Origin of the sequence: Phytohabitans flavus, from assembly GCF_011764545.1 — a bacterium.
Lineage (GTDB): Bacteria > Actinomycetota > Actinomycetes > Mycobacteriales > Micromonosporaceae > Phytohabitans > Phytohabitans flavus.
On record NZ_AP022870.1, the window covers coordinates 4,513,648 to 4,570,268 of the forward strand.

The 56,621-nt window shown below is 70.9% G+C and carries 51 protein-coding genes and 1 pseudogene (2 of these 52 only partly in view); 29 read left to right on the top strand and 23 right to left on the bottom strand.

The window, feature by feature from the left end; translation table 11 throughout:
- The 3 genes from Pflav_RS19695 to Pflav_RS19705 form a co-directional block, all read left to right on the top strand.
- Positions 1–279, top strand: the end of a protein-coding gene (locus Pflav_RS19695; RefSeq protein WP_173037458.1) for a TlpA family protein disulfide reductase. 279 nt of this gene lie to the left of the window's left edge; 279 of the gene's 558 nt are visible here — the last part of the coding sequence; the start codon falls outside the window, past its left edge; it ends in the stop codon at positions 277–279.
- A 7-nt stretch (positions 280–286) separates the two neighbouring features.
- On the top strand, positions 287–2,842 hold the full coding sequence (locus tag Pflav_RS19700; protein ID WP_173037459.1) for a M64 family metallopeptidase: 2,556 nt from the start codon (positions 287–289) through the stop codon (positions 2,840–2,842).
- 869 nt (positions 2,843–3,711) lie between these two features.
- Complete coding sequence (locus tag Pflav_RS19705) at positions 3,712–4,626, top strand: IS982 family transposase (protein ID WP_173037460.1); 915 nt, start codon at positions 3,712–3,714, stop codon at positions 4,624–4,626.
- 416 nt (positions 4,627–5,042) lie between these two features.
- On the opposite strand, the gene Pflav_RS19710 is transcribed toward Pflav_RS19705, so the two are convergent.
- Entirely contained in the window at positions 5,043–6,272 is a 1,230-nt protein-coding gene (locus Pflav_RS19710) for a PucR family transcriptional regulator (protein WP_173037461.1), read from the bottom strand.
- Between the two features lie 206 nt (positions 6,273–6,478).
- On the opposite strand from Pflav_RS19710, the gene Pflav_RS19715 reads away from it, so the two are divergent.
- Positions 6,479–8,032, top strand: a complete 1,554-nt coding sequence (locus tag Pflav_RS19715; RefSeq protein ID WP_173037462.1) for a PstS family phosphate ABC transporter substrate-binding protein — start codon at positions 6,479–6,481, stop codon at positions 8,030–8,032.
- Between the two features lie 6 nt (positions 8,033–8,038).
- Here the strand turns inward: Pflav_RS19715 and Pflav_RS19720 are convergent, their stop codons facing one another.
- Together Pflav_RS19720 and Pflav_RS19725 are read right to left on the bottom strand one after the other, a co-directional pair.
- Positions 8,039–8,914: an endonuclease/exonuclease/phosphatase family protein gene (locus Pflav_RS19720; protein ID WP_232071645.1), complete on the bottom strand. Its 876-nt coding sequence runs from the start codon at positions 8,912–8,914 to the stop codon at positions 8,039–8,041.
- 123 nt (positions 8,915–9,037) lie between these two features.
- Positions 9,038–9,646, bottom strand: a complete 609-nt coding sequence (locus tag Pflav_RS19725; RefSeq protein ID WP_173037463.1) for a hypothetical protein — start codon at positions 9,644–9,646, stop codon at positions 9,038–9,040.
- A gap of 302 nt (positions 9,647–9,948) precedes the next feature.
- Here Pflav_RS19725 and Pflav_RS19730 point away from each other — a divergent pair, with 302 nt between their 5' ends.
- Together Pflav_RS19730 and Pflav_RS19735 are read left to right on the top strand one after the other, a co-directional pair.
- Entirely contained in the window at positions 9,949–10,641 is a 693-nt protein-coding gene (locus Pflav_RS19730) for a hypothetical protein (protein WP_173037464.1), read from the top strand.
- A gap of 179 nt (positions 10,642–10,820) precedes the next feature.
- The gene (locus tag Pflav_RS19735; protein WP_173037465.1) at positions 10,821–11,453 is read left to right on the top strand and encodes an HNH endonuclease family protein; all 633 of its coding nucleotides are present in this window, start codon (positions 10,821–10,823) and stop codon (positions 11,451–11,453) included.
- Positions 11,454–11,512: 59 nt separating this feature from the next.
- Here Pflav_RS19735 and rox read toward each other — a convergent pair.
- The 7 genes and pseudogenes from rox to Pflav_RS19765 all read right to left on the bottom strand — a co-directional run bounded on the left by rox (position 11,513) and on the right by Pflav_RS19765 (position 19,688).
- Positions 11,513–12,936 (bottom strand): annotated as a pseudogene (gene rox, locus Pflav_RS19740) (rifampin monooxygenase).
- Between the two features lie 272 nt (positions 12,937–13,208).
- Entirely contained in the window at positions 13,209–14,291 is a 1,083-nt protein-coding gene (locus Pflav_RS19745) for an aldo/keto reductase (protein WP_173037466.1), read from the bottom strand.
- 130 nt (positions 14,292–14,421) lie between these two features.
- Entirely contained in the window at positions 14,422–16,410 is a 1,989-nt protein-coding gene (locus Pflav_RS19750) for a TPM domain-containing protein (RefSeq protein ID WP_173042535.1), read from the bottom strand.
- A gap of 56 nt (positions 16,411–16,466) precedes the next feature.
- A complete protein-coding gene (locus tag Pflav_RS45890; RefSeq protein WP_232071647.1) occupies positions 16,467–17,147 on the bottom strand; it encodes an NAD(P)/FAD-dependent oxidoreductase in 681 nt (226 codons plus the stop codon).
- Positions 17,148–17,170: 23 nt separating this feature from the next.
- Positions 17,171–17,788 (bottom strand): NAD(P)/FAD-dependent oxidoreductase, encoded by a 618-nt coding sequence (locus tag Pflav_RS45895; protein WP_232071649.1) that lies wholly within the window; start codon positions 17,786–17,788, stop codon positions 17,171–17,173.
- 276 nt (positions 17,789–18,064) lie between these two features.
- Entirely contained in the window at positions 18,065–18,580 is a 516-nt protein-coding gene (locus Pflav_RS19760) for a hypothetical protein (protein WP_173037467.1), read from the bottom strand.
- 46 nt (positions 18,581–18,626) lie between these two features.
- Positions 18,627–19,688, bottom strand: a complete 1,062-nt coding sequence (locus Pflav_RS19765; RefSeq protein WP_173037468.1) for a helix-turn-helix domain-containing protein — start codon at positions 19,686–19,688, stop codon at positions 18,627–18,629.
- 177 nt (positions 19,689–19,865) lie between these two features.
- Here Pflav_RS19765 and Pflav_RS19770 point away from each other — a divergent pair, with 177 nt between their 5' ends.
- Positions 19,866–20,858, top strand: a complete 993-nt coding sequence (locus tag Pflav_RS19770; protein WP_173037469.1) for a glycerophosphodiester phosphodiesterase — start codon at positions 19,866–19,868, stop codon at positions 20,856–20,858.
- 48 nt (positions 20,859–20,906) lie between these two features.
- Here Pflav_RS19770 and Pflav_RS19775 read toward each other — a convergent pair whose 3' ends face one another.
- Positions 20,907–21,608 (bottom strand): GntR family transcriptional regulator, encoded by a 702-nt coding sequence (locus tag Pflav_RS19775; protein ID WP_173037470.1) that lies wholly within the window; start codon positions 21,606–21,608, stop codon positions 20,907–20,909.
- A gap of 93 nt (positions 21,609–21,701) precedes the next feature.
- Here Pflav_RS19775 and Pflav_RS19780 point away from each other — a divergent pair, with 93 nt between their 5' ends.
- From Pflav_RS19780 to Pflav_RS19810, 9 genes are all read left to right on the top strand, one after another.
- Complete coding sequence (locus tag Pflav_RS19780; RefSeq protein WP_173037471.1) at positions 21,702–22,502, top strand: FAD binding domain-containing protein; 801 nt, start codon at positions 21,702–21,704, stop codon at positions 22,500–22,502.
- A gap of 16 nt (positions 22,503–22,518) precedes the next feature.
- On the top strand, positions 22,519–22,992 hold the full coding sequence (locus Pflav_RS19785; RefSeq protein ID WP_173037472.1) for a (2Fe-2S)-binding protein: 474 nt from the start codon (positions 22,519–22,521) through the stop codon (positions 22,990–22,992).
- Positions 22,989–24,389 carry a xanthine dehydrogenase family protein molybdopterin-binding subunit gene (locus Pflav_RS47510; protein WP_173037473.1) on the top strand — a complete coding sequence of 467 codons (1,401 nt, stop codon included), beginning with the start codon at positions 22,989–22,991 and terminating at the stop codon, positions 24,387–24,389. Before Pflav_RS19785 ends, Pflav_RS47510 begins: the two co-directional genes overlap by 4 nt.
- 1 nt (position 24,390) lies before the next feature.
- A complete protein-coding gene (locus Pflav_RS47515; protein ID WP_173042536.1) occupies positions 24,391–25,401 on the top strand; it encodes a xanthine dehydrogenase family protein molybdopterin-binding subunit in 1,011 nt (336 codons plus the stop codon).
- A gap of 14 nt (positions 25,402–25,415) precedes the next feature.
- Positions 25,416–25,718, top strand: a complete 303-nt coding sequence (locus Pflav_RS19800) for an EthD family reductase (protein WP_173037474.1) — start codon at positions 25,416–25,418, stop codon at positions 25,716–25,718.
- Complete coding sequence (locus Pflav_RS19805) at positions 25,718–26,578, top strand: AAA family ATPase (protein ID WP_173037475.1); 861 nt, start codon at positions 25,718–25,720, stop codon at positions 26,576–26,578. The genes Pflav_RS19800 and Pflav_RS19805 overlap by 1 nt, the downstream gene beginning before the upstream one ends.
- Positions 26,579–26,987: 409 nt before the next feature.
- Positions 26,988–27,584, top strand: coding sequence for a VWA domain-containing protein (locus tag Pflav_RS45905; RefSeq protein WP_269474632.1), 597 nt, complete (start codon positions 26,988–26,990; stop codon positions 27,582–27,584).
- 150 nt (positions 27,585–27,734) lie between these two features.
- Positions 27,735–27,893, top strand: coding sequence for a hypothetical protein (locus tag Pflav_RS43755; RefSeq protein ID WP_197938648.1), 159 nt, complete (start codon positions 27,735–27,737; stop codon positions 27,891–27,893).
- A gap of 8 nt (positions 27,894–27,901) precedes the next feature.
- Positions 27,902–28,624, top strand: coding sequence for an amidohydrolase family protein (locus tag Pflav_RS19810; protein ID WP_197938649.1), 723 nt, complete (start codon positions 27,902–27,904; stop codon positions 28,622–28,624).
- Here the strand turns inward: Pflav_RS19810 and Pflav_RS19815 are convergent.
- Both Pflav_RS19815 and Pflav_RS19820 read right to left on the bottom strand, forming a co-directional pair.
- On the bottom strand, positions 28,621–28,911 hold the full coding sequence (locus tag Pflav_RS19815) for a hypothetical protein (RefSeq protein ID WP_173037476.1): 291 nt from the start codon (positions 28,909–28,911) through the stop codon (positions 28,621–28,623). The two genes, Pflav_RS19810 and Pflav_RS19815, sit on opposite strands and share 4 nt — an antisense overlap.
- Positions 28,912–29,400: 489 nt before the next feature.
- Positions 29,401–29,928, bottom strand: coding sequence for a SigE family RNA polymerase sigma factor (locus tag Pflav_RS19820; protein ID WP_173037477.1), 528 nt, complete (start codon positions 29,926–29,928; stop codon positions 29,401–29,403).
- A 91-nt stretch (positions 29,929–30,019) separates the two neighbouring features.
- Between Pflav_RS19820 and Pflav_RS19825 the strand changes: the two genes are divergently transcribed.
- Positions 30,020–31,033: a class I mannose-6-phosphate isomerase gene (locus tag Pflav_RS19825; RefSeq protein ID WP_173037478.1), complete on the top strand. Its 1,014-nt coding sequence runs from the start codon at positions 30,020–30,022 to the stop codon at positions 31,031–31,033.
- Positions 31,034–31,304: 271 nt separating this feature from the next.
- On the opposite strand, the gene Pflav_RS19830 is transcribed toward Pflav_RS19825, so the two are convergent.
- The gene (locus Pflav_RS19830; protein WP_173037479.1) at positions 31,305–32,165 is read right to left on the bottom strand and encodes an EamA family transporter; all 861 of its coding nucleotides are present in this window, start codon (positions 32,163–32,165) and stop codon (positions 31,305–31,307) included.
- A 65-nt stretch (positions 32,166–32,230) separates the two neighbouring features.
- On the opposite strand from Pflav_RS19830, the gene Pflav_RS19835 reads away from it, so the two are divergent.
- Positions 32,231–32,734: an Lrp/AsnC family transcriptional regulator gene (locus tag Pflav_RS19835; protein ID WP_173037480.1), complete on the top strand. Its 504-nt coding sequence runs from the start codon at positions 32,231–32,233 to the stop codon at positions 32,732–32,734.
- An 8-nt stretch (positions 32,735–32,742) separates the two neighbouring features.
- Here Pflav_RS19835 and Pflav_RS19840 read toward each other — a convergent pair whose 3' ends face one another.
- Complete coding sequence (locus tag Pflav_RS19840; protein WP_173037481.1) at positions 32,743–34,119, bottom strand: DUF6002 family protein; 1,377 nt, start codon at positions 34,117–34,119, stop codon at positions 32,743–32,745.
- Positions 34,120–34,149: 30 nt separating this feature from the next.
- A complete protein-coding gene (locus Pflav_RS19845) occupies positions 34,150–34,791 on the bottom strand; it encodes a hypothetical protein (RefSeq protein ID WP_173037482.1) in 642 nt (213 codons plus the stop codon).
- A 36-nt stretch (positions 34,792–34,827) separates the two neighbouring features.
- On the opposite strand from Pflav_RS19845, the gene Pflav_RS19850 reads away from it, so the two are divergent.
- On the top strand, positions 34,828–35,088 hold the full coding sequence (locus tag Pflav_RS19850) for a hypothetical protein (RefSeq protein ID WP_173037483.1): 261 nt from the start codon (positions 34,828–34,830) through the stop codon (positions 35,086–35,088).
- A gap of 164 nt (positions 35,089–35,252) precedes the next feature.
- Here Pflav_RS19850 and Pflav_RS19855 read toward each other — a convergent pair whose 3' ends face one another.
- Positions 35,253–36,317, bottom strand: coding sequence for a hypothetical protein (locus tag Pflav_RS19855; RefSeq protein ID WP_173037484.1), 1,065 nt, complete (start codon positions 36,315–36,317; stop codon positions 35,253–35,255).
- A 142-nt stretch (positions 36,318–36,459) separates the two neighbouring features.
- On the opposite strand from Pflav_RS19855, the gene Pflav_RS19860 reads away from it, so the two are divergent.
- Positions 36,460–37,029 (top strand): dihydrofolate reductase family protein, encoded by a 570-nt coding sequence (locus Pflav_RS19860; RefSeq protein WP_173037485.1) that lies wholly within the window; start codon positions 36,460–36,462, stop codon positions 37,027–37,029.
- Here the strand turns inward: Pflav_RS19860 and Pflav_RS19865 are convergent.
- Positions 37,014–40,196: a BTAD domain-containing putative transcriptional regulator gene (locus Pflav_RS19865; RefSeq protein WP_173037486.1), complete on the bottom strand. Its 3,183-nt coding sequence runs from the start codon at positions 40,194–40,196 to the stop codon at positions 37,014–37,016. The genes Pflav_RS19860 and Pflav_RS19865 overlap by 16 nt on opposite strands.
- Positions 40,197–41,384: 1,188 nt before the next feature.
- On the bottom strand, positions 41,385–43,025 hold the full coding sequence (locus Pflav_RS19870; protein ID WP_232071651.1) for a pectate lyase family protein: 1,641 nt from the start codon (positions 43,023–43,025) through the stop codon (positions 41,385–41,387).
- Positions 43,026–43,447: 422 nt separating this feature from the next.
- Between Pflav_RS19870 and Pflav_RS19875 the strand changes: the two genes are divergently transcribed.
- Together Pflav_RS19875 and Pflav_RS19880 are read left to right on the top strand one after the other, a co-directional pair.
- Positions 43,448–43,912 (top strand): hypothetical protein, encoded by a 465-nt coding sequence (locus tag Pflav_RS19875; RefSeq protein WP_173037488.1) that lies wholly within the window; start codon positions 43,448–43,450, stop codon positions 43,910–43,912.
- Between the two features lie 127 nt (positions 43,913–44,039).
- Positions 44,040–45,947: an ABC transporter ATP-binding protein gene (locus tag Pflav_RS19880; RefSeq protein ID WP_173037489.1), complete on the top strand. Its 1,908-nt coding sequence runs from the start codon at positions 44,040–44,042 to the stop codon at positions 45,945–45,947.
- A 6-nt stretch (positions 45,948–45,953) separates the two neighbouring features.
- Here the strand turns inward: Pflav_RS19880 and Pflav_RS19885 are convergent, their stop codons facing one another.
- Positions 45,954–46,853, bottom strand: a complete 900-nt coding sequence (locus tag Pflav_RS19885) for a UbiA family prenyltransferase (protein ID WP_173037490.1) — start codon at positions 46,851–46,853, stop codon at positions 45,954–45,956.
- A gap of 96 nt (positions 46,854–46,949) precedes the next feature.
- On the opposite strand from Pflav_RS19885, the gene Pflav_RS19890 reads away from it, so the two are divergent.
- Genes Pflav_RS19890 through Pflav_RS19900 form a run of 3 tightly spaced genes read left to right on the top strand, consistent with a single transcriptional unit; the run spans position 46,950 to position 49,089 of the window.
- A complete protein-coding gene (locus Pflav_RS19890; protein ID WP_173037491.1) occupies positions 46,950–47,672 on the top strand; it encodes an AraC family transcriptional regulator in 723 nt (240 codons plus the stop codon).
- A 32-nt stretch (positions 47,673–47,704) separates the two neighbouring features.
- On the top strand, positions 47,705–48,517 hold the full coding sequence (locus Pflav_RS19895) for an alpha/beta fold hydrolase (RefSeq protein ID WP_173037492.1): 813 nt from the start codon (positions 47,705–47,707) through the stop codon (positions 48,515–48,517).
- Between the two features lie 8 nt (positions 48,518–48,525).
- Positions 48,526–49,089 (top strand): dihydrofolate reductase family protein, encoded by a 564-nt coding sequence (locus Pflav_RS19900; RefSeq protein ID WP_173037493.1) that lies wholly within the window; start codon positions 48,526–48,528, stop codon positions 49,087–49,089.
- Positions 49,090–49,619: 530 nt separating this feature from the next.
- Here the strand turns inward: Pflav_RS19900 and Pflav_RS19905 are convergent.
- Positions 49,620–49,973: a hypothetical protein gene (locus tag Pflav_RS19905; protein WP_173037494.1), complete on the bottom strand. Its 354-nt coding sequence runs from the start codon at positions 49,971–49,973 to the stop codon at positions 49,620–49,622.
- 130 nt (positions 49,974–50,103) lie between these two features.
- Here Pflav_RS19905 and Pflav_RS19910 point away from each other — a divergent pair, with 130 nt between their 5' ends.
- The gene (locus tag Pflav_RS19910; protein WP_173037495.1) at positions 50,104–50,553 is read left to right on the top strand and encodes a YdeI/OmpD-associated family protein; all 450 of its coding nucleotides are present in this window, start codon (positions 50,104–50,106) and stop codon (positions 50,551–50,553) included.
- Between the two features lie 43 nt (positions 50,554–50,596).
- On the opposite strand, the gene Pflav_RS19915 is transcribed toward Pflav_RS19910, so the two are convergent.
- A complete protein-coding gene (locus Pflav_RS19915) occupies positions 50,597–51,238 on the bottom strand; it encodes a hypothetical protein (protein WP_173037496.1) in 642 nt (213 codons plus the stop codon).
- A 105-nt stretch (positions 51,239–51,343) separates the two neighbouring features.
- Between Pflav_RS19915 and Pflav_RS19920 the strand changes: the two genes are divergently transcribed.
- The 3 genes from Pflav_RS19920 (at position 51,344) to Pflav_RS19930 (ending at position 55,970) form a co-directional block, all read left to right on the top strand.
- Positions 51,344–54,214, top strand: a complete 2,871-nt coding sequence (locus tag Pflav_RS19920) for an ATP-binding protein (RefSeq protein ID WP_173037497.1) — start codon at positions 51,344–51,346, stop codon at positions 54,212–54,214.
- Positions 54,215–54,339: 125 nt separating this feature from the next.
- Positions 54,340–55,518 (top strand): GDSL-type esterase/lipase family protein, encoded by a 1,179-nt coding sequence (locus Pflav_RS19925; RefSeq protein ID WP_173037498.1) that lies wholly within the window; start codon positions 54,340–54,342, stop codon positions 55,516–55,518.
- A complete protein-coding gene (locus Pflav_RS19930) occupies positions 55,422–55,970 on the top strand; it encodes a proprotein convertase P-domain-containing protein (protein ID WP_173037499.1) in 549 nt (182 codons plus the stop codon). The genes Pflav_RS19925 and Pflav_RS19930 overlap by 97 nt, the downstream gene beginning before the upstream one ends.
- 51 nt (positions 55,971–56,021) lie before the next feature.
- On the opposite strand, the gene ku is transcribed toward Pflav_RS19930, so the two are convergent.
- On the bottom strand, positions 56,022–56,621 hold the 3' portion of the coding sequence (ku, locus tag Pflav_RS19935; RefSeq protein ID WP_173037500.1) for a non-homologous end joining protein Ku. 291 nt of this gene lie beyond the right edge of the window; the window shows 600 of its 891 coding nt (coding positions 292–891); the start codon falls outside the window, past its right edge; the stop codon is at positions 56,022–56,024.

The window sequence follows — 56,621 nt, forward strand, 5'->3', positions numbered from 1 at the left end:
GCGCTCAGCGAGCTCGCCCGCGGCTACCGCGACCGGGTCGTCTTCGTCGGCGTGGTCACGGAGGACGAGCCGGCCGAGCTGGACGCGTACCTGCGCACGCACAAAGCCGAGTTTCCGGTGGTGGTCGACGCGGACGGGACCATCTCCCGCTCGTACGCGGTCCGCGAGCCAGGCGCCGTGGCGGTCGTGGCCAAGGGCGGGGCGCTGCTGCGCGGCTGGCCCGGCGGTCTCAATGCCTCCACATTGGACCAACGTATCCGTGAGCTCCTCTTAGGATAGGTAGGTAATGAGAAAACGAGCATTCCTGACCGTGGCGGCCCTGGTGGCCGGCATGCTAGTCGCTGGCCCAGCGCCGGCACGGGCGGCTGACCCCGCACCCTTGCCCGAGCCGAAGGTGCACCCGATCCAGATCACCGGCCCGGCGGCCGACCGGCTCAACCTGATCATCCTCGGCGACGGTTACCAGGCCGACCAGCAGAGCCTCTTCTTCGGCGACGTCGACCGCAACCTCGCGATCATGTGGGCGACCGAGCCGTTCCGCACGTACCGCGACTACATCAACGTGTACGCGGTCGAGATCGCCTCGATCGACTACGGCGTCCGCTGCGACCCCGACAGCCGGGTACGCCACCCGGACGGCACGATCCGCGACACCGGCGTGCGCGAGGGGCCGATCGACGGCAAGCGCACCGCGCTCCGGATGATCTACCAGAACGGCTGCGCCGACCCACTCTCCCGCGGCACCGTCTACGGTGGAGCGCCAGTCGGCTGCGCCAACGACGCGCCGTACTACCCGCCGGGCGTCAACCCGTGCGAGACCGGTAACCAGGCGCACAACCGCATCCTCGACACGTACGTGGCGCCGGTGCTGGGCATCCCGCGCACCTCGCAGAACGTGCAGACGCTCGCCATCTTCAACACGTTCACGTACGGCGGCATCGGCGGCACCAGCGCCACCACCTCCGGCGGCTCGCCACAGGGCCCGCTGATCTCGCTGCACGAGCTTGGCCACTCGCTGGGCACGATGGCGGACGAGTACCCGTACTCCTCCCGCGATGTGGTGCGCCCCTGCTACACCGGCGGCGAGCCCAGCAGCTTCCACCACACGATCACCACCGACCCGGCGCAGATGGTCGCCGACCAGCAGAAGTGGTGGCGGTGGGTCGGCGAGGAGAGCCTGTCCGGCGGCACGATCGGGGCGCACGAGGGCGGCGGTTCGTTCCCTTGTGGACAGCGCCGGCCGAGCGAGCACTCCATCATGCGGTGGATCGGCTTCGACTGGGACCAGGTCGGGCGCGAGCACATGGTCGCCCGGATCACCGGACGTCGCAACGCCGGCCAGATGGCCGTCGGGCACACTCCACTGGGGACAGTGCCGTCCGACGGCGTGCTGTGGGTGGAGACCGGGCACCCGCGCTACCACGAGCTCCAGGTGACCTGGCGGGCCAACGGCACCGTCCTCGACACGCACGGCAGCCGCAGCCTGGACCTGGCAGACCTGGATCTGCCTGAAGGCACGGTCGTCCAGGTCGAGGTGCGTGACCCGGTCGGCCCCGACGGCATCGACTGGGTGCGCAACCCCTCCACCGGCAACAGCGCGACAAACTCGGGCTACGAGGGCCCGCGCTTCGTGCAGACCCGCGAGTGGACCGTCGGCTCGTCTACTGTGGAGCCTTCGCCGGCCGCCGCCGAGATCACCTCCTCGACGATGACCACCCAGCCGGTCGCCGGCGACGAGGTCGTCTTCGTGGAGACCAACCACCCGGCCGACCGGATCCTCGACGTGGCCTGGTCGCTGGACGGCGCCGCCGTGCCCAACCCGCACAACAGCCGGCGCCTCGACCTCGGCGCGCTCGGTCTCTCCGCCGGCGCGCACAAGCTGGTCGCCACCGTGACCGATCCCGCCGGTGCGTCCGACTCGGTCGAGTGGACCGTCGACAACGCGCTGCCGACCGCCCCGCGACGGCTCTCCACACCGCTGACCACGCTGCCCGGCGCGGTGGAGCACCCGGTGTACTTCGACGGCTGGGACATGTGGCTCGACCCGACCGACGACCAGACCGGGCGTTACGTGGTGGGCCAGCTCCGGCTGGACAAGGACGGCTGGTTCAACTACTTCGGCTTCCCGGAGCAGCCGATGCCGGCGTCGCCGTTCCAGTTCCGCCACTCGGGTACCAACGTGAAGGCGCTGACGTACGGCAACCTTGGCACGGGCGGGCTCTCCCGGGCCACGTTCGAGCAGACGCTGCCGGACGACCACCCTAGCGGCGGGTTCGTCCCCGGCTTCGGCACCCACCTTGTCGAGCACCGCGCGATCGACCCGTCCGGCAACATCGGCAAGGCTGACAGCTACAAGGCCACCGTGCTGCCCGGCTCCTCCCCTGCCTGCACGACCACGCTGACCGGCCGCCAGACCCGGGTGACCGTGACGCAGGGCGTGACCTGCCTGACGAACGCGCAGGTGGCGGGCCAGGTGACGGTACGCGCCGGCGCCTCGCTCGTGGTCCGGTCCAGCACGATCACCGGCACGCTCGCGGCGAACGGCGCGCAGGCGATCCAGCTCTTCGGCTCGACGGTCAACGGCGCGGCCCAGATCGTGGGCACGACCCGGGACGTGACGGTCGCCGGCAGCACCTTCAACGGCGCGGTCATGCTGGCGAACAACACGCAGGTCACGGCCAACGAGAGGTACAGCCGCCTGTCCGGCGCGTACGGCCCGGTGCTGGCCGGCAACCGCATCAACGGCGCGCTGAGCTGCTCCGGCAGCAGCGCCCGGCCGAAGGACTTCGGCGCCCCGAACACGATCAACGGCGCCAAGTCCGGCGACTGCTCCCGCCTCTAACCCCAACTCCCATCCAGAAGCCAGGTTTCTGCGCCACCGCCTTCGGGCACGGCAGCAGAAACCTGGTTTCTGCTTTCTAGCCCCTGCCCCCTGCCCCTTGCCCCCTTGCCCATCCCGAGCGGGCCGCCATTCCATGATCGAGATTTGAGCTACCGCGACGTCCGCGGTGGTCCGGACCGCTGCTCCCGCAGCCTCACCCTCCGCGCTTCACAACCCGACCGCCAGCCTCGCGGCAGGCACGCAGACCGGAAGAACTCTGGATCTAGTCGACTTTCTGCCGCCTGGACGACAGAAAGTCGACAAGATCTCCCGGGCTTGGCCACAGCGTCACCTCCGGTGGGCGCTTTAGGTGGTTTGTCCGCGTGCCGCAGGCTTCAAGGCCGAGTGCTGCCGGCCGTACGGCGACCGCAGAGACCTGGTTGCCCTTGATCGACGCTGCGGCCGGACACCATCCAACAGATCATGGTCGTTTGCCGCCCCTCTGGAGCCTGTTGCAAAATTGCCCGACTACAGCGTGTGCGTAGAAAAACACGGCTGTGTCCGCCGCTGGCCGCCGAACGGCGGCCAGTGAGGGTCAACGCGACCCTCACTTCATGCGAATCTGGCGATTTTGCGACAGCCTCTCTGGGGGCAGTTGGGTACCACGATCGCTGGTGGGCTCCGACGATCAAGGGACCGCAGGTCTCCGCGGCCAGGGCGGGTCGACATCAGCCCGGACAGAGTGCCGGCAAACCGGTCGAAGGCGCCCAAACGGGAACGTGCAATGTGGACAAGGCCCTAGACGATCAATTCCAAGGGGTACGGGACAGCGAACGAACGCGAGGGTGTCGATGATCGACGTTGCCTAGCAACGAGACCATGGAGGCCGCGTGCACGCCGATCTGGACACCCTCGCCACCGCACTGTACGTGAAGATCGATGACGGGTTGAAGGCATCCCCGCAGCTCAATCCGGATCGGCCCGCGGTGGGCATCGCCCCGCAGATCACCGACGCCGAGCTGATCACCATCGCCGTCCTTCAGGCTCTGCTCGGCCACCACAACGAGACCCGCTGGCTACGCGCAGCCCGCAAGGACATCGGGCACCTGTTCCCCTACCTGCCCAAACAACCCGGCTACAACAAGCGCCTCCGTGCCCTGGTACCACAACTGGCCTACTTCATCGCGGTGTTGGCCGCTGAAACAGACCTGTGGCAGCACCCGATCCGTATCGCCGACTCCACCCCCGTGCCCTGCGGCACCTCCCGCACCACCGCCCAACACTCCGACCTGGCCGGCTGGGCCGGCTACGGCTACTGCGCCTCCCACTCCCGCCGATTCTGGGGACTACGCCTGCACCTGGTCACCACCGTGCACGGCCTGCCCGTCGCGTTCGCCCTGGCCAGCCCCAAAGCCGACGAACGCGACGTGCTGGTCGACCTGGTCTCACTACAACCGACCATGTTCCACCACCCAGACGGGCTGATCCTGGTCGTGGACAAGGGCTACCGCGACCGCGCCACCGAAACCTGGCTCAACGAAGCCAACATCACCGTCATCCGACCCGCCTACCGCACCGAGCCACCCCGCCCCGGCCGGGCATTACTGCGCGTCGTACGCCAGAACATCGAGTCGGTCAACCAAACCCTCAAAGACCAACTCGACCTAGAACGACACGGCGGACGAACCCCAACCGGCGTGGCCGCCCGCGTCCTGCAACGCATCCTCGCCCTGACCGCCGCGATCTGGCACAACTGGCACACCAGCCAACCGACCATGCGATCCCTGACCGCGTACGACCACTAACCCCTTGGAATTGATCGTCTAGGGCACGACGCGGGGCGCCTCCTGCTGAAAGCAGAGCAAATGCGGTCTGCAAGCAACTCGGGCCTAGTCCTGGTGATCGTTCGCCCAGAACCTGCGGCATCGCCGGCGTGTCGCGCAGGAATCGGGCGAACGATCACCAGGGGATCACCACCGTGCGCGGCAGGCGAGCGCCTACCCTCAGTGCCATCCCGTCGGCCCTCGACCCGCATGTTCTTGGAGCGGGCCGACGCCCGGGGCGCCACCACCCACGGACATCAACAGGTCGCACGGACGCTGGCGCCCCGGGCGTCGGTCTGCTCTGCTCTTGTGGGTCGAGGGCCGACGGGATGGCACTTCCCCCATCCCGGAGGCCGGAGCGCTCCCGCCGGAGGCTAAGGGGTAAGAGCGACCGCTGGCTAGGGGCCGGGGTAGGTGCCGCTCAGGCGGGCGAGCTTGAGGCCTAGGTGGAGGCAGAGGCGCTCGTTGCCGTTCTTCAGGTCGGTTTCGGCGAGCTGCTCCACACGGTGCAGGCGGTAGTAGAGCGTCGTGCGGTGCAGCCGCAGCTGTTCGGCCGTGGCGTGTGCGTTGCCGGCCAGGTCGAGGTAGACCTCCAAGGTCTCCAGCAGGACCTGGTTGGCCTCTTCGCCCAGCAGCCGGTGCAGCCCGGGATGGACGGTGGCGACGTCCACGTGCCGGCCGTCCATCTGGGACAGCATGCGGTAGATGCCAAGGTCGGACCAGGAGATGAGCGGTCCCAGCGCCGGCAGGCGCACGCCCACGCGGGCCGACTGGACCGCCTCGTCATACGAGTGGATGGCGTCCGCGAGCCCCGGCCGTGGGCTGCCGATGCCGACCACCACGCGGGCCACCTCGCCCAGGGCGCCGGTCGCGTTTCGCAGCGACTCCCGCAGGTACCCGGCGGCGGACTCGGCCGACGGGCGGCCGCCCACCTGGCCGGCGCGGACCAGCAGCACGCCCTGGTCGTTGCGGAGTAGGTGCAACGCGTCCCGTACCCCGATCCACCGCCGGGTGGCGACCAGCGCCTGCTCCAGCGCGATCCCGGCGTCCTCGTCGAGCACCTGCCCACGGGCCGCGACGAGCTGGGCGACGATCGCGGTGGCCGGACCGTCCGCACCGACCAGCCCGTCGGCGAGCAGCGAGCGGACCATCTCCTCGCGGGTGGCCGGGTTGTCGGAGAGCAGCGTACGGGCCGCCTCGGCCTCGCGTTGGGAGGCCAGCTCGCCGAGCAGGTTCTCCCGGTAGAGGGCGAGCGACAGGTCGCCGGCAGCGCGGGTGATCATGTCGATCTCGGCCTCCGTCATGCCCTTGTCGGCCTCGATGAACCACACGTACCCGAGCAGCCGGTCCTGGTGGACGATCGGCACGCAGAGGCGGGGCAGCAGGTCGAGCTCGGGGCAGGCGGGGATGCGCATCGGCCTGCGGGCCTTCATGATGCCGAAGCCGCGGAACCACGTGATGACCTCGGGCGCGGTGTGCCGGCGCAGGATGGAGCTGCGGCGGACGTCGTCCATAGTGCCGGTCTGCTCGCTGTACACGACGACCCGATGCCGCCGGTCCTCGATCAGCGCCGGCCGACCGACCCGCGCAGCCATCGCGTCGACGATGCCTTGCAGCTCCAGGTTCATGCCGTTCTCCGACCGTTTGTCGCCCGTTGGCGGCCCCGGCCTACGCGGCGTACCGCCGGCCCTTACCCTCCGACGCCGCCCGCCGCCGCGCAAGGGTCGCCGACTAATGATCATTCCCACTGGCGCTGGTGAACAGGAGGCGAACGCGATTGTCATCAACATGAGCTACGCTTCGCGCCCGTACTGTCCACTAGCGAGGGGAAGCCATGGGCGGCCTGGGGACGGCGGTCGCTGAATGGCTGTCCGGCGTACTCCTCGGCGACTACGGCATCATCGGTCTCGTCACGGGCCTGGTCATACCCGTCGCCCTGCTCTTCGCCGACCGGTTCCTGATCAAGGCCAAGCGGCTCAACGTGCGTACGCTGAGCGACTCGAACTGGCCGAGCCGCTTCGGCCTGCGCGGCAAGGGGCAGCGGATCAGCTTCGTCGCCAAGGATGGCGCGCCGATCGAGCACCCGTCGATGGTGAGCCTGCGGATCAAGAATTCCGGCGTGCTGGACATCGCCGAGTCCGACTACGAGCTTCCGGTCACGGTGCCGTTTCCGGACCGCAACGTGATCCGGGCGGAGATCGCCGAGGCGCGCAGCCAGGACCGGGCGGACGATCAGTGGCGGGACATGCTGGCCGGCCATCCCGGCTTCAAGGTGCGCCGGCACGAGGTGGTACTGCCGCCGGTCCATCTCAACCCTCGGGACCGCTTCAAGCTCGTGGTGCTGCTGTCCGGCGAGAGCACCGGCGAGGAGCTCGACTGCCGCGGCCGGATCAAGGGTGGCCGGATCATCGACGACACCCACCCGCGCCGGATCACCCGGACCCGGGTTCTGGCCGGGTTCGCCCTGCTCTTCGCCGGCGCGCTCGCGGTCGTGCTCGCGGTGCAGCCAGGCCTTGTGCCCCTGCCGAGGCAGCCCTTCGAGTGCGCTACCGGCGACCTCACGGTGGTCGGTTCCACGGCGTTCGAGGTGGCGGCGAACAAGGCGAAGGACGCGTACCTCAAGGTCTGCGACGGCGCCAACATGACCGTGAACCCCGAAGGCAGCATCGACGGGCTCGACCAGCTCCGCGGCGCGGACATGAACGGGCGCGGGAAGCTGCTCGTCCTCTCCGACGGCCACGCGCCGAGCGGCTACCCCACACTCCGCGCCCGGCCGACCGCGCTGGCCATCTTCGCGGTGGTGGTCAACGCCAACACCGGTATCGACAGCCTCACCCTCGACCAGCTCCGCGGCATCTACTCCGGCCAGTATGACAACTGGGCCGACCTGGGCGGCACCAACACCGAGATCCGGATTGTCGGCCGGGACAACGAGTCGGGCAGCCGGCGGACCTTCGAGGAGTTCGTGCTGAAGGCGGCCGAGCCGGCCGAGTCGTCGAGCAACTGTGAGCGAAGGGACCTCATCCCGCAGTCCGCCACCCTCCGGTGCCTCGCCTCCGGTACCGGGAGGCTGCTGGAGAACGTCAACACCATGAGCGGCGCGATCGGGTACGCCGACGCCCCCACCGCCACCCTCTACCCGGATGTGGTCCGGGTACGGCTGGACGGGCGGGAGCCGGAGTTCGGCCACATCGACGAGGGCTACCCGTTCTGGACCATCGAGTACATGTACACGTACGGCGAGCCGCCGGCCGGTGGGCTGCTCGCCTCGTTCCTGGCGTACATGAACACCGACTCGGCCCGGGTCGCGCTGCGTGAGGCGGGCTACGTGCCCTGCGTCAACCAGGACGGCAGCCAGCTCGAGCCCTGCCTCAAACAGCCGCGTTGACGGTCGTCAGGGCAGCCGGAGCCGCACCTGTACCGGTAGGTGGTCGCTGGGGTACTGGTTACCGCCTCGGTACGTGTTCATGCCGGCCGCGAGCGCGGTGATGCCGGGGGTGGTGAGCACCCAGTCGATCCGGGCACCGCCGGTGGTCAGCCCCCGGTAGTTGTGGAACGTGCCGTACCCGGTGCCGCGTACCGCCGCCCCGGGCCAGGTGTCGCGGTAGCCGGCCTGGTTGACCAGCAGGTTGTACACGTACCCGCTGGATACCGCCGTGGTGTTGAAGTCGCCGGTCAGCACGATGGGCAGCGCCGGGTCCAGCGCGGCGAGCCGCTGCCGGATGAGCTGCGCGGCGCGCTGGCGGGCGTTCTCGCTGGCGTTGTCCAGGTGGGTGTTGACCGCGTAGAAGCGCTTGCCGGTCACGAGGTCGAGGAAGCGCACCCAGGTGACCATCCGGATCGACCCACCGCCCCAGGTGTTCGAGCCGGGCACCTCTGGCGTGTCGGAGAGCCAGAAGTGCTGGTACGCCTGCGGGGCCAGCCGAGTGTTGTCGTAGAAGATGGCCATGTACTCACCCCGGGTGCCGCCCTCCCGGCCCTGCCCGATGAAGTCGTAGCGGGTACCCAGGTCGTTTTCGATGTCGCGGAGCTGGGCGTTGAGCCCCTCCTGCGTGCCGATCAGGTCCGGCTGTTCGTTGGTCAGCATCGTGCGCATCACGGGGCGCCGCTGCCCCCACGAGTTCGGCGTGCTCGTGCTGGCGTAGCGGAGGTTGAACGTCATGACCTCCAGGTCACCAGCGGCGGCCGGTCCGGCGAGTCCGTCCAGTATGGACGGACCCGCCGCGCGGACCGGCGTGACCGCGGCCAGCATGGCCGCGATCGTTACCACGGCGAGGCCGACACCTCGCCCAGCAAAGGATCGAAGAGAGCCAATTCGCATGGTCTGACGGTAAGAGCCGGCCGTGGCCCCCGGTGGCCGGATCCTTACGCCCTTATGCCGGGCAGTGGGACCTCACACCACCTCGATCGGTACCGCGTTGCCCTGCGCCACGAACTGCGCCACCGAGAACGGCACGACGTCGTACACCTTGCTGAGCAGGACGGTGCCGTCGTTCTCCGGCAACCGCGGGTGCAGCGGTTGACCGTTGCCGTTCGCCAGGCAGGGGTAGTCACCGAGGGCGATCTCGTTCTCGGTGATCGACATCCGGGTCGGACCGGTCCAGACCTGCCAGGTGCTCGAGCCGCTTTCGAGCATGCGGGGCACCACCGGATTGTTGGCGACGGTGGTCTCGAAGCACTTGTACACCCGCTGCATCTGGGCGAACGACCAGTTGGTCGGAATCATGCTGTCCTGGTTTACGGCCAGGGTCACCAGATCCACCCCGAGCGGGACATAGGTGAGGCGGCCGGTCGACTGCGGGGTGACGTGGCCGCCGTAGCTCGTCGAGCGGGCGAAGTCGACACAGCCGAGGAAGTTGATACCGAACATCCTGCCGGGTCCTTCACCGACGTCCTCGCCGTGCGCGGCCAGGACCGCCCGGCGGGCCACGGGCGCGGCAAGGGGCCGCGGAAACACGCAGCCCGGCTGGGTACCCCCATCAATGGTGCCCAACGCCTGCATTACCGGCATTGTGAATTCAGGGCCAGTGCCGACAAGCGGGACGCCAGCGGGCGGGATGGGATCGGCCTGCGCCGGCGCGCCGCCGAAGGTGGTCAGGAGTACAGGGCACCACGAGAAGCTGATGGCCGAATGAATCCCGGGCCTGCGGCCGAGATTCGTTTTACAGGCAGTCGCGTAAAGGGTCGGTAAAGGATTTGCCCGCCTTCGTGTCGGATTGATGTCGTAACCGCTGGAGGCGAAACTGGCGTCTCTCCTTTAGACAGGCCGCGACAGCCGGCCTGCACAACGGGGAGGAACCCGAAATGCGCAAGACTCTGGTCGGCGCCGCGCTGCTGACCCTGACGGCCCTGACCGCGTGCAACGCGGGCAGCGAGGCCGCCAAGCCGCCGGCCGGGGGTGCTGGCGCCGGCGCACCCATGGCCACCACGCCGGCCGCCGCCCCCACGACCCCACCGGCCGCGACCCCGCCGGCAACCGCTCCGGCCACCACCCGGCCGCCGGCCACGCGGAAGCCGGCCGCGACGCCGTCCCTGTCGACGCCCAGCACGCCGCGCCCGCCGGCCTCCTACGACCCGGAGCGGGACCTCACCGACCTCGTGGCCACCACGAAGGGGCTCGTGCTGGAGCGGCCGGTCGACGGGGTACGGCACGGCAATCTCATCGTGACGATCATCAACAACGGTCCGCATCCCGTGTGGGACATGACGTTCATCGTCGAACTGCCGGAGAGCATGTCGGCGGCGGGCGGCGACTGGGCCGGGTGCACGCGGTTGCGGTCGACCAAGGCGGGATTCCCGGCCGGCTCGAAGTGTGTCAAGGGCTACCTGGCGCCCGGGAAGTCGCGGACGTTCCGCCTCGGGGTCTCGTCGCCGGCCGCCAAGGACGGCGACGACAGCCTGGTGTCGCGCTGGCTCGTCGACGTCTGGAACGGCGAGGTGTACAGCGACCTCGACCCCACCGACAACCGCCGTATCTTCTCCGTCACCCGCCGATAACGGGCGCACCTGGCCTGACCAGGGCGGTCAGGCCAGGTGATTTCACACGACGTTACGCGAGCGTTTCATGATCGGTGGGTTTCATGCCAATAAGTGAATCTGACATATATCTATGTATCCACGTCGCGTCCCAGCCGGTACAACCCCCACCGGCCGCGCGTGGATAGTCAGGAGTCCACATGACTCGCGTCCTCAAGGCCGGCGTCGCCACCCTAGGCGCCGTTGTCGCGCTGCTCGCGCTCGCCGCCGCCCCGGCCGCGGCGACCCCGCCGAACATCCCGTCGTACAGCACGGCGGTCAGCCGGCTCAACGCGCTGACCGTCGCGGCGGAGTCGCACGGTTCCAGCTACAACCGCGACCTCTTCCCGCACTGGATCACCGTCTCGGGCTCGTGCAACACCCGTGAGCAGGTGCTCAAGCGGGACGGCTCGGGTGTCACCGTCGACAGCAGCTGCTACCCGACGTCGGGCTCGTGGCGCAGCCCGTTCGACGGCGCGACCTGGACCAACCCGGCGGACGTCGACATCGACCACATGGTCCCGCTCTCGGAGGCCTGGGCGTCCGGTGCGTGGGCATGGACCACCGCGCGGCGGCAGACGTACGCCAACGACCTTGGTGGGCCTGAGCTGTGGGCGGTCACCGACAACGTCAACCAGGCCAAGGGTGACCAGGACCCGGCCACCTGGCAGCCGCCGCTGGCCTCGTTCCGCTGCACCTACGCGCGCGCGTGGATCCAGGTGAAGTGGTTCTACGGCCTCAGCGTCGACAGTGCCGAGAAGTCGGCCCTGAACGGCATGCTCGGCACCTGCTGATCCCCCAGCCCCGAACGGGCGGGCCCGGCCAGTCGGCCGGGCCCGCCCGCGCATAAGGATCAGGTGGCGGGCTTGCCGAACCAGCGGGAGAGGTGGTCGTCCAGGTCCTGCTGATCGTTGCCGATCCAGGCGACGTGGCCGTCGGGGCGTAGCAGGACGCACGGATGATCCAGTACCGCGGTGGGATCCGAGAGGTAGTCGACCCGGTCCGACCAGCCGCCGACGGTCAGGCGTTCGGTGCGGTCCAGCAGCAGGCCACGGCCCCGATGCAGCAGACCGTAGAGGCGGCCCTGGTTCACGTCGATGTCGCGCAGGCGGCGGCCGAGCAGGTCGGGACCCGCGCCGAAGTCGTAGCGGATGCCGATCGCGGTGATCTTCTCGATCAGATAGCGGTTCACCTCGTCGAAGTCCATCAGTTCGGAGAGCAGCCTGCGCACGGCCCGCGGGCCCGGTTCGGTGGAGAGCAGTTCCATCTGGGCGCGGGTGTTGTCCAGCACGTCCTCGGCGACCGGATGACGCTCGGCCTGGTAGCTGTCCAGCAGTGTTTCCGGCGCCCAGCCGCGGATCTGTGCGGCCAGTTTCCAGCCGAGGTTGAATGCGTCCTGAACGCCAAGGTTGAGGCCCTGTCCCCGATGGGGGGATGGATGTGTGCCGCATCGCCGGCCAGCAGCACCCGCCCGACCCGATAACGCTCGGCCAGCCGTGTGGCATCCCCGAAACGGGACAACCAGCGCGGGGAGTGCACGCCGAAATCGGTTCCGGCGGTGGTGCGCAACTGTTGTTTGAAGTCCTCGAGAGTGGGCGGTTCCGCACGATCGCTGACTCCCGCGACGGGGACTATGACGCGGTAGACCCCAACGCCCGCGGGCCTGAGACTGAATCGCTTGTCGGTCTGGCCGATCTCGGCCGCTTTGGCGGCGATCTCCTCCTGCGGCACACCCACTTCCATCTCGCCCATCAGCGTCGCGGTCCGCGAGGGCTCGCCGGGGAAGCCGACGCCGAGCAGTTTGCGCACCGCACTGCGCCCGCCGTCACAGCCGACGAGATAGCGCGAACGCAGCTTCTCGCCGTCGGCCAGCTCGACGGTCACACCCTCGTCGTCCTGCTCGAAATCGGCCACCGCACAACCGCGCCGGACCTGCGCACCCAGGCCGATCGCATGTTCTTCGAGCAGGTCGACGATGACCGGCTGCGGGATGCCCAGCAGATAGGCGTACGCCGAATCAAGGCCCTTGGGCGCGGGTTTGTCGATGGCGGCGAAGAAGCCGCCGGCCGGACGCTGTCTGCCGCGTTCGAGAATGCGCTCCAGCAGCCCGCGCATCGCCATCAGCTCGATACTGCGGATATGCAGACCGACGATGCGGGCGAACGACACGGGCTCGGTTTCCTTCTCCAGGACGAGCACCCGCACATCGTGCAGCCGCAGCTCGGCGGCCAGCATCGCACCGGTCGGCCCGCACCCGGCAATAATCACGTCGAACATAGGTGTTGCCTTTCGGGAGTGCCTTGTCGGCTAGGCGCTCCCGGCGACACCTACGTCAGTCGCCCGACCGCGACGGGAAGGCGGAGCACCCACATCGATACATCGTTCATGGGTCTCACCTCCTCGGGCGGTGTCACGGTCAGCTGCAAGCTACAAGGCCCGAGCCGCCGGCTGCAAGGCCGGCGGCTCGGTTGTGAAGCGCGGAGGGTGAGGCCGCGGGAGCAGCGGTCCGGACCACCGCGGACATCGCGGTAGCTCAAGTCTTCATGGTCTTAGTAGCGGGTGGTGCTCTGGAGCAGGGGTGGGTACACAGTGGAGGGTTCGCCGTCCACTGTGGTGCCCGCGAACTGGAGCATGGCGCGGAGCGGACCGCGCATGGGGGCCGGGTAGTCCAGGGCCGGGGTGGAGATCTCGTCCAGGCGCCGGAGGTTTGCCGCCGTGAGGGTCACGTCCAGCGCGGCGAGGTTTGCATCCAGGTGCTCCAGGCGGCGGGCGCCGACGATCGGCACCACCGTGCCCTCGCGGGCGCGCAGCCAGGCCAGGGCCACCGCCGCGGAGGTGGTGCCCAGCTCGTCGGCGACCTCGGCGACCGCGTCGATGACCTGGTACTCGGCGTCCGTGGGACCACCCACGAAGGCGGCGCGGGCCGAGTCGGCCACCTCGGTGTCGCGGCGGTACTTGCCGGAGAGGAAGCCGTTCTTCAGCGGGCTCCACGGCACTAGCGCCATACCCTGGTCCAGGGCCAGCGGGGCGATCTCACCCTCCACCGTGCGGGCCAGCAGCGAGTACTCGACCTGGAGCGCGATCAGCGGGGTCCAGCCCTTGAGCTGTGCCATCGTCTGTGCCTGCGCGGTGACCCAGGCGGGCGTGTTGGAGAAGCCCAGGTAGCGGATCTTGCCGGCGGTCACCAGGTCGTCGAGGGTGCGCATGGTCTCCTCGATGGGGGTGTTGCGGTCCCACTGGTGCAGCCAGTAGAGGTCGAGGTGGTCGGTGCGCATGCGGCGCAGGGTCTCGTGCAGCTGGGCGATGATGGCGCCGCGGCCGGCGCCGCCGCCGTTGGGGTCGCCGGGGAACATGTTGCCGAAGAACTTCGAGGCGAGCACCACGTGCTCGCGGCGGCCGGGGTGGGCGGCGAAGAAGTCACCGAGGATCTTCTCCGAGTGGCCGTTGGTGTAGAAGTTCGCGGTGTCGATGAAGTTTCCGCCGCGGTCCAGGTAGGTCGCCAGGATCTTCTCCGACTCCTCGACACTGCACCCGGCGGCACCGGGATCCTCGCCGAAGGTCATCGCGCCCAGGGCGAACGGGCTTACCCGCAGTCCCGAGCGGCCGAGCGTGACGTAGTGGTCGAGTGGCATGACGTACTCCCTGCGGATCGGATTGGTACTCCCATCGAAACGCGGGAAGTGGGGTTGGGCGTAGACCGATCCGCGCGAGGTCTTGCCCGATCCTCTCGACGCCGGGTGAAACGTGCACGCGCCGCCGGGCTCAGAAGCGGCCGCCGCCGGTACGCCGCGCGCGGCTGCCGCTGCCGCCGAAGCCGCCGCCCCGGAAGCCGCCGCCGCCCCAGCCGCGCGGGCGACCACCACCACCGCCGCCGGACAGGATGCCGCCGAGCAGCACGCCCAGCAGGACGTCGGTACCGCCACCACCGCGGCCGCCGATGCCGGGCGGCGACCACTGGTCCACGTTGGACTGTGCCGCCCGGCCCGCCTCGGCGGCGAGCTGGCTGGCCCGCCCGGCTTCCGGAAGCGCGGCCGGCGGGTTGGACGCGGCCAGCGCCTCGGCGCGGGCGAGGTGCTGCTGGGCCTGCGCCAGCAAGGCCCGCGGGTGGCTGGCAACCGCGCCCCGGCGGGTGGCGATGAAGTCGCTCGCGGCGGCCACCTCGGCGCGGGCGGCGACAAGGGCCTGGTCGAGCAGCGCCCGGGCCCGCGCGGCCCGCTCGGCGGCGTCGCGGATCTCGGCCAGCTCCCGGTCGAGCGCGGCGTCGGCCTCCTCCAGCCGGGCGGTCGCGGCGAGTGGGTCCGTCGTGGGACCGGCGACCGCCGCCCGGACGGCGGCGAGTGCCTGCTCGGCACCGGTGATCGCGGCCGCGAGCGCGGCGGTACCCGGCTGGGTGGCGCGGGCGGCGGCGAGGTCGGACTCCACCTCGGCGAGGAGGGTGTCGATGCCGGCCTGGGCCGCATCCAGGTCGGTACGGGCACGTTCGACCGCGTCGAGCAGCGTCTCGGCCTGGCCGAGCGCCTCCTCGGCCGCGCGTACGGCGAGGGCGGCCCGCGGCCGATCGCCCTCGGCGAGTGCCTCAGTGGCCTGCCGGGTCACGGAGGTGACGAACTCCAGCCGCCGCCGGGCCTGGTCGACGTTGCCGGCGATCCCGGTCGCCGCTGGCCCCACGTAGCGGGTGCGCACCGCGTCGAGGGCGGCGCTCGCGGCCGGGATCCGCGCCTCGACCGCCTCCTGCCGCGTGGCCTGCTCGGCCATCTCGGCCTCGACCCGGGCCTCCAGGTCGCGCAGCGCGTCGAACGCCTCGGACTCCGCGTCCAGCCCGCTGTCCGCGAGTGCACACCGCCGGATGATCTCTTCGAGCGTGCTCCGGCGGGTCGCCTCGTCCGGCCCGGGCGTCTCGTCCAGCGTCATCCGCAGCCGGAACGCCTCGGCGACGTCCTGCCGGGCGCTCTCCAGTGCCGCCGTGTACGACGCGGTCGCCTCGGCGCCGTACCGCCCGCTGGCCAGTGCCAGCTCCTGCTCGCTGGCGCGCAGGTCGTTGTCCAGCTCGACGAGCAGGTCGTTGGCCCGCGTGGTCAGCTCGGCGGTGCTGGGCCCGGCCGGGACCGGCGGGCGCTGGCGGCGGCGCCGCAACAGCCACAGGACCAGCACGACCCCGCCCGCGACGACGAGCAGGCAGAGCGCGCCGGCGATCCAGGCGCTGGCGCCACCTCCGCCGCCGGGGTCGGCCTCGCCCGGCCGGATCTGCGGGCTTGGTACCGCCTGGCCGGCGAGCACCGCGCGGTACCCGTCGGCGGCGGCGATCGCGGCGCCGGCCCAGTCGTTGGCGGACAGCGCCGGTTCGATGGCGACGGTGGCGACGACGTCGAGCTGGGTGTCGGTGAGCGGGAACTCGGCGTCGAAGGCGTACGCGTACGAGCGGTCATGGGTGGCCACCGCGAGGACCGCGTCACGCCGCCCGAAGTCGCTGCGCGTGGCCGTCTGGTCGGCCCACTGCTCGCTCGGCGTGCCGTCGAACGAGCGCACGTACACCACGAAGAGCTGGAGCCCGCCGTCCGCGCGCAACCGGTCGAGCGCGGCCCGCACCTCCCCCTCGCGCCCGTCCAGCGCACCGACCTTGTCGGTGATCTGGCCGTCCAGGCGCGTCGGACCGTCCGCCCTGGCCGGGGCGGGAAGTGCGAAGCCGGCCAGGACGGCGAGGACAACCGCTACCACCGCGCGGGCCGCGCGGTGGTGGGTCGGGGGCAACATCAACGACACGGGGACAGGCTATGCCCCACGCGGCAAGAGTGGCGTCCTGGCCAGCGTCAGGTCGCGCGCGGTGTGCCGTTGAGGGCGTTCCGGGCGTGGATCTGCTGCACCGTGGAGATCCGCTCGGCGCGCCCGCGGCCCAGGAAGCTCACCACCCAGTGCAGCAGCGTGGTCACCTTGTTCTTGAAGCCGATCAGGTAGAACAGGTGCACGCCCAGCCACATCAGCCACCCGAGCAGGCCGCTGAAGTGCAGCTTGCCCACGTTCGCCACCGCGGAGAACCGGCCGATCGTCGCCATGTTTCCCTTGTCGAAGTAGTGGAACGGCCGCTTCGCCGGCCGCCCGGCCACCCGGCGCTGGATCACCTTGGCGGCATAGCGGCCGCCCTGCATCGCGACCTGCGCGACGCCCGGCAGGTCGAGCGCGGCCATGTCGCCCACCACGAAGATCTCCGGGTGGCCGGGAACGGTGAGATCCGGGTTGACGCGGATCCGACCGGCCCGGTCGGTACCGGCGCCGGTGGCCTCGGCGATGCGGGTGGCGAGCGTGGGCGCGGCTACCCCGGCGGCCCAGATCTTGGTGTACGCCTCGATCCGCTCGCCGCCCTCCCCGGTGTCCATCTTCACGCCGCCCTCGTCGACGTCCACGACACGGGTGTTGAGCCGTACGTCGACGCCCATCCTGGTGAGCTGACGCTCGGCCCGCACCGACAGCGGCGCGTCGAAGGCGGGCAGCACGCGGTCGGCGGCGTCGAGCAGGATTACCCGGGTCTGCGAAAGGTCGGCGTGGCGGTACTGCCCTTGAGCGCCCGGTGCGCCAGCTCGGCGATCTGCCCGGCCAGCTCCACCCCGGTCGGCCCAGCGCCGATGATCACGAAGGTCAGCCACCGGCGGCGTGCCTCCGGATCCTCCTCCAGATCCGCCATCTCGAACGCGTGGAAGATCCGACCGCGCAGCTCCAGCGCGTCGTCGATGTTCTTGAGCGAGGGCGCGTGCTCGGCGAACCCATCGTTGCCGAAGTACGAGTTGCGCGCGCCGGCCGCCACGACAAGCGAGTCGTACGGCACCCGCCGCTCGCGCCCGTCCGGTGCGCTGACCAGCACGGCCTTGCCCTCGACGTCGACGTCGGTGACCCAGCCGAGCTGGACGTCCAGATTGCGCCGGCGCCGGAAGATCTCCCGGATCGGCGGGGCCACCTCGCCCTCGGACAGGATGCCGGTCGCCACCTGGTAGAGAAGCGGCTCGAACAGGTGGTACGTCGTCCCGTTGATCAAGGTCACCGAGACGGCCGCCGAACGCAGCTCCCTGGCCGCGAACAGCCCACCGAACCCGGCACCGACAACCACGACGCGGTGCTTGGCGCTGGGGGATTCACTCATACCCTTTAAGACAAGGCGACACCCCTCGATGTGACCACTCGGCGCGGCCGTGTGACAGGGGTCATGGACGGCCGTCAGTAGCCGCCACCACCTCCGCCGCCACCGCCACCGCTCATGGACACGACGACAATGATGATCACGACCACGATCACCGCGATGGCGATCCCCAACCACAGCTTGGCCCTACTGGACATGCTTCTAATCACCTCCCGAACGAGGTGATTACCCCCGCCGCCCGCCCAATCACGGCCCGTCGGATCGCCCAGGGCTGGCGCGCTACAGCAGCCCGTGAACTCGCCCGAATCGGGGAAAGTCAGCTCCCGTGCAGGGCAGTCTCATCCCGGTCCCGCTCAAAGCGTCGACCAGATTGCTGGCGCCGACCTCCGTCAGCTTCCCGTCGCGGCACGCTCGCGCAAGAAGCCAGATCGTGCCATGAACAGCGATCCCGTGGGCGCGACCGACCCGGGTGGCATCGCGATCGTCGATCAAGGCCACAGCGCCGAGTTCCTCCGCGACGGCGAGGACGCTGGCTTCGCCGAGATTGCGCCTACCGGCGCCAACCCGGCCGGTCCAGATGGTGAAGGCCCGCAGCCGGTCCAGGTTGTCCAGGGGAACGATCCGGAGCCATTCGATGGTCAGGACCTGTGCCAGCTCGGGGTGGGCCCGAATGCCTTCGCGGATCTCCTCCCGGACGACATGCGGCACGAATGAATCGTCGCCGGCAAGAAGGTCGCCAAGCACGTCGAGGCGGTCGGCGCGGGCGAAGTGGCTGAGACAGGTCGTGTCGAACACGAGGCTGGGGGCCGTTGGCGCCGTCACGGTGCGACATCTCCGTCACCTAGTGGGGGAAGTCCGCCTCTTCGACCTGGCCGCGCATCAGCTCCACCGCTCGGGCCGTGGTGATCAGGTGTCGCCGGCGTGCCTCCAGGACCGCGTGTGCGTAGCTGGGAGGAACGCGTATCCACTCGAGGTCTGGCTGGGGAGTCCAACCAGTGGCGTCGAGAAGCTCGGCCCTTGTGGGCCGCTGCGGCAGCCAGGACACCGCCTCACCCTCGTCGAGAACGCCCGCGTGGACTGCCTGGCGGACCGCCAAAGACCACGATGTGCGATACGTGGCGGCGAGCTGAATGAGCCTGTCTCGCCCGAACGCCAGGCCGGCTCCGGCGATGACGTGCGCAGGCAACAAGAACTCGGCCGCGAACGCGTCGATAACGGCTTCCCGACCCGCGCGCGAGGCATGAACCCCGAGATCGCTTGAATACTCGTCGCCCAGCACCAGGTGCCCCAGCTCGTGTGCGGCGGTCGTCCGACGCCGGCCGGGATCGCCAAGCCTGCTCACCACCGCGACGGCGAGGTCGCCGTCCAGCGTCGATGCCCCGTCGCCCGGTAGGTCCACAACGGCGATGAGCAGTCCGGCGTCCTGGCACGCCTTGATGAGCGACTCGATCGGCTCGTTCCCGTTGCCGAGCTGGCCGCGCAGCCACGAGGCGGCTTCCCGTGCGGCACCCTCCGAATCGGCCTTTCCGCCGTACACGCTGATCGGGCTTGTTTCGAGTACGCCCGAGGTTTGCATCTGCCGGACATCGCGCAGCCAGCTCACCAGCTCCGCTTCCAACCGGAACGACTCACGTCCGGCCTCCGTGGCTTCCTCTTCGAGCAGCGCGGCACGCCGGGACAACACCACCGGAGGTTCGTACAGGAAATGATCCAGCGGCAGATCGAGGCACTCACCCAGCCGGACCAGCTCAACAGCGTCGATACGCCGCGTCCCCGCTTCGATCTTGGCGATCATCGTTCGATCCAGGCCGATCCGGCGGCCGAGCTCGTCCTGGGAGAGGTTCGCGGCCAATCGAGCCTCACGTACCCGCTGGCCGATGCCGACCCATTCCGTCTGCGCCATGGTGCGATAATCGCACACCCCACCCTCGGAGGGGCGCTTTCTCGAAAGCCGGAGCGCCTGGGCGGGGGCAACGGGTGGTGACATCGGGGTGAAAGTGAGCCGCGTAACCGTACAAACGGTGACCTTGGGAGGCGGGCGCCGCTGCCACGGTGCGAGGTATCGACCCATACTGTGCCGATGCGCGTTACCCGACCTTTTCGGCGCGTCGTCGCTACCGCGATCGCGTCTCTTACCCTGCTCGCGCTGGGTGCCGCCCCGGCCGACGCCCACGGCCGCCCGGGCAACCCCTGGCTCGACAAGCGGTTCCTGCACATAGCGCACCAGGGCGGCGAGAGCGAGGCGCCGTCGAACACCATGTACGCCTTCCGGCGGGCCGTGCGCGTCGGCGCCGACATGCTGGAGCTGGACGTCCACTCGACCAAGGACGGCGTGCTTGTCGCCAGCCACGACGCGTCCGTCGACCGCACCACCAACGGCACCGGCCTGATCCGCGACAAGTCCTACCGCGAGCTGCGCAAGCTGGACGCGGCGTACAACTTCGTGCCGGGCCAGAACGCGGTGCCCGGGCTGCCGCCGTCGTCGTACCCGCTGCGCGGCGTGCGTACCCACGACAAGCGGGCGCCGCGCGGGTACAACGCCGACGACTTCGCGATCCCCACGCTGCGCGACGTGCTGCACGACTTCCGGGACGTGCCGCTCAGCATCGAGATCAAGGGCACGACCGACGCGGACACCGAGTCGTTCCTGCGCAACGCGCGGCTCCTCGCCGACCTGCTCGACAAGACGGGCCGTACCCGAGGGGTCATCGTGACCTCGTTCAACGACCTGGCGGTCGCGGAGTTCCACCGGCTGGCACCGAAGGTCGCGCTCGCACCCGGGATGCAGGGTCTGATCGGCTACTTCACCGCCGGGGTACGGCCGATCGACGGCACTGTCGCGCTCCAGATCCCGGTCACCTACCAGGGCATCCCCGTCGCGACCCCGGAGTTCGTCGCCCGTGCGCACGCCGACGGGTACGCGGTCCACGTGTGGTTCAGCGGCACCGCACCGGAGGACGTGCCCACGTACAACAGGCTCATCGACGCCTGCGCGGACGGCCTGATGTCCTCCTGGCCCAGCGTGATGGAGCGGCTCCTCGACGAGCGCCACATCCGCCGCCCCTGCCGCTAGCACAATTCGCGCCGTGCTGGTGGCCAGCGCCGCCAGCACGGCCCGGGGTCAGCTGACCTGGCGGCTGGTTCGGCGGGCCCGGCCGTGCGCGTCGTGCGGCAGGTCGGCGTAGTGCCACTGGTGGTCGCGCGCGTGCTTGCACGCCGTCTCCAGGTCACCGTCCTCAATGGACTTGAGCAGCTCGGCGTGGTCGCGGGCGATGTCCTTCAGCTTCACCTCGGCGGCCACCATCGTCACCGAGGTGCGCGCCTCGATCTGGAGCGCCTCCCAGGACAGCTTCAGCAGCTCGTTACGCGCGGCGTCGACGATGTGCCGGTGGAACGCGACGCTCGCCCGCGCGGCGGCGACGGCGTCGTCGGTGCGGGCGGCCGCGCGCATCGCCTTCACCTCACGGCGTAGCGCGTCCAGCGGTACCGTGCCGGCCAGCATCGCCAGGCGCGTGGCGGTCTCCTCCAGGGCGGCGCGCACCACGTAGCTCTCCCGGAGCGTCTGCTGCACGAAGTGCCGGACGAACGTGCCCCGCCGCGGCCGGGTCTCCACCATCCGCATCGCCTCGAGCTCGCGCAGCGCCTCGCGCACCGGGGCCTGGCTCGTGCCGTACATGGCGGCGAGCCTCGTCTCGACGAGCCGCTCGCCAGGCTGGATCTCCCCGGACACGATGCGGACCACGAGCGCTTCGCGGATTTGCTGGGCCAGCGTCATGCGCGTCACCAGCGGGGTGACTGCCGACGCCGGCTGGTCGGGCGTCATGGCGCCATCGTAACCAGGCGGTTGACCTTGACGCGGCGCGGCGGACGGTCTTAACGTCCGTGTAACCGATTATCGATAGTCGGTGGAGGTCCGATGATCACGGCAGTGCGTACACCGGAATCCCTCGCGGCCGCGGTCGGCCACGCCGCGGCGGGCGGCCGTCTGATGGCCGGCGGCACGGTCGTCATGGCCCAGGTCAACAGCGGATCGGTGGGCTCCCCCGAGCTCGTCAGCCTGCGCCGCGCCGGCATCGGCGGGATCAGCCTCGACGGCTCGGCCGCCCGCATCGGCGCGACGACGACACTCGCCGAGGTCGAGGAGAGCCCGGAGCTGGCGTTCCTGCGCGATGCGGTGCGCAGCATCGCCTCGCCGGCGATCCGCAGCCTGGCAACTGTGGGCGGCAACCTCTTCGTGCCGCAGCCCTACGGCGACCTCGCGGTGTGCCTGCTCGCGCTGGACGCCACGGTCGAGATCGCCGGCCCGGACGGGAGCCGCGAGGTGCCCGTCGACGTGGTACTAGCCAACGGGGTCGCGCCCGGCGAGGTGGTCACGGCCGTACGGCTGGCCGTGCCGGCGCCGGGCACGTGGTTTTACCACAAGGCGATGCGCCGCAAGCTCAACTCGGCCGCCATCGTCGCGGTGGCCGCTGTGGTGGGTACGGCCGGTGGCGTCGTGACGTCCGCGCGGATCGCGCTGGGCGGCGTGGCGCCCCGGCCGGTCCGCGCCGTGTCCGCCGAGGGTGTCCTCATCGGACGTCCACTGGAGACGGACGTGCTCGACGAGGCGGGGCGGGCCGCGCGCGGCGACATCGAGCCGTTCGACGACGCGTACGCCAGCGCCTGGTACCGCGCGCGCGTCCTTCCAGTCCACCTCCGCCGAGCTTTCCTCGGCTAGCAGAGAGGTCCACGACATGGCGTCACAGGTGGTCAACCTCCGCGTCAACGAACGGTCGCGGGAGTTCCTCGCCGCACCGGGTACCTCGCTGCTGTCCAGCCTCCGCGACGCGCTCGGGCTGATGGCCGCCAAGCGCGGCTGCGCGCAGGGCAGCTGCGGCACATGTACCGTGCTGCTCGACGGCCGGCCGGTGATGTCGTGTCTCGTCGCGGTGGAGACCGTCGACGGCGCCTCGGTGCGCACCCTCGAAGGGGTGGCCCGGGACGGGGAGCTCGACGAGGTGCAGGCCGCCTTCCTGGAGGGCTTCGCGACCCAGTGCGGGTTCTGCACCGCCGGCATGATCATGTCAGCCGAGGCGCTGCTGGACCGCAATCCCGATCCCACCCGCGAGGACGTGGTCGAGGCGATCAGCGGCAACGTGTGCCGCTGCACCGGGTACGGGCCGATCGTCGACGCCATCCTCGACGCGGCGGCGAGGCGGCGGCCATGAGATACAAGACAAACCCGATCGACCGGACGTACTTCGCGGACGAGCCGGCCGAAGACTTCAACGTGATCGGTTCGGTCGTGCAGCGGTCGGACGCGCTCGGCCACGTCACCGGCCGTACCACCTTCTTCGAGGACCTCTCGCCGCCCGACCTGCTCCACGTGAAGATGCACCGCTCGACCCGGCACCACGCCCGGATCCTCGGCGTCGACCTGACCGACGCGCTCGCGGTCCCCGGTGTGGTGCGGATCCTCACCCACGCCGACATCCCCAACAACGTCTTCACCCCGCTCAAGCTGATCGGCGTCCAGCCGGACGACGAGCCGGTGCTGGCCGAGGGAAAGGTGCGCTACCTCGGCGAGCCGATCTGCGCGGTGGTCGCCGAGACCGAGGCCGCCGCGTACGAGGGCGCGGCCCGGGTGCGGGTGGACTACGAGGAACTGCCCGCGGTCCTCGACGTGGAGGAAGCGCTCGCCGAGGGCGCGCCGATCGTCAACGAGTACCACGGCAACAACTACTTCACGTACGAAGGGCACCACTGCCGGCGGATCCGGTTCGGCGACGTGGAGTCGGCCTTCGCGGCGGCGGACCACGTCTTCGAGTGGCGCTACCAGTCCGCGCCGATCGAGCACGCGCCCACCGAGACGACCGGCTGCATCGTGGTGCCGCAGCCCGACGGCCGGCTGCGCATCCACTCCGACACGCAGGCGTGCTTCTTCACGCTCGACAACACCGCGCTGATCCTGGGTACCCCGTTCAACAAGCTGCGCATCGTCGGCGGCACGGTCGGCGGCGGCTTCGGCGGGAAGGTGGACATCGCGGTCGAGCCGGTCGCCTGCGTCGCCGCGATGCTGACCCGCCAGCCGGTCAAGTACGTGTACAGCCGGTACGAGGAGATGCAGGTGTCCTCCCCGCGCGCGGCCGAGCGGATCTACATCAAGGACGCGGTGATGGCCGACGGGCGCATCACCGGCCGCAAGATCACGCTGTACGTGGACGCCGGCGCATACTCCCGCCACAGCCCGTACGGCACCACGAAGGCGGCGGCGCACCTGCCCGGGCCGTACAGCATCCCGAACGTGTGGGCCGACTGCCACTGCGTCTTCACCAACCGCACGCCGTCCAGCGCGATGCGCGGGTTCGGCGTGACGATCGGGGACTTCGCGCTGGAGTCGCAGATGGACCGGATCGCCCGCGAGCTGTCGATGGACCCGTTGCGGCTGCGGCTGATCAACGCGTACCGGGACGGCGACATGAAGGCCCACCGGAAGGTCGCCGAGGGCACCGCGCTCGTCGAGGTCATCCAGAAGGCCGCGGAGATGGTGGGACACGAGCTGCCCGCCGAGTACCGCCAGATGTCTTCAATGGACAGAGCCTCTATGGACCGTGAGGGGCGCTGAGATGGCCAAGCTGCGCGGGCGCGGGTACGCGTCGGTCAACTACCCCACCGGCATGAACCTTGGCGGCGACCCGTCCCAGGCGCTCATCCACGCGACCACCACCGGTACCTTCGTGGTCTCACTCTCCTCAGTGGACCTGGGGCAGGGGCTCAAGACCGTCGTGGCACAGTGCGCGGCGGAGACGCTCGGCCTGCCGATGGAGAACATCCTCGTCGACACCGCCGACACCGACACCGGGCCGCACTGCATGGGTACGTTCGCGAGTCGCGGCACCCACCGCGTCGGCAACGCGGTCATCATGGCCGCCGCCGAGGCACGCGAGGTGATGCTCGCGGTCGCCGCCGAGGAGCTGGAGGTCGACGCCGGCGACCTGGAGACCGACGGCACGGGGTACATCCAGGTCAAGGGCGCCGAGGAGAAGCGCGTCCACATCACCGACCTGGCGCTGGCCGCGCACTTCACGCACGGGCGCACGATCTCCGGCCGGGGCATCTTCCTGAAGGAGAAGAACGACCCGGTGCCGGAGACCGGGGAGATGGATCCCGACTCGTGCCAGGCGCACGCGTGCACGGTCGCGGTGGTCGAGGTGGACGACGAGACCGGCGTGGTCGAGGTGCTGGAGATGCACAACGCCTACGAGATCGGCCGGGCGCTCAACCCGGCGATGGTCGCCCAGCAGGTCGAGGGCGGCGCCTGGATGGGCATGTCGCACGCGCTCTTCGAGTCGACCGAGCCTTACTACCCCACGCGCGACCACGGTCCCGGCGACTTCAACGAGTACCTGATGCCCGGTCCGGCGGACATTCCCATGTACCACAACGCGATCCTCGAACGTCCCGCGGGCAACGGCCCGTTCGGCGCTAAGGGGATCGGCGAGATGACCGCTAACGCGCCGATCCCGGCCATCGCCAACGCCATCTTCGACGCGTGTGGCGTACGGCTGGACACCATGCCCTTCACACCCGAACGGGTACTGCGCGGGCTCGACGAGCTCCGTGGAAACCACCACTAGAAAAGGGAGTGTCAATGCTCAAGGTCGTCTCGTTGCTCAAGCGCGCGGAGGGCTTGTCCAAAGAGGAGTTCGCGAAGTGGGTCGTCGAGGATCACCTTGAGTTCGCGAAGAAGCTCCCCGGCCTGCGCAAGTACACGGTGAACGTGGCCGTGGCGGACGACGCGCCGTACGACGCGGTGAACGAGCTCTACTTCGACGACGAGGAGGCGCGAGTCGCCGCGTTCGCCTCGGAGGACGGCAAGGCCGCGGCGGCCGACGCGGGCGCGCACACGTCCAGCCGCGTACACGTGCTCGCCACGCCACACGAGCTGTTCTGATGCTTCTCGGCGAGGAGCAGCTCGCGGCGGCACTGGCGCGCGAGGGCTACTTCGCCGACGAGGGGCTGTCGACGGCCGTACACCTGGCGCTACGCCTCGACCGACCGCTGCTGCTGGAGGGCGAGCCGGGCGTGGGGAAGACCGAGATCGCCTCGGTACTGTCCCGCGTGCTCGGCCGCGAGCTGATCCGCCTCCAGTGCTTCGAGGGGCTCGACTCGGGGCAGGCCCTCTACGAGTGGGACTACCCGAAGCAGCTGCTGCGGGTACGCACCGCCGAGTCCCGCGGCCAGGAGATCGGCGACCTGTACGCCGAGGAGTTCCTGCTGCAACGCCCGCTGCTGCGCGCGGTACGCTCCGCGCGCGGCGCGGTGCTGCTCATCGACGAGATCGACCGGGCGGACAGCGAGTTCGAGGCGTTCCTGCTGGAGTTCCTGAGCGACTTCCAGATCACCATCCCGGAGCTGGCCACCCTGCGCGCGCGGACGCCTCCGGTCGTGGTGCTCACCTCCAACCGCACCCGCGAGCTGCACGACGCGCTGCGGCGCCGCTGCCTGTACCACTGGATCGCCTTTCCGGACGCGGACCGCGAGCGGGCGATCCTGCACGCGCACGTGCCGGGCTTGACCGACGAGGCGGCGTCCGCGCTTGTGCGGGCGGTGCAGCGGATCCGGGAGCTGCCGCTGCTCAAGCGGCCGGGCATCGCGGAGTCGGTCGACTGGGCCCGCGGCGCCGCCGCGCTTGTCGACGGCGGCAACGGGTGGCCGCTGGCGCTGCGCCGCGCGCTCGGCCTGCTCATCAAGGACGAGGAGGACACCCGCACGCTGGAACGCCACGCGGAGGAGGTGTTCGGCCATCGGTGACGTCACTCACCGGCTTGCCGCGGACCACCTCTGGGGGTTTCTGGACGCGCTGCGCCGGGCGGGCATCGGCGCAGCGCCGGCCAAGCAGGAGGACTTCCTGCGGGCGCTGGGTGGCCGCGGGCCCCGCGACGTCAGAGCGCTCTACTGGTACGCCCGCGTCACGTTGCTCTCGGACATCGCCGGCCTCGCCGCCTTCGACCGTGTCTTCGACGCCTGGTTCGTGCACGGCCTCGTGACGGAGGTCGTCACCCCGCCACCAGACGATGTAGACGGTCAGGTGACGTCGTCGGGCGAGAACGGCGCGATATCCACAATGGAGGAACGCCCGGGCGGTGGGGTCGAGGCGAGCGCGGCCGCCACCACCGGCGGCCGTACCTTCGGCCGCTCGGACGCCCGGCAGCGCGACCTGATGCGTTCGCTGCTGGTGGCCTGGCCCGCCAGCCTCCCGGTGATCCCGTCCCGGCGCCGGCGGCCGGCCCGCTCCGGACGGACGCTGGACATGCGACGCGTCTGGCGGCAGGCCCGCCGCGACGGCGGCGAGCTCACCCGGCTCCGCTGGCGCACCCGGCCGCCCCGGGCCCGCCGGCTGCTGCTCCTGCTCGACGTCTCCGGCTCGCTCAAGCGGCACACGCCGGACCTGCTGCGGCTGGCCTACACCGCGCGGCAGGCCGCACCGGCCCGCACCGAGGTCTTCACGTTCGGCACCCAGCTCACCCGGATCACCGGCGCGCTCTCCGGGGCGGGGGTGGACCCGGCGCTGGCGGCCGTCTCCCGGGCGGTCACCGACGCGGACGGCGGTACCGCGATCGGCGAGGCCCTGCGACGGTTCCTCGCCAACCCGCGCTACCTCGCCCTCGCCCGTGGCGCGCTGATCGTGGTGATCTCCGACGGCCTCGAACGCGGCGATCCCACCGACATGGTCCGCGCCACCGACCGGCTCTCCCGCCTCGGCCACCGGCTCGTGTGGTGGTCGCCGCTGGCCTGCTCCCCACGTACCGCCCGGTGACCCGGGGCATGGCCGGCCTGCTGCCCCACCTCGACCACCTCGGCGGCGTACAGGACCTGGCGACCGGCCTGTCCGAAGTGGAGCGCATCCCCGCTGTCGTAGCCGGCCCGCGCCGCGCCGCCTGGCGCCTCTTCACTCGGGAGCGAGAGCATGACCGACATCGTCGACGCGCATCACCACCTGTGGCGCCGGGCCGACCTGCCGTGGCTGAACGGTGAGATGGTGCCGCGCATCTTCGGGGGTACGAGCCGATCCGGCGGGACTACCTGGCCGGCGAGTACATCACGGAGGCCACCGGGTGCGGCATAACGTCCTCTGTGTACATCCAGACGAACTGGCCGCTGGACCGCGCGGTGGACGAGATCCGGTGGCTGCGCGACGTACACGCGGAAACCGGATGGCCGACGGCCGTGGTCGGCGCCGCGGACCTCTTCGCGGCGGACGCGGTCGAGGTCATGCGCCGCCAGGCGGCCCTTACACCGCTGGTCCGCGGCGTCCGGCTCCAGCTGCACTGGCACGAACGCCCGGAGTTCCGCTTCGCCTCCGCGCCCGACCGCATGAACGACCCCACCTTCCGCCGCAACATCGCCGCGCTCGCCGACCTCGGCTGGCTTTTCGAGCTACAGGTCTTCCCCGACCAGATGGCGGACGCGGCCGCGTTCGTGAAAGCGTTTCCGGAGACCACGTTCGTGCTGGTACACGCCGGTATGCTGGACAGCCCCGAGCCGTCCAGGGTGGACGAATGGATCCGCGGGCTGCGCCGCCTGGCCGAGCTGCCCAACGTCGTGGCCAAGCTGACCGGCCAGGGCACGTTCGTGCACCGCGTCGACCAGCCACTGATCAACCTGGTGGCGGCGACCTGCCTGGAGCTGTTCGGCTCGGAACGCTGCATGTGGGGCAGCAACTTCCCGGTCGAGAAGATCTGGACGGAGCTGCCCCCACTCGTCTCGGCCTGGAAGCGCGCCCTCCGCGACTACCCGCCCGCGGCCCAGGAGGACGTATTCGCCCGGACCGCCCGCAGGGTCTACCGCCTGCACTAGCGAGACGTATCGAGGACATTCCCGGCCGCGTCGTAGATGGTCACGAGTGGGTGGGTGCTGTCCCGGGGGTTCAGCGCCCCGTCCGCCGGGATGTCGGTGATCCAGTACACGACAAGCTCCGGGTACGCGCTCCAGCGGCGGAACTCGACCGGCAAGGACTCGCCGTCGTAGGTCGCGGTGATCCGGTCGACCGGCCCCACCAGCGCGCTGACGATCGTCGTGGTGCTGCCCGGCGCGTTGAAGATCGGCCCGTCGAACTCGGCAGTCTGGTCCGGGAGACCCCCCACGGTTGGGGAAGCGCCAAGTCGAACGAGCAGCCGAGGTCCTCCACCTTCCCGGTGGCCGGGTCGCGGAGCCCGATCCCGAAGCCCGCCGTCCGGCCAGCGCCCTTGTCGCCGCGAAGGAACCGCACCATTATCTCTTGGCCCCGGGAGTTGGTTACCCCGGTCAGGATCGTGTCGCCGATCGCCTCGGCGGCCTTCGGATCGGCGGGACAGCCGTTTGGGTACGGCGGTTCCGCCCTCCCCGTGCTCACGAAGGCGGAGGCCGAAGGCACCGGTGGTGAGCTGCCCACCAGGGCGTCGCCTCGATCGCCACCGCCGATCGCCCAGACCGCGACCGGTACCGCCGCCGCGACAATCGCCACGCCAGCGGCCACCCCCGCGAGCGTTCGCTGCCGGGCGCGGCGCTGCCCGCCGCGCAGGATCTCCTCGGCGCCAATTCGTGGTGCCAGGTCGGCGGTCTCCTCCGCCATCGCTTGCCGCAGTTCCGCGATGTCACGCACGGCGAGTCATCTCCTCTTGGGACGGTTCGGTCAGGTCCGGGGACAGCCGCAGCTTGGCCAGTGCGCGGGCGGCGGTGCTCTTCACGGTGCCCACGCTGACGCCCAGCTCCTGGGCGATGTCGTGCTCGCTAAGGTCGCCGAAGTACCGCAGCACGATCACCGCACGCTCCCGGCGGGTGAGGGCCTGCAACGCCCGGCTTACCTGGTCCCGGTGGGCGACCGCCGTGGCCGGGTCGTCCGGGGCGACCCGCTCCGGCAGGGCCGACACGGGCCACTCGCGCCGGTTCCGCGGCGCCCGCCACCAGTCGGTGTGCAGGTTGACCAGGACCCGCCGCACGTACCAGTACGCGTCCGCCTCGCGCACCCGGCGCCACGCCGTGTACGACCGGGTCAGCGCCGTCTGGTACAGGTCCTCGGCGGCTGCCGTCTGGCCGGTGAGCAGGTAAGCCACCCGGTAAAGCTGCGGCCCGGACTCGCGGACGAACTGGACGAAGCTCTCGTCGTGCTCCGAACCCCGCATCGCTCCACCTTCGCTCGGCTTCCCTCACCCTTCCTGTACGAGACCGCGCGAGCCCAGGTTGTCAGCGCCCACTGGGCAGTACGGTGGTCGTATGCTGCTGCCCGCCAACACACCGCGGTCGTTCTACCGGGGTGCGGGCCGTATACACAGCTTCCGGTGCATCGCCGCGCCGGACGACCCGTACTACCCCGAGGACTGGATCGGCTCGACCACCAGCCGCTTCGCGCAGGCGCCGCTGGGCCTGTCCGTCCTCCCGGACGGCGGGCTGCTCGCCGACGCGGTCGCGGCGCGGCCCGAGTGGTGGCTGGGGCCGGAGCACATCGCCGCGCACGGCCACGACCCGGCGATCCTGGTCAAGCTGCTCGACGCCGGCCAGCGGCTGCCGCTGCACGTCCACCCCGACCGCCGGTTCGCGGACGTCCACCTCGCCTCGCCGTACGGCAAGACCGAGGCGTGGGTAATCGTGGAGGCGGCACCGGACGCGGTCGTGCACCTCGGCTTCGCCTGGGACGTCTCGGCGGAGCAGGTCGCCGGCTGGGTCGCCGAGCAGCGGGTGGACGAGATGCTCGCGGCCACCAACCAGATACCCGTGCGGCCCGGCGACGCCGTCGTCTGCCCGGCCGGGGTGCCGCACGCGATCGGCGAGGGCATCTTTCTCGTCGAGGTGCAGGAGCCGACCGACTTTTCCATCCTGCTGGAGTGGGAGGGCTTCACCGACGGCCCGGACGCCGGCCACCTCGGCCTGGGCTACGACGTCGCTCTGTCCTGTGTGGACCGCCAGGCCTGGACCCCCGACCGCATCGACAGCCTGCGCGGGACGCGCGCATCGGACCGGCCGGGCGTACGCAGCCTGTTCCCCGACCTGGCCGACCCGTTCTTCGCCGCGGAACGGCTCTGCCCGGACCCTGTGAGCGAGCTGGAGCCGGCCTTCTCCATCGTCGTCGTAACCGTCGGCACGGCCGAGCTGGTGCCCGAGCACGCACCGCCACTCACGGTCCGCGCCGGCGACACGGCACTCCTGCCCTACGGCGCCGGCCGCTGCACGCTGCGCGGCCAAGCCGAAGCCATCCGTTGCAAGCCCACCCCGCGCCGCCCCACGCCGTAAGCCAGGCGCTCGCCCATAAAGACCGGAATCGGGCCTTGATCGCGGGCGCTGAGGTGCCGGCGCCCAAGCCGATCCGGACGGGCGCATCGGTGCGCCCAGCTCCGGAGGCCGCTGGGGCGACGGCCCGCCGCCGGCCCGCGGGCAAAGGTTGTGAAGCGCGGAGGGTGAGGCCGCGGGAGCAGCGGTCTGGACCACCGCGGACATCGCGGTAGCTCAAGTCTTTCTCTTGCAATGGATTCTGAGGCCACCGATGTGGACGGACCTGGAAGGTCTACAAAGGAGCTGGCGTGAGTTCCTGGTGGATGGCGACGGCGGTGACCACCATAAGGACGCCGGCGATTTCCGGTGCCGTTGGGATCTGGGCCAGCACCAGCACGCCGATGACGGTCGCGGTGGCGGGTAGCAGCGAGACCATAAGCGCGTATGTGGCGCGGGCGAGCCGGGCCATCGCTAGCTGGTCGGCCACGTATGGCACGACCGAGGACGTGAAGCCCACGCCGATGCCCGCGGCCAGCGCGACCGGGTCGGCGAAGGCGGGCGCGGCGGCTCCACCGCCGATCGGCAGGGCGAACAGGGCGGCGATCAGCATGGCCAGCGCCAGGCCGTCGATGCCGGGCACCTTCTCGGTGCGGGCGACGCGGTGGCCGAGGACGATGTAGGCGGCGAACAGCACCGCGTTGGCGGCGGCGAGTGCGATGCCCAGCGGCTCGCTGACCAGCCTGACGTCGGTGAGCAGGTACACGCCGGCCACCGCGCTCGCTAGAGCGGCGAGGTTGCGCCAGGTGCGGGTGGCGAAGGCGGCTAGGACGATCACCGGCAGGAACTCGATCGCGGCCACCGTGCCGAGCGGGAGCCGTTCCAGCGCCAGGTAGAAGACGCTGTTCATCAGCGCCAGCACGCCTGCCCACCCGGCCAGCAGCAGGCGGGTCGGGCGGTCCAGGCGTGGCCACAGCCGCCACGGCCGCCGCCACAGCGCGAACACGACCGCGGCGGCGGCGATCCGCAGCCACGCGACGCCCAGGGCCTCGACGCGGGCGAACAGCAGCACCGCGAACGCCGGCCCCAGGTAGTGGAAGACCGCGCTGACCGCGAAGTACGCGTGCGGCGGCAGCCGGGTGGCGGGCGCTGGCATGCCCATATCCTCGAAACCGGAGCCGCCTGTGGCCATGCGCTTTCGAAGGAAAAGGGGACGCACCGATGAGCACCCGCGCACCCCGACCACCGTCCGGCTTTCCGGAGGGAAAGTCGCTGCTCGACGACACCAACCGGCGGCTGCTCGGCGCCCTGGAGGAGGACCCGCGGGCGAGCGCGGCCGAGCTCGCCCGCCGGGTCGGCATGTCCGCGCCGGCCGTCCGCGAGCGGATCGCCCGCTTGGAGCAGGCCGGCGTCATCCGGGGGTACCGGCTGGACGTCGACCCCGCCGCGATCGGGCTGCCCGTCGCGGCCTGGGTGCGGATCCGGCCGGGGCCGGGGCAGCTACCGAAGATCGCCGAGCTGGCCGCGCGCACGCCCGAGGTCAGCGAGTGCCACCGCATTTCCGGCGAGGACTGCTTCCTGCTCAAGGTGCACGTGCCGGCGATCGAGGCGCTGGAGGCGGTGCTGGACGAGTTCCTTCTCTACGGCCAGACGATCAGCTCGTTCATCGTGTCGACGCCGGTGGCGCCGCGAAACCCGGCCGGGCGTGCACCCGGCCGGGGGTGAGCGGATCCTCAGCGCACGGCGGCCGTGATGTCGGCGACGTCGGCCACCTCGACCAAGCCGTCACCGCAGAGCGGCTCGAGGTTGCCGTCGGCGTAGCAGCCGGTGCCGTGTACCACCACGTCGCGGCCGGGCTCGACGAGGCCCCGGTCGATCGCGTTGGTCACGCCGGTGAACGCCATCACCGTCGACCACTCGCGCAGCGTCCGGAAGTCGGCCGGCAGCAGTGGCAGTGCCGCGCCCAGCCAGGTGCGCAGGTACGGGTAGCGGGCCACGCACTCGGCGAGCGAGACGACGATCCCGTCGCCGCCGAAGCGGGTGATGATCTCGTTCATCGCGCCGGACGTGACCGGCCGGTGGGTGTAGAACGTGGCGTCGAGCACCTCGTCGGGGTCGTACGTCACCGCCGGGAAGTGCGGGTCCGCGCCCGCCTGGCGGAAGAGGCCGGTGGCCGGGTCAAGTGGGTACGGCGGCAGGGACGGCGCCGAGCCGGCCGCGGCGCGCAGCGACAGCACCATGTCGGGCGTGGCGAGGTGCTGCACGAGCAGGCTGGCCGGGCGGGTGGCGGCGCTGGCCACACCCGTGCTTTCCAAGAGCGACCGCCCAGCGTGGTAACCGAGCAGCCCGAACGCCGACGACACCGCGTGCGCGTGCACCCGAGGGCGGTCGGCCGCGTCGGTCGGGTCGACCCGCTGCTCGAAGAGCGCCCGGCCGGCGTCGGCCACCATGTAGTTGCTCAGCTCCAGCGAGAACCACACGTCCAGGCCGCGGGTGCGGTGCAGCGTGGCGGCGTGCTCCCGTACGTAGTCGCGGGCGAGCGACTTGACCGCCTCCGGCTCCTTGCCCGTGTACAGCAGCTGGGGGTTGAGCGCGCGCAGCGCCGGATCGGTGGAGAGCCGGGTGGCGCGGAGCTTGTGCCGGCCGGTCTGCGGGGCGAGCGTGACGATCCGCAGCTGCTCCGGCTCGGCGAGGCCGGCGTCCAGCGCCCGCAGTACCGCGTCGCGCAGCGCCACGCCCTTGTTCGCCGAGGTCGGTGAAACGATCATCACCGAGCGCCCGGTGCGCCGGATGTGCTCCACGGCCCGGGCCACGATCAGCAGCGAGGCGTACGTCTTCGTGGTGTGCGTCCCGGGGTTACCCGTGAGGTCGAGCAGCGTGATGCGGTGTCCCCGGTACTCGCCGACCGGCTGCCACTGGGCGGTCGCGACGGCGAGGTAGCTGCGGACCGCGTCGTCCAGCTCGGGGAGGGCGAAGCCGGGAGAGAAGACGACCGGGTCGGCGACCGGCGACGGATCGGGTACGCAGTGCGCGATGACCTCGGGCAGCCGGTCGTAGAAGTCGACGAGCAGGTTGCCGGACGTCGGCGGCGACACGGTGGGGTTACGCACGGGCTGGTTCCTCTCGGGTGGGGCCGGGGCTCAACTGGCTGCCTGTGACCGCAGTCGCTCGCGCAGAGCGTGGAAGGCCGCGGTGGCCTCGGTGACCGAGCCGGCGGCGAACCCGTCCGCGTACGCCGGCAACAGCGGTGCGAGCGCGCCGGTGACCGCGGGTCCGAAACGCACCTGCCCGTCCTCGACGAGTGCGCCGTCCCGCATGGCCCACCTCCTGTTGGCGTCGACCGCCTGGTCCACATCCACGCCAAGGGGCAGGCGCAGGGCCACCTCGCCCGCCGTGGTCCGGACAGGGTACCCGCCGGGCAGTCCAGCGACACCCGGAAGATGCGTCTCCTCCGTCGCGCCGGTGAGCAGCGCGGCGACGGCCCGCGCGGCGAGGAGGCCGGTGATGTCGTTGTTGCCGCGCCCGCCCCTGGTCGTCCGGTGCGGGGCGAGCAGCTCCGTGACGTTGTCGAGGCGCGCGCCGTCGAGCCAGACCAGCGCCTCGTCCGCCGGGTCGGCCGGGGCGTGCAGGTGCAGGTGGTGGCCGACGACGTGCAGCCGCCCTGGTCGGGCAGGCCGAGCGCGCTCTGTAGCGCCGCCGCGACGATCCCCACGTTGCCCACGCCGGCGCGCACCGGCACGCCGCAGGCGGCCAGCAGCGGGTTGACCGCGTCCGGGAAGCACGCGTTGACAAGGAACGCCTCGGGGCAGGAGCGCCGGATGGCGGCACCGACCGCCAGCGCCACCTCCGCCTGGAACGGGAGGGTCAGCCCGAAACCGGCCCGGCCGACCAGCGCGGTCCAGGCCGACGGTCGGTCGGCCGGCTCCCACGGAGAGTGGGTGGAGGCGCAGACGAGCACACCGTCCGGCCGGTCCGCGGCCAAGGCGCCGGCGACCGCGTCGGGGTCGGTCGGATCGACGGGTACCGCTGTGAAGCGTGCCGTCCGGCCGGAAACCGCCGCGCGTACCGACGAGACGTGACAGATCTGGGTGGCGGCCGCGACGTCGCGGGCGAGCAGCACCACCTTCAGGCCGGCGAGGCCCGGAGTGTCCGCTGTGGACAGCGCGAGGCAGGTGGCCCGGGCGAGCGACCCGCTGCCCACGACGGCCAGGGTCAACGACACCCGACCACCCGGCGGCGCTGGTTACGCGGGCACCGGACGGAGACCAATGAAGGCGTGTGCGTGTACGTCGTACTTCTCCACGAATGCGGTGTCCAGTGCCTCGTGCAGCTCCGGATCCTGGCTGTCCACGATAACCAGATCATGCAAGACGGACGAATCTCCACGCAGGAAGGCGCGGAGGCTCGGCGGGCGCCGCGCCATAGCGGCGAGGACCTCGCTGTGTACCACGTAACAGATCTGGTCGTGCTCGACGTACCGCGCGTGGAGCTGCCGGGCGTTGTGCTGGTCCTCGACGAGGGTGAGCCCGAGGTGCAGGAAGTCGGCCATGGTGATCGTCGCCCGGTCGTCCCACAGCTCCTCGAAGCGCTGCTCGATGAACTCGCCGAGCGGCGAGCGCATCGTCACCTCCAGCTGCGCCCCGAACTCGGAGAAGCGCCCGATCGGCAGGAACGAGACGAGCGCGCGGTCGTCCCAGCGGTACAGCGTGATCGAGGCGGAGGCGTCGTAGAGGCGCACCTCGAAGCGCTGGCGGTCGCGCTCCCCCAGCTCGGCCGCGAAGGGGATGAGCCGGCGGAGGTTTCGCATGATCTCGCGCTGCACCGAGAGCCGCATGTGGCCGCCGGCGAGCTCCTGCTGGCGCACGTCGACGGCGAGCGAGTTGGGGTTGAGCAGCAGGATCCGCACCTGCGCCTCGCGGTTCAGCGCGAAGCGCAGCCCGCGCAGGAACCTGTCGGTCGCCGGGTGGTCCAGCACGTTGGAGAAGGTGGTGAGGATCTGCACGTGCTGGGTGGCGTCGGCCACCTGGTCGCTGAACCAGGTGTAGTCGAGCCGCCCGTGCTCCCGGACCGTGCCCTCCTGGACGTACCGGATGATCGGCCCGATGACCGCGACGGTGATGAGCGCGCCGAGCATGCTGGTGCCCAGGTTGAGCGCCGCGTTGGGGACGCCGTCGCCGGTGCTGGAGGCGCCGTAGAAGAGCAGCGCCAGCGCGGTCGCCAGCCCGAGCCCGGTCACCAGCAGCCACCCCGGGCGGCGGACCATCCAGCGCGCGGCGCGGACGAATCGGGCAAGCTGCAACGGCCGCATCCGCCCCTCCCACCCGTGTCTCCCCCTAGGGTGAGGGCGACCCTACCCGCAGTCAGCAAGCCGAACAAGATCATCCACAGTAGAGCGCAGACGGATAGGCGACCTGAAGGAAATCGTAAGGGGCCGCGCGCACGCTACTGACATGCGAAAACTCATTGAGTCCACGTTCGTGTCGCTGGACGGCATCATCGACGACACCCGCCCTTCCACCGCCTCCCGGGCGGAGCCACAACACTGGGGGCAGCCGTACTGGGACGCCGACCACAATGGCTACGCCGGCAAGCTGCTGACCTCCGCCGACGCGATGCTGCTCGGCCGGGTCACGTACGAGGGGTTCGCGGAGGCGTGGTCGGTCCGGTCCGGTCCGGACGCCGACATGTTCAACGAACTCCCCAAGTACGTGGCGTCCCGCACGCTCACCGAGACCACCTGGAAGAACTCGACGCTCATCAAGGGCGACGTGGCCGAGGAGGTGGCCCGGCTCAAGGAGCAGCCCGGCAAGAACATCATGAAGTGGGGCACCGGCGAACTCGACCGCACGCTCGTCGAGCACGGGCTGGTCGACGAGTTCCACTTCTGGTACTTCCCAGTCGTGGTCGGCGCCGGCAAGCACCTCTTCGAGGGGGCCGGCTTCGACACCACCCACCTGAAGCTGGCCGACATCGACCGCTTCGACTCGGGCATCGTCGTACACATCTACGTGCCCAAGTAGGCCATCTCCCGCGCCTGTTCGAGGGTGAGCTTGCCGCCCCGCTCGAAGAGGGCGTCGAAGTCGGGCTCCGCGGCTCGGACGGCGGCTGCCGTCCGGGCCAGCTCGGCCTTGTCCACATCGGACAGCGGCTGCCCGGTGGCGGCCCGCGCGGCGTCGGCGGCGCCGAGCAGCTCCGCCGCGAGCGCGGCCCGGCCGTCCAGCGCCAGCGCGCCCGCCATCCCGGCCACCGACCACGCCATACCCTGCGGCGAGCCCGCCTCCTGGTTGGCGTCGAAGCCCTCGCGGTGCCAGGCCAGCGCGGCGGCCGGGTCGCCCCGCTCGGCGGCGAGCAGGCCGAGCTCGGTCAGGACCATCGGCAGGTACGGCGGGCTGGCCTCGGCGCTCTGCTGCGCCCGGGCGGAGGCGAGCAGCCACCTCAGGTGCTCCTCGGCCGTGTCCAGGTCGCCCGCCCGGCGCGCGGCGAACGCCAGGGTGATCGTGGCGAACACCTCGCCGGGCCGCTGACCGTGCTCGGCGGAGAGGCGGCGGGCCTGGCCGGCGTACTCCTGGGCGCTCCGGGGGTCGCCCTGCTGCACCGAGATCCAGCCCAGCCAGGCCAGCCGGGCCGCCACGTCGGGCCACAGCCCCAGCTCCTCGGCCATCCGCAGCCCGGACCGGCACAGCCGTGCCGCCTCGGACCAGTCGCCGGTCATGTCGGCCAGGCCGATCAGCCAGTCCGTCGCCTGAAGTACGCCCCAGTCGTCACCGAGTACGCCGAACAGCTCGGCGCCGCGGCGGGCGTCGCGTTCCAGGGCGGCGGTGTCACCCCGCATGTGTTGGAGCATCGCCCGGGTGCTGAGCACGGCCGCCTCGCCCCAGCGATCCCCCGCCGCCTGGAACGTCTCCAGCGCGCTCTCCAGCAGCGCACCGGTGGCCGCGTCGTCGCCGAAGTCGATGATCGACGAGGCCACGAACCACTCGGCCCGCGCCCGCTCGACCGGGCCGGCCGGGTACCGCTGGAGCACCTCCGCCGCCGCCTCCGGGCCCGCCTCGCCCTGCCGGATGGCGAGGCCCGCGGCCCAGCACTCGGCGCCGGCCCGCAGCGCGGGCGGTACCGGGCCGGGCACGTCGAGCGCCTCGGCCAGCGCCCGGCGCGCCTCGATCAGGCGGCCGCGCAGGATCCGGTACCAGACAAGCGCGCCGGCCAGCCGTACCGCCTCCTCGGCCGCGCCCTCCCGCCGGAACGTCTCCGCCGCCGCGCGCAGGTTCGCCGCCTCGGCGTCCAGCCGGCCCAGCCACTCCCGCTGCCCGGACCCGCGCAGCCGCCCCTCCGCCTCCTGCGCCAAGGCCAGGTAGTGGTCGGCGTGCCGGCGGCGCAGCGCGGTCTCCTCCCCCGCCTCGCGCAGCCGGTCGAGGCAGTACGCGGCGACCGACTCCAGCAGCCGGAACCGGGACGGGTCCGCGCGTACCACCAGTGACCTGTCGACGAGCCGGGCCACCAGGTCGAGCACCTCGCCGGCGGCCACCCCGTCGCCCGCACAGACCACCTCGGCCGCGGCCAGCGTGCACCCTCCGGAGTGGACGGAGAGGCGGCGCAGTACCGTCCGCTCCGGCTCGGACAGCAGCCGCCAGCTCCAGTCGATCACCGCGGCGAGCGTGCGCTGCCGGGCCGGCGCGTCACGCGGCGCGGTGCCGAGCAGGCCGAACCTTTCGCGCGGCACCCGCAGCCGGCTCGCCAGCTCGGCCACGCCCAGCGCGGGTACCCGGGTGGCGGCCAGCTCCAGGGCGAGCGGGATGCCGTCCAGTCGCCGGCAGATCTCGGCCACGTCCGCGAGCGATTCCGTGGCCGGGTCCAGGCCGGCCCGGGACAGGAACAGCCGTACCGCGGAGGACTCGACAAGCCGGGGCGGATCGTCGGTGTCCCGGACCTCCAGCGGCGGCAGCTCCCACCGCGCCTCGCCGCGCAGGCGCAGCGGCTCCCGGCTGGTGGCCAGCACCCGCAGTCCGGGTGCGGCGGCGAGCAGCGCAGCGACGAGGTCGGCGACCGGCTCGATCACGTGCTCGCAGTTGTCCAGCAGGAGCAGTGCCCGCCGCTCCCCCAGCGCGGCGGCCAGCCGCTCGGCGGCCGGCGCTGGGGCGCCCGGCGGGTCCGGCACGGACAGGACGGAGAGTACCGGCTCGGCCGCGTCACCCCGACCGTCCCATGTGGTCAGATCCACCAGCCAGGTACCGTCGGGGAAGCCGCTCGCGGCGGCGCGGGCGACCGCGAGGGCGACGCTCGTCTTGCCCACCCCGCCCGCGCCGGTCAGCGTCACGAGGCGGCCGGCCGTGAGCAGCTCGCGCACCCGCCGCACGGCGTGCTCCCGCCCGATCAGCTCGGTCAGCGGGGCCGGCACGTTGGTGGTCGGCCGCACCGGGCGGGCGGGTGCCGCCGGCGCCTCCTCCGCCGGGTCGCCAGCCAGGATCGAACGGTGCACCGCGGCCAACTCCGGCCCAGGGTCCAGCCCCAGCTCGTCGGCGAGCCTGCGGCGCAGGTCCTGGTAGCTGTCCAGCGCCTCGGTTACCCGCCCGGCGCGGTACAGGGCGCGCATGTGCGCCGCGCGCAGCCGCTCCCGGTACGGGTGCTCGGCCACCGCCTCGGCCAGGTCCGCGGCCAGGTCGCCGTGCTCGCCGAGAGCCAGCCGCGCCTCCGCGTACGCCTCCACGGCGGCCAGCCGCTGCTCCTCCCACCGCGCCACGGCCACGGCGGCGAACTCCTCGTCGGCGAAGTCGGCCAGCGCCGGCCCTCGCCACAGCTCCAGCGCCTCCGCGAGCAGCCCGGCGCGGGTTCGCGGGTCGCCCGCCGATCGCGCCTCCGCCGCCAGCGACGCGAACCGGGCCGCGTCCACCCCGTCCGGCCCGGACCGCAGGGCGTAGCCGGGAGGCTGGGAGACGACCAGGTCGCGGCCGCCAGCCTCCGCGCCGGCCAGGGCCCGGCGCAACTGCGAGACCCGCACGTGTACGGCCGCACCGGGATCCGCCGGCGCCGACTCGCCCCACAGGTCCGCGACCAGCCGGTCCACCGACACCGCGCGCCCTTCGTGCACGAGCAGGTCGGCCAGCAGGGCCCGTACCTTTCGCCCGGGTATCGCCACCGGCGCGCCGCTGTCGGTCCACACGGCCAGCGGCCCCAGCACCCCGAATCGCACAAGGCCACCCTACGTAACCGCCAGACAGGCCTAGACGACCTATTCCAAGACCTTGAGCTACCGCGATGTCCGCGGTGGTCCAGACCGCTGCTCCCGCAGCCTCACCCTCCGCGGTTCACACCCCACCCCGGCCCGCAGGCGTAGGGGTAGCCGCAACCCCGAGCGACGCACCACCCAGATCCCGGTCATGATCCAGACAAAATCCCTGACTTTGCTACTTCTCGCGAAGGTTGAGGCAGCAAAATCAGGGATTTTGTCGAGATCTTGATTGGTGCCGTGACGGTCGCGGCGGGCGGGGGACCACTCCTGCCCGCACACGGCCCGGAGGGCCGACGGCGGGCCTGTCGGCCCGGCGGGCTCTGGAGCTGGGCGCACCGATGCGCCCGCTTTGAGCGGCTTGGGGCCGCACCCCCGGCGGTGGTCCCTGACATCGCGTCCACTCACCCGGCGGCTCTGTCGTGATGACCCCTCGTAAACGTGGCGCGCGCCCGCGCGCCCGGCCGGGCGATGTGTGGTCGCCCCGGCCTGCCAGCGACCGCGATCCAGGCCAGATCTCCGCGCCGCCGACGTCCCCGGAGACTCCTGGATCTAGAGACCTTTCAGGGTTGGGGAGGCCTCGGCGCCTTGCGGGGATAAAGATTCCAAACCAAGGAAGTCGGGCTACCGCGATGTCGTTGTGGTCCGGACCGTCGCTCCCGCGGCCTCACCCTGCGTGGTGGGGCAGGCTCACCCCGGGGTCGTGGTCGGCCGACCGCGACCTTCGCTGCCGGGTCCGCGCTCCGGCCCCAGCCTTGACCTAGCTCGGCGGGTAGACGGGGGTCCATCCAAGACAGGCACGCGCCCAAGGGCGCTGGGTTTTGCTTGATCGACGCTACGACGGGCGCCGTCTGGCAGATCGTGGTATCGAACTGCCCCTCTGCGGGCAGTTGGGTACCACGATCTCTCGCGTACACCCAGCCCGACCCCCGCCGATCAAGGAAGCGGGGCTGCGCGGTGCCCGCGGGAGCATACGGTCTGTGACTGACGCGGACCGGGAATATACCTTGTCTCAAGAAGATCGAACGTGACCCCGACCCTGAAGACCTCTAGTCGATTGTTTCTTTCTCGGAATTGCTGGTCTAGGGCCGGCGACCAGCCGAGACTGGTCGCCGGCCCCGCTCCGACCGCGCGCGGAGGCTGACCTCTTGGTCAGATGCGACCCGCGCCGGCGCCCGCCGTGACGGATGCCTTGACGGCGCCGGAAGGTTGCGCCGTGTAGCCGTACGGGATCGGGGCGACCGTGCCGTTGACCTCACACGGCCCGGAGCTGGTGAGCGAGTTGTCCCGCGCCACAAGGCGGCCGGGGTCCGAGTCCGCGTACCCGCTCGCCGACCAGCATGCCTGCTGCACGTTCTCGAAGACGTTGCCCTCGACGAGCACACCAGCGTCCATTGTGGAGGCGATGGCGTAGGAAGCGGCGTTGTTGTTGACGTTCGTGTAGTAGTTGTTGTACACGTGGACCGTCTCGCCGAAGCGCACTCGTGGGCTGCGCTCGAAGGTCCGGTCGAACCAGTTGTGGTGGTACGTGATGCGCAGGTGGCCCTCGTCCTCGCCCGCGTTGCCGTCGGAGTGACCGACAAGCGAGGTCTTCCAGTGGTCGCGGACGATGTTCCACGAGACGGTGATGTAGTCACCCGCGTGGGTGATGTCGATCATGCCGTCGTAGAAGTCGACGTCGCTCTCGATGGTGCTGGAGAGGGTGTTGTGGTCGATCCAGATGTGCGTGGCGTTCTCGATCTGGATCGCGTCGCCACCCGGTACGCCGCGGATGTTCAGGTTCTGGATGATGACGTTCGCCGGCTGCATGTCCTCGATGTTGAGGGTGGTGGCGGAGATGCCGGAGCTGGCGCCGACGCCGCGGATCGTCTTGTTGGCGGTGACCTCGATGGTGCCCGAGCCGCTGAGCATGCCGTTCACCAGGATTGTCCGGGCGCCCGCGGTCTGCGCCTGGGTCCGCAGGTCGGCCCAGCTGGACACGGTCACGGTGGGGCCGCTCGCCCCGCCGGTGGTACCGCCAGCCTGCGTGGCCCAGCCGACGATCCCGCCGGGCGGCGGTGGCGTGGTGGTGGGCGGTGGTGTGCTGGTCGGCGGCGTCGAGGGGGTGGGTGAGGTGGTGGGCGATGTGGACGGTGAGGTCGGCGGCGCGGTGGTCGGGCTGGGGCCGGCCGCGTCGGTCACCAGTACGTTGTCGAAGCTGCCCGCGACGTAGTTGGCCACGAGGCCCGCGCGGCCGGTGCCGTACGAGCTGTCCGATGTGGACACGAGCTGGACGCCGTTGACGGAGCCGACGAGGGAGCCGCCGGTCGCGCTCAACGACAGCGTGTACGAGGTGCCGGTGGCCGCCGAGAACGACGCCGAGGCGAGCGTGGTGCCGGCGCCCTTGCGGATCTGCACCGAGTTCGGCGTGAGCACGAGCGCGTAGAAGTTCGACGTGCTCTGCACGCGGGCCGCGACGCCGATCCCGCGCGAGGACGCCGAGCCGAACGTGGTGGGCCGGACGGTTGCCGACACGGTCGCCGTGCCCCAGGACGTGGAGCCGGCGAGCGATTTGGCGCTGGAGCTGCTGCCCGACTGCGCGTACGCGCCGGACGACACCGACCAGCTGCCGCCCGAGGTGCTCCAGCCGTTGGCGTTGCCGTCGGCGAAGTCGTCCGAGAAGAGCGTGGCCGCACTCGCGGCGCTACCGATGGTGAATACCAGCGCCGTGACCGCGGCGGTGACGCCAGCCACCAGAGCGATCCGGGTGCCCGTGCCCCGCCGCCGAGCCGGGCCGTGTTGCGCTGCCTGCACTGTGGGGACCTCCCTGCATTGGGAATGCGCTTTCCTGTCAACGTAGGAAAGCCGGGTAAGCCCGTCAATGCGTACCATTTGCAGCTTTGTTGCATAGAATCGGGCGAAGCGCCACCAGCCGACCGGTCGGTCGGCTCGGGTATGGGGGCTATTGCCGGGTTTGGAACGCAGGCGAAGTCGCCGGTATTCGCAGGATTGACGCCATCCTATGGCAAGCGCTTTCCCGCCGCGACCGCCAGGAAGCGACGGCGATTGCGCGGGCGGGGTTGTGAACCGCGAAGGGTGAGGCCGCGGGAGCAGCGGTCTGGACCCCGACGGACGTCGCGGTAGCTCAGATCTCGGACTCGGCCCAGGAGCAGAAGGGGTCGCGAGCGTTGCCGGGGCGATGCATGGGAGGGGCGGCGGCGGGTAGCCCTGTGAGCATGCGCCCACAAGCCAGTACGCCCCCGATCGTCCGCGGCCTGCTCGCCGGGGCGGCCGGCACCGCGGCCCTGGACGCGGTCACCTACCTCGACATGGCTACGCGCGGCCGGCCGGCCAGCACGACGCCGGAGCGCAGCGTCGAACGCCTGACGAAAGCCGGGCACCTCAGCCTCGGCACGGGCGACTCCGCGGGCAACCGCCGTTCCGGGCTCGGCGCGCTGCTCGGGTACCTCACCGGCGCGACCGTCGCGGCCGGCTACTCCGCGCTCGTCGGTCGCCGCCTGCCCTGGGGTGCCACCGCGGTCCTACTCGGGGCGGCGGCGATGGTCGGTTCCGACGCGCCCCTGACGATGCTGAAGGTCACCAACCCGCGCAACTGGTCGGCCGCCGACTGGGCCTCGGACGTGGTGCCCCACCTCGCGTACGGCGCGGTGGCGGCGATGGTGCTCGATCGCCTGCGGTAGCTCCGCTCAAGTCGTTCTCATGACTTCCGAGGGGCTTTGCTCACGGAAATCGCCTACGGTCGACACAGGACCGTAGTGCTGTAGGACGTCAGCCCTCGACTCCTTGGCCACCATGTGGGGAGGCGAGATGACCGTGACGTCCGATACCGAGCGGGCCACGCCGGCGCCGGAGGCGACCGTGCTGCCCGAGCTCCGTTCGGTGTGGTGGGAAGGCGGTGTCCGGGCCCGGGCCGAGGCCACCATCGCGGCCGTGCTGGCCGAGCTGCCCAAGCTGATCTACGCGGCCTTCAAGGTCAGCTGGCGAGCCAGCCGCGGCCGGACCATGGTCATCGTCGGCGCCACGCTCGGCGCCGGGACCATGGCCACGTTCGGGCTGCTCGCCACCCAGCAGGTGCTCGTCGGGCTCTTCGCCGGCGGCCCGACGCCTGAACGGGTACGGGCCGCGCTGCCCGCGCTGATCGCCCTCGGCGCGCTTACCGCCGTCCGCGCCGCGCTGGGCACCGCCACCGGCTTCGCCTCGAACGGCTTGACCCCGCTCGTCGACCGGACCGTGCAGCGCCACCTCTACGAGACCACGACGCGGGTCCGGCTGGAGTCCTTCGACCAGGACACGTTCAGCGACGAGATGGAACGTGCCTGGCGCGGCTGCGACTCGACCACCCTCGTCGTACAGGCGGCGATCAACCTGCTGGCCGGCGTCGTGAGCCTGCTCGCGGTCGCCGCCGCCGTCGTGGTCATCCACCCGCTGCTGCTGCCGGCGCTCTTCCTGGCCACAGCGCCGACCGCGTGGGCCGCGCTGCGGGCCGGGCACCTCCAGTACCAGACGTACCTGGCCGGCACGGTCCGCCGCCGCCGGCTGTGGCTGCTCAACCACCTGATGGCCATGCGGCAGCCGGCCGCCGAGCTGCGCTCCTACGGGCTGCGGAACTTCCTGCTCGGCCAGTACGACAGGGTGATGACCGCGGAGACCGCGATCCAGCTCGGCCTGGCCCGCCGGGTGACGGTCACCACGAGCGTTGGCGCGGCGATCGGGGGCGTCGCCACCGCCGCCGTGTACGTGCTGCTGGGCGTTCTGCTCGTCGGTGACCGGATCCCGCTCTCCGCTGCCGCGACCGGGGTCATCGCGGTCCAGGCGGCACAGCGGGCGCTGGCCACGGTGACGTTCCAGGTCGACCGGCTATACGCCGAAGGTCGCCACTTCCGCGACTACACCGGCTTCATGGAGCGCGCCGACGAGTACCTGCCGCCGCCCGCCGGCGACCGCACCCCCGGCCCGCTCACCGGCCTGAGCCTGGAGGGCGTCACCCTCACGTACCCGGACCGGGACACCGCGGCCGTGGCCGGCGTGAGCCTGCGCATCGAGGCCGGGCAGATGGTGGCGATCGCCGGGGAGAACGGCTCGGGCAAGAGCACGCTGGCCGCCATCGTCGCCGGCCTGCGCACGCCCGACTCCGGCGTGGTGCGCTGGAACGGCGTACCCACCACCGACCTCGACCCCGACCTGCTGCGTGCCCGGATCGGGGTGGTGTCGCAGGAGTTCTACAAGTGGCCGTTCAGCGCCGCCACCAACATCGCGATGGGCGAGATCGACCACCCGGCCGGCCAGGAGCGCATCGAGGCGGCCGCGGCCAAGGCGGTGGCACACGACATGATCGTCGATCTGCCGCACGGCTACAGCACGATGCTGGACCGCGCGTTCGCCCAGGGCCAGGACCTTTCCGGCGGCCAGTGGCAGCGGATCACCGCCGCCCGCGGCTTCCTGCGCGACACGGACCTGCTCATCATGGACGAACCGTCGTCCGCGCTGGACGCGCCCGCCGAGGCCGCGCTCTTCGACGCGGTACGTGCCCGGCACGGCGTGAAGACCACCGTGCTCATCACGCACCGGCTCGCCAACATCCGCCACGCCGACGTCATCTACGTGATGCACGAGGGTCGCCTGGTCGAGCAGGGCGCCCATGACGCCCTCATCGCCGCGGGCGGCCTCTACGCCAAGTGGTTCCGCCTCCAGAAACTCGGCTACAGCGACGACTGAACGCTGTTATCCGGTGATGGCGCGGAGGAAGTCGGCGCCGGGTACGGCGAAGGCGACCGACACCACGGCCATGCGCGGGATCGAGGGCTTGCGGGTCGCCACCGCGTAGACCGCCACGAGCATGGGCGCCGCCACGGTCTGGAGCGTCCACGAGTCGCGGCGGACGAAGACGTCGAGGTGGCAGCAGGCCAGCCAGATGACGTTCGCGACCGTCCACAGTGCTAGGCCGATCCGGTAGCAGGTGCGGGGCGTCCACCGTACGGCGCTCGTGTTGTCGCCCGCGGCCAGGTCGGCGTCGCGGTCCATCACCGTGGTCGGCAGGTACAGTGCGGCGCCCAGCAGGAGCCCGAGCAGGACCAGGACCGGTGGATAGTCGAGTACCGACCGGTGCAGCGACCATCCGCCCAGCGGTGCGAAGACGCCGACGACAAGCGTGTTCACCGCGACGTCGGCACCCGGGCGGGCTTTGAGGCGGATCGGCGGCGTGCTGTACAGCCAGCCGAGCACCAGCACGATGATCGTGCCGGCGACGAACAGCGGCCCGGCGAGTACCGCGACCGCGATGGCGGCCACGCTGCACCAACGGTAGGCGCGCTTGAGGTCGACCTCGGTGAGCACGCCGGTGACCAGCGGCGCGGTGGCCTTGCGCGGGCTGCGCCGGTCGTTCGGCAGGTCGTGCAGGTCGTTGAGGGCGAGGACCGCACCCCAGACGAGCGGCCCGAGCACGACGACCGCGGCCACCGCCGCCGGGTCAGTCCGGGCGGGTGGCACCCAGCGGCCGGCGGCGAGCACCCAGCCGAAGTACGCGCCGGCCCAGCCCAGCGGCCAGAACCACGGCCGGGTCAACCGGATGAGGGCGAGCGCCCGTACTGCCGCGCTGGCCGGCTGTCGCGTGGTCGTCTCCACGAGACGAGCTTGGCGCGGTGTTGCTTTGAAACCGCTGAGAAGCCCCTGAAAGTGGGCGGCCGCGCCCTCGCGGCCGACCTGCGCGAGACTGGCGGGATGCCGCTTGAGAACGAGGACCGGCCGTCGGACTCGCCGTACATCCACCGGGTGTGGCGCAGCCGCGCGTCCGGCGTCGCGCGGATGACCTCGGTCGCCACCTCCAACTGGGAGCTCGTGTTCTGGCGGTACCAGGGTCAGGTCCACGCCGCCGCGCGCGGCCCCGAGACGACGATCTCCAGCGTCGACGTGGCCGAGGGGGCGGAGTCGTGGGGCGTCACGTTCGCGCACGGCTCCTCGATGCCACACCTGCCGCCGGCCCGCCTCGTCGACTCGGCGCTGGAGAGCCCGCACGCCACCGCGACCCGCTTCGTGCTGCGCGGCGACGAGTGGCTGATCCCCGACTTCGACAGCGCGGAGCAGTTCGTCGGGCGGCTCGTGCGGGAGGGCGTCGTCGTGCGCGACCCGCTCGTCGACGAGGTGGTCGCCGGCGGACTCCCCGACGTGGGTACCCGCTCGGTGCAACGCCGCGTGGCCGCGGCGACCGGGCTCACGCAGGGCGGCATTCGGCAGATCGAGCGCGCCCGCCAGGCCGCGATCCTGCTCGGCGAGGGACTCGCGCCGCTCGACGTTGTCGACCGGCTCGGCTACTACGACCAGCCGCACCTCGCCCGCTCACTCCAGCGCTTCATCGGCCGTACGGCGACCGAGCTGCGCCGCCCGGAGCAGGCCGGACAGCCCCTGTCGCTTCTGTACAAGATCGAGGACCTCCCGCGCTCATAGCCTGGCGGCATCGCTATGAGAAAGGGAGAGCAATGACCGAGAACGCTCGCGCGGCCGCCGTCTCCGCCGACGGCACCGTGATCGCATTCGACGCGTGGGGCGAGGGCGAGCCCCTCGTCATCATCGACGGGGCCACCGCGTACCCCGCGATCAACCCGATCAACGCGGAACTCGGCGGGCTGCTGGACGGCGCCTTCCGCACCTACGCGTACGACCGGCGCGGGCGCGGGGACAGCACGGACACCGCGCCGTACGCGATCGAACGCGAGATCGAGGACATCGCCGCGCTCATCGAGGTCGCGGGCGCGCCTGCGACCGTGTTCGGCTGGTCCTCCGGCGCGGTACTGGCACTCGACGCCGCCGCGGCCGGGCTGAAGATCAAGCGGCTGGTGCTCTTCGAGCCGCCGTTCGTCGTCGACGACAGCCGGCCGCCGCTCCCCGCCGACTACGTGGAACGCCTCGACGCCGCCGTGGCCGCCGGCCGCCCCGGCGACGCAGCCGCGATCTTCATGACCGACGCGGCCGGCGCGGCGCCGGAGGACCTCGCCGGGATCCGGGAGAGCGAATTCTGGCCGGTACTGGAGGCGGTCGCACCGACCATCGCGTACGACGGCCGGATCATGGGGACCACGATGTCGGGCAACCCACTCCCCCGCGACCGCTGGGCCGCCGTCACCGTGCCCACGCTGGTGATGCACGGCACCAACACGTTCCCGGCGATGATTCCGGCCGCCCGAGCGCTCGCCGAACTGCTGCCGACCGCAACGCTGCGGCAGGTCGAGGGCGAGCAGCACAGCGCGCCCCCCGCGGTACTCGCCGCCGAACTGCGCGCCTTCGCGAGGTGAGCGCCAGCATGGGACGCATCGTGGTCACCGAGTTCATCTCGCTGGACGGCGTGGTCGAGGCACCCGGCGGCGAGGACTTCAAGTACGCGAACTGGAGCTTCGAGTTCGACCGCGGCGAAGAGGGCGAAAAGTTCAAGACCGACGAGGCTTTCAGCGCCGACGCGCTGCTGCTCGGCCGCCGCACCTACGAGGGGTTCGCGTCAGCCTGGCCGGAATACGAAGGCGAGCTCGCCGACAAGTACAACAGCATGCCCAAGTACGTCGTCTCGCGCACGCTCACCGATCCACAGTGGAACAACACGCGCGTGCTCCCCGGCGACCTGACGGACGAGGTGACCCGGCTCCGGGAGGAGGTGGCCGGCGACATCTCGGTGGCCGGCAGCATCGAGCTGGTGCAGGGGCTGCTCGAACGCGACCTCGTCGACGAACTCCACCTCATGACGTTTCCGGTCATCCTCGGCACGGGACGCCGCCTATTCGGCGAAACCCCCGACAAGACAGCCTGGAAACTCACCGAAACGCTCACGGTCGGCGAGGGCGTGCTCATCACGATCCTCAAACGCGCCCGGTGACCGATCCGCGCTCTCGCCGGACGGCGGTGGTCGCCCCCGTCCGGCGAGACGCTGTCGCGGGTCGGCCACGACGCTCCGGCACAGCGCGCCTTTGTGAACGTTTTCCGCTGCCATAGCAACGGTAGGTGTTCACAAAGGCGCAGCGCCTGGATCTAGAGATCTTGGTATCAAGGCGCTGGGATCGTGCTGTGGGGCTCGCCTTCTTTGCCTCCGGCGGGGATCTCCGGCCTCCCGGGATGGGGGATGTGCCGTGGGGGTGCGCCTGGTGTCGCACGCGGTGGTGATCGTTCGCCTGATACCTACACGACACGCCGACAGGGCCGCGGATTCTGGGCGAACGATCACCAGAGCCCTCCGCGCAATTGGTTCGTCGGGCTTTGTGAGGACTTGTTGCTGCCAGGGCAACCACAAGTCCTCACAAAGGCCCCTCTCGCGACACGGCGACGGACATCGCGGCGCCTCAAATCCCGACGCGAAGCAGATCCGCAGAGAGACTGCGGACAGGCCCAATGACCGACTCCGAAAGCTCTTTAGAGCCACCTGATCCCGACCTCGGTGATGTGGGCGGCCAACAGGTCGTGAGTCCGGCCACGGGACCAGGCCTCGGCATGCTGGCTCTCGTGCAGAAGGCGGTCGGGATCCACAGGCACTCCCGCCTCCCATGGTGCCGGCCAGACGTCAAAGCGACGTACCTCGATCAGGCCATGGGTTGCCAGGGAGGTCAGCGCGGGCGCAAGGATCTCGGCAACCGCCTGCGGCGCCGGTGGCTCGCCGACCGCGGCCCGCACGAAGTCCTCGGCGATCTCCCAGAGCGGTAGCGGCGAGTCCTCCAGCGGTTGGAGCACGATTTCTTCCTGATAAGTCACCCCGTCGTACCCGGTCATGGCGCTGATTGTCCCCGGCGCACGCGCGGTGCCAGATCTTCCCGCGTGGCGTTCCGCGTCGGTGGCCGATGAGTTTTCGCCGGCTGGCCGGTCTGACCTGCTGACGCTGGCCAAAGGAAGGGAACGTGTCATGAGGTTTCGCGCGGAGCTCCAGGCGACTGGCGGCACGACAGCCGGCTTCGAGGTGCCTGAGGAACTTGTCGACGCGCTCGGTGGCGGGAGGCACCCCAAGGTTGCCGTGACGGTCAAAGGGCACCGTTTCCGCACCTCCATCGCCCGGATGGGCGACAGGTACCTGCTCGGCGTAAGCGCCGAACGCCGGCAGGCCGCGGGCGTACAGGCCGGCGACGTGCTCGACATCGAGGTGGAAATCGACACCGCACCGCGCGAGGTGGAGATGCCGGACGACCTGGCGGCGGCTCTGGCCTCCGACCCGGCCGCCAAGGCATTCTGGGACACCCTCTCGTACAGCAAGCAACTGTGGCACGTCACCCAGGTCACCTCGGCCAAGAAGGCTGACACCCGAGCCAGCCGGGTCGCCAAGTCGGTCGCCATGCTGCGCGAGCAACGTGCGCGTTAGGTACACCTCGCACGGGCGCGAGCGGGTGACCGATCGGACGGGCTCATTCGATCCACCACCAGCCGTCGCCCAGCTCGTAGGCAGGTACGCCCAGGTCGCCGGAGGCCGTGGCGATGTATACCTCGGGGACTGGGGGTTCAGAAAAGTAGGCGAAGCCGACTCCACTCTCGGCGCGCCAGTTCTGCCAGATCCGCAAGTAGAGCACGCATTGCTTGCGGTCCCTCGCGCGGTCGACGGTCCAGCATTGTGCGTGGGCCCGGCCGTCGGCGGATAGCCACCGCATCCGTCGTGGCAGGTCAGTGAAACCGGTGATGGATCCACGCCGGTATTCGGCGGCCAGTGCCGCCAGGTCACTGCGGTGATGGTGAAAATGGCTGCGCGGGGTCAGCTGCGTCGTGCCGATGCTTCGCAGCCCAGTCGCGGCGACCACGACCAAGACGCACATCAGAGCGGCCAGTCCCCATCGCCGGGTGATGGCCAAGGCAACCGCCGCCGCGCTGGGCCTCGCGATCAGATATAGCCAGGCTGTCGACGTCGCCAACCAGGTGACCGGCGAGATGACTCCGAACCACGGCAATACAAGCAGGTAGGCGCCGGCAACCGACGCCCAGCCCAGCACCTGCGCGACGACGGCGGGGAGAATGGCCCAAAGCCGATGTTTGCCACCTGTCGTTGACTGCCGCACGAGCGCAGTCTGCCAAAGCCACCGGGGCGCCGGTACTCCTCGCGCGGGCGCGAGCGGGTCGATTTTCGAAGGCGGGAAACGGTGGCGTCGCGCTAGAGTCCCGGCGTGCGGCTGTCTGTTCTCGGGCCGGTCGAGCTGCTCGGGCCTGAAGGCTTGCCTGTGCCGCTGGGTGGGCGGCGGCAGGTGGCGCTTGCCGCGCTGTTGGCGGCCGAGGCCGGCAAGGTCATCGCGGCGAGCCGGCTGATCGAGCTGTTGTGGCCTGAGCAGCCGCCGCGTGGTCCAGGCCCGGCCTTGCATAATCAAGTGTTCCGCCTGCGGCGCACCCTGTCGGCGACCGGCCTGCGGGTTGAGCGGCGGGATCCCGGCTACCTGCTGTTGGGCGACCTCGACGCGGTGGCCTTCGAGCGGCTCGCCCGAGACAAGTCGATCGACGAGGCGCCGCCCGCGCAGGTGCCGGCGTTGCTGGACGCGGCGCTCGGCCTGTGGCGGGGTGAGCCGTTCCTGGGCCTGCACGACATCCCTCCGCTCCGGCACGAGGCCGGCCGGCTCGTCGAGCTGAAGTTGTCGCTTGTGGAGCGTGCGGCCGCGCGGTTGATCGGTGCCGGCGACCCGTTGACAGCCGTGCCGTACCTGCGACGAGCCGTCCTTGAAGCGCCCCTGCGCGAGCGGACGCGGATCCTGCTGATCCGGGCGGTGGCCGCGGGCGGCGACGTCTCGGCGGCGCAGGAGCAGTTCCACGAGTACCGCACGCGGTGCGCCGCCGAGACCGGGCTGGATCCCTCCCCTGCCGTCGAGGCCGAGTACCGGCGGCTGCTGCGCGGGCCGGTTGACGCCAGCCCGGTCGCCGAGGAGGAGCCGGAGGCCGCTGTCCCCCAGCCGCTGGCCGTCACTCCGGTGCCGGAGCCGGTCTCGCCGATCGTCGGGCGGGAGGCGGACGTGGACGACCTCGCGCAGCTCGTGGGGCGAGGTCATCGGCTGGTCACCCTCACCGGTCCGGGCGGCGTGGGTAAGACTCGGCTGGCGGTCGAGGTGGCGACGCGCAAGTGGGGCGGCGACTGCGCGTTCGTGGACCTCTCGACGGTCACCGCGCCCGAGGACGTGCCCACGGCGTTCGCGCGGGGGTTGGGCATCAGCGTCGCCTCGGACGACCCGGTCACCGACCTGGGGGCCGGCGTCGGCGACCGCGCTTTGCTGCTGGTGGTCGACAACTTCGAGCAGGTACTTCCCGCGGCCGCCTTCCTGGTCGCCGTGCTCGCGCGGTGTCCCAACGTCGCGGCCGTGGTCACCAGCCGCGAGCGGCTCGGCGTGGCGGGCGAGACCGAGTACCCGGTGGGGCCGCTCGGCGTGCCGGACGCGGACGCGGAGGCGAACGACATCCTGGCGTCCCCGGCGGCGGCCCTGTTCCTCGATCGGGTCGCGGACCGTTCGGTCCGCGCGTCGGGCACACCCGAGCAGATCGGCACGCTCTGCCGGCAGCTCAACGGCCTACCACTGGCGATCGAGCTGGCCGCCGCACTCGCCCGCTTCAGGTCGATCGACGAGGTCTTCGACGGCCTGCGCCAGGCATTCGCCCGCGTGATAGGCAGCGAGAAAGAGCCGGACGGGCTTGAAGCGGCGATCCGGTGGAGCTACGAGCGGCTCAGCCCCGAGCAGCGGCGCGTGCTCCGGATGAGCTGCGTGTTCGCGGGTGAGTTCGACGCGGCGGCGGCGCGGGCGGTATGCGGCGGCGACGGGGAGCCGTTCGACCGGTTGGTGGCCCTGGGCCTGCTGCGCCTGCACCGGGCCGACACGGGCATCCGCTACTCCGTCCCACGGCTGATCGGGGCGTACCTGGAGCAGGGCGCGCGGGACGCGGACGAGCGGACCGCGGCCGAAGTTGCCCACCTGCGCCACTACGGTGGTCTGTGCCGCGATCCACAGTGGCTCGACGACGCGCTGCTGGCCCGCGTCAAGGACGGCTACCCCGACATGCTCGCGGCGCTCAGGCACGGCATCGAGCACCCGGTGGACGACGCCACGACGCTGGACCTGGCCACCGCGATGTACATGTACTGGTTGTGGGGCGGCCAGCTCCGGGAGGCGCTGCGCTGGTTGGACCGCCTGGACCAGCGCTTCCGCCACTCGCCGGCCGCCCTCGCCCGCCTCGGTGTCTGTCGAGGCAGCATCCTGCGCCACCTTGGTCGGCTCGACGAGGCCGAGGAAATCGGCCAGAGCAGCGTCGAAGGGCTGCGCCAGATAGCGGACCCGGAGTGGCTGGTCACCGGGTGCCTGCTGCTCGCCGCACTGGCCGACGACCGGGGCGCCGCGGCAGATGTAGTTCGCTGGGCCGAGGCTATGGTCGAGACGGCACGCGCCGGGGTACCCCGGCGGCTGCCCGAGGCGCTCGGCGCGCTCGCGGTGGCGCACTCGACCGCCTGCGACTACGAGCGGGCCGAGCGGGTGGCGCTCGAAGCGCTCGCCCTGCTCGCCGACGTGGACTCGCCCGTGCTACGGGCCGGCACCCGGATCAACGCGGCGCAGGCGCTTGTCGAGGCCGGCCGCGGCGGGCTGGCGCTGGAGGTACTGACCAGCGGGCTGGACGACCTGCGCGGCTCGCCGGAAGGGCTGGACAGCTACCAGGTCAACATCGCGTGGGCCCAGTTCGCGACCGGCGACCACGCCGGCGCGTTGAGCTCGTTCCAGGCGTATCTCCGCGGCAGCGGCGGTACCGGGCAGTGGATCTGGAACATCGACGCGGTGGCCGGCTGCGCCTGCACGATGCTCGGCGGCGGTCAGCTGCGACAGGGTGCCCTCCTGCTCGGTGGCGTGGAGCGGTTGCTGGACCGGCTCGGCGTGACGGTCTCGCCATGGATCCGCCGCCAGCTCGACCTCGCGTACGCCGAGGTGGTGCGCCAGCCGCAGAGCCGTGACCTGGTACAGGCCGGTGCACAGCTCAGCGGTGACGCCCTGGTCAAGCTGGCCACCCAGCGCGGCTGACCCGGCGCCGGCGAAGGCGATCATGGTCGCCTAGCCGACAACCCGGTGCGAGCCGGTTGTGAGTCGGATGGGAGATCGCTCTCCGAACGTGGTCTGCGGCATCGACCACGAACAAGGAGAGAAAGATGCGCAACGCACGAAAGTGGTGGTGGGCCGGCCTGGCGATGACCGCGGCCCTCACCAGCTCGGTGCTCGTCGCGCCCGGCGGCACCGCTACCGCGTCCGAGGGCTCGGGCCCTCGGACGATCATCCAGCTCGGAGACAGCTACTCGTCAGGGGAAGGAGGTGGTTGGCAGGGCAACTCGGAAAATAGCGGTGGAAACCGGGACGGGACCGACCAGGCCCGGACCCAGACGTCCAGCGGGTGGGTCTTCAACCCGGACCGGGTGTACGAGCCCGGCACCTGGGCCAACGAGTGTCACCGGTCGAAGACGGCACCGATCACGTCTGTACGGCAGAACGCGGGCAACGTCGACAAGATGATCAGCGTCGCCTGCTCGGGGGCCAAGAGCCAGAACATCTGGCCGGCGGCCGCCGGTGGCGTGGCGCAGCACCCGGGCGTCGCCCCGCAGCTGACCCAGCTCGACTCGCTGATCTCCAGCGCGGACGACGTCGAGCTGGTCGTCATCGGGATCGGCGGCAACGACTCCGGCTTCGGTGGCGTCGCCCTGCGGTGCCTGATCGACTGGGCCAAGACGCACGGTCCGCTGCCGTACGACGCCCAGCACTGCAAGGACGAGGTGGCGGCCACGGCTGGCGACGACATCTCCGACGCCTACTACAACACCGCCAAGACGATCGACCAGGTACGGCAGACGCTGAGCGCGAACGGCCAGCCGGCGTCCACGTACCGCATCGTGCTCACCGGGTACCCGGCCATCCTGCCGACCGCGCTGGATGACTGGATCGCTGGTGAGGGCGCCGGTTTCGACCGCAACTGCCCGGTCCGCAAGGCCGACTCCCAGTGGATCAACCAGCACTTCGTCACCCGGCTCAACGACGTCACCCGGTCCATCGCCGAGGACAAGGGCGTGGGCTTCATCGACCTGCGGGACGCCTTCGGCGGGCACCGGCTGTGCGAGGCCGGTACCGTCCGCGGGCGGCGGCCGCCAGCAACCCGGCCAGCGCCGAGTGGGTCCGCTTCGTGGACGTGCACACCCCGAGCGCCTGGGACACGCTCAAGGCACTCCTCGACGACGGGGCCTCGATGTCCGATGTGGACGACATCGGCAACGCCCAGCGCACGTACTCCGAATCGCTGCACCCGAACGACTACGGCCAGGAGGCGATCGGCAAGTGCCTGACCAGCTACCACCTCCAGACCACCGGAAACCAGCGGCTGGCCTGCGTCAACGGCGCCGGCCAGGTGGGGCTGCCGCGGGACATGGTCCTCACCGCTACGCCAGCGTCGGCCCAGCTCACCGACAACCCGACTCCTGACCCGACGATCGGGCACCCGCTCACCCGGACGGTCACCGTCCCGAGTGGTGTCCCGGCGGGTCACTACGTCCAGGCGTTCCTCGACATCGAGCACCCGCTCAAGGGCGAGCTGAAGATCAACCTCGAGGCCCCGGACGGCACGTTCTACCTACTGCGTGACTACAACTGGAACGACACCGGCGCCTGGGCCGACGGCACGTGGACCTTCAACCACCTCGGCGACCCGTCCGGCACCTGGACCCTGCGGGTCTGGGACGGCACCAACCCGGCGTACAACACCGGGACGTTCAACAGCTGGAAGCTGAAGCTCTTCTGATCCATCCATCGCCGGCGGTGTGTCCATCCAGGACACACCGCCGGACCGTACTCAGGCAGCTTTCTTCTTCGCGCGGGGCGCGGCCTTCTTAGGAGCCGCCTTCTTCGCGGGGGCAGCGGCCTTCTTCTTCGCGGGGGGCGCCTTCTTCGCCGTACCGCGTGCGCTCTTGGCCGCGTCGACGCTGCGGCGCAGTACGTCCATCAGGTCGGTCACGTTCGTCGCCTCGGGCGCCTGCTCAGCCAGGGTGACCGCGGCGCCCTCCTTCTTGGCGTCGATCAGCTCCTTGACCCGGTCGGTGTACGTGTCGCGGTAGTCCGCCGGCTGCCACGGGCTGCTCATGGAGTCGATCAGCTGGGCGGCCATCCGCAGCTCCTGCGGGCGCGGCTTCGTGTCGCCGGGCAGGCTGGCGAGCTCGTCGCGCGGATTGCGTACCTCGTCGGCGAAGTGCATCGTCTCCAGCACCAGCAGCCCGTCCTGGGGCCGGATCGCCGCCAGGTACTCCTTGCTGCGCATCACCAGCGTGCCGATCGCGGCCCGGTTGGCGTCCGCCATCGCGTCGCGCAGCAGCGCGTACGTCTTGGCGGTGTCGTCGCTGCCCGGCGCGAGGTAGTACGACTTCTGGTAGTAGACAGGGTCGATCTCGTCCAGGCC

Excerpts from the sequence above, each read along its gene's own strand:
- Pflav_RS47515 (WP_173042536.1), top strand. The coding sequence starts at position 24,391 with ATGGCCAAGCTGCGCGGGCGCGGGTACGCGTCGGTCAACTACCCCACC.
- Pflav_RS19890 (WP_173037491.1), top strand. The coding sequence starts at position 46,950 with ATGCCGCTTGAGAACGAGGACCGGCCGTCGGACTCGCCGTACATCCAC.
- Pflav_RS19770 (WP_173037469.1), top strand. The coding sequence starts at position 19,866 with ATGCGCGTTACCCGACCTTTTCGGCGCGTCGTCGCTACCGCGATCGCG.
- Pflav_RS19820 (WP_173037477.1), bottom strand. The coding sequence starts at position 29,928 with ATGCGGGGTTCGGAGCACGACGAGAGCTTCGTCCAGTTCGTCCGCGAG.
- Pflav_RS19800 (WP_173037474.1), top strand. The coding sequence starts at position 25,416 with ATGCTCAAGGTCGTCTCGTTGCTCAAGCGCGCGGAGGGCTTGTCCAAA.
- Pflav_RS19850 (WP_173037483.1), top strand. The coding sequence starts at position 34,828 with ATGGCGGCACCGACCGCCAGCGCCACCTCCGCCTGGAACGGGAGGGTC.
- Pflav_RS43755 (WP_197938648.1), top strand. The coding sequence starts at position 27,735 with ATGACCGACATCGTCGACGCGCATCACCACCTGTGGCGCCGGGCCGAC.
- Pflav_RS19875 (WP_173037488.1), top strand. The coding sequence starts at position 43,448 with ATGCGCCCACAAGCCAGTACGCCCCCGATCGTCCGCGGCCTGCTCGCC.
- Pflav_RS19735 (WP_173037465.1), top strand. The coding sequence starts at position 10,821 with ATGACTCGCGTCCTCAAGGCCGGCGTCGCCACCCTAGGCGCCGTTGTC.
- Pflav_RS19835 (WP_173037480.1), top strand. The coding sequence starts at position 32,231 with ATGAGCACCCGCGCACCCCGACCACCGTCCGGCTTTCCGGAGGGAAAG.
- Pflav_RS19725 (WP_173037463.1), bottom strand. The coding sequence starts at position 9,646 with ATGCAGGCGTTGGGCACCATTGATGGGGGTACCCAGCCGGGCTGCGTG.
- Pflav_RS19930 (WP_173037499.1), top strand. The coding sequence starts at position 55,422 with ATGTCCGATGTGGACGACATCGGCAACGCCCAGCGCACGTACTCCGAA.
- Pflav_RS19715 (WP_173037462.1), top strand. The coding sequence starts at position 6,479 with ATGGGCGGCCTGGGGACGGCGGTCGCTGAATGGCTGTCCGGCGTACTC.
- Pflav_RS19900 (WP_173037493.1), top strand. The coding sequence starts at position 48,526 with ATGGGACGCATCGTGGTCACCGAGTTCATCTCGCTGGACGGCGTGGTC.
- Pflav_RS19785 (WP_173037472.1), top strand. The coding sequence starts at position 22,519 with ATGGCGTCACAGGTGGTCAACCTCCGCGTCAACGAACGGTCGCGGGAG.
- Pflav_RS19910 (WP_173037495.1), top strand. The coding sequence starts at position 50,104 with ATGAGGTTTCGCGCGGAGCTCCAGGCGACTGGCGGCACGACAGCCGGC.
- Pflav_RS19905 (WP_173037494.1), bottom strand. The coding sequence starts at position 49,973 with ATGACCGGGTACGACGGGGTGACTTATCAGGAAGAAATCGTGCTCCAA.
- Pflav_RS19750 (WP_173042535.1), bottom strand. The coding sequence starts at position 16,410 with ATGTTGCCCCCGACCCACCACCGCGCGGCCCGCGCGGTGGTAGCGGTT.
- Pflav_RS19710 (WP_173037461.1), bottom strand. The coding sequence starts at position 6,272 with ATGAACCTGGAGCTGCAAGGCATCGTCGACGCGATGGCTGCGCGGGTC.
- Pflav_RS47510 (WP_173037473.1), top strand. The coding sequence starts at position 22,989 with ATGAGATACAAGACAAACCCGATCGACCGGACGTACTTCGCGGACGAG.
- Pflav_RS19730 (WP_173037464.1), top strand. The coding sequence starts at position 9,949 with ATGCGCAAGACTCTGGTCGGCGCCGCGCTGCTGACCCTGACGGCCCTG.
- Pflav_RS19765 (WP_173037468.1), bottom strand. The coding sequence starts at position 19,688 with ATGGCGCAGACGGAATGGGTCGGCATCGGCCAGCGGGTACGTGAGGCT.
- Pflav_RS19925 (WP_173037498.1), top strand. The coding sequence starts at position 54,340 with ATGCGCAACGCACGAAAGTGGTGGTGGGCCGGCCTGGCGATGACCGCG.
- Pflav_RS19860 (WP_173037485.1), top strand. The coding sequence starts at position 36,460 with ATGCGAAAACTCATTGAGTCCACGTTCGTGTCGCTGGACGGCATCATC.
- Pflav_RS19825 (WP_173037478.1), top strand. The coding sequence starts at position 30,020 with ATGCTGCTGCCCGCCAACACACCGCGGTCGTTCTACCGGGGTGCGGGC.
- Pflav_RS19745 (WP_173037466.1), bottom strand. The coding sequence starts at position 14,291 with ATGCCACTCGACCACTACGTCACGCTCGGCCGCTCGGGACTGCGGGTA.
- Pflav_RS45905 (WP_269474632.1), top strand. The coding sequence starts at position 26,988 with ATGCGTTCGCTGCTGGTGGCCTGGCCCGCCAGCCTCCCGGTGATCCCG.
- Pflav_RS19895 (WP_173037492.1), top strand. The coding sequence starts at position 47,705 with ATGACCGAGAACGCTCGCGCGGCCGCCGTCTCCGCCGACGGCACCGTG.
- Pflav_RS19775 (WP_173037470.1), bottom strand. The coding sequence starts at position 21,608 with ATGACGCCCGACCAGCCGGCGTCGGCAGTCACCCCGCTGGTGACGCGC.
- Pflav_RS45895 (WP_232071649.1), bottom strand. The coding sequence starts at position 17,788 with ATGAGTGAATCCCCCAGCGCCAAGCACCGCGTCGTGGTTGTCGGTGCC.
- Pflav_RS19830 (WP_173037479.1), bottom strand. The coding sequence starts at position 32,165 with ATGCCAGCGCCCGCCACCCGGCTGCCGCCGCACGCGTACTTCGCGGTC.
- Pflav_RS19700 (WP_173037459.1), top strand. The coding sequence starts at position 287 with ATGAGAAAACGAGCATTCCTGACCGTGGCGGCCCTGGTGGCCGGCATG.
- Pflav_RS19780 (WP_173037471.1), top strand. The coding sequence starts at position 21,702 with ATGATCACGGCAGTGCGTACACCGGAATCCCTCGCGGCCGCGGTCGGC.
- Pflav_RS19805 (WP_173037475.1), top strand. The coding sequence starts at position 25,718 with ATGCTTCTCGGCGAGGAGCAGCTCGCGGCGGCACTGGCGCGCGAGGGC.
- Pflav_RS19855 (WP_173037484.1), bottom strand. The coding sequence starts at position 36,317 with ATGCGGCCGTTGCAGCTTGCCCGATTCGTCCGCGCCGCGCGCTGGATG.
- Pflav_RS19880 (WP_173037489.1), top strand. The coding sequence starts at position 44,040 with ATGACCGTGACGTCCGATACCGAGCGGGCCACGCCGGCGCCGGAGGCG.